Source organism: Bacteriovorax sp. Seq25_V, from assembly GCF_000447795.1.
Classification (GTDB): Bacteria; Bdellovibrionota; Bacteriovoracia; order Bacteriovoracales; family Bacteriovoracaceae; genus Halobacteriovorax_A.
Genome location: NZ_AUNI01000017.1, coordinates 1 through 57,671, shown reverse-complemented (window position 1 = coordinate 57,671; position 57,671 = coordinate 1). Strand labels below are relative to the sequence as shown.

The window sequence follows — 57,671 nt, the reverse complement described above, 5'->3', positions numbered from 1 at the left end:
TGATTCACTCATTTAAAATCTTTGAGGAATTACGAGCAGATAGAATTGCTGTTGAAAATAGAAAGTTTGATGTTCTTGCCAATATGGTTAAAAAGCCAGTTCTTCTCGCAAATGCCAAAGGTGAGCTTATCTATCTAAATAACCATGTCTACTCGCTTCTACAAATTCAGTCGGAAGATTGTATTGGCAAGACAATGAAGGATACACTTATTCCTGAAAGTATTATTGAAACATATGAGTTAGCAATTAGAAGACGTTCGAAAATTGAAAACTCTCAAATTTCTATCCTCAAAAAAGAAGAAGTCTCAGACTTAGAAGAAAAGATTTCTATTAAATCTGACCTTGATAGCGAAGGACAAATCAAAGATGAAGAAGAGAAAGAGCCTGAATATGTTTATCAGGGGTATGCTTCTGTTATTCCTATTCGCGGTAAAGAGTCTTCGCTAGATTACTATCTGATGGTTATGTCTAAAGAAGTTCAGGCAATTTAATTGGAACATAAAACTCAAAAAACTAATTTAAATTTTAATGGGAAACTCTACGATGTAGAGCTTCCAGTTTTTAATTTTAAAAATTTTAAAATTCGTGTCGGAACATTCGATGACCTCGAAGATATTGCCAAGGTAACTTTTCCTGGCATGGCAATTGATCTAACGGACAAAAATTTTATTAAGAAAGCTACTCAGGGTCTTGTTTTCGAAAAGACCACAAATGGTTTCATTTTTGTTGTTGTTGAAAATAGTGAAGGAAAGATCGTTGGTCGTAGTTATATTAAAAGTTGGCATGTTGATTACTTTTATAAGCCGCGCTATGCACTTCGAAAAGACGCTGTCATTATCGCCGATGCTAGTCACTCATTTAATGGTAAGAAAATCCTCGAGCTCGGGGGTGTCGTCATTGATGAAAATTATCAGCGTATTGGTCTAGGATCAGCATTGTTGTATGCCCGATTAAAAATTATTGAATTTTTACATAGCGATCTTCATCTCGCAATTAATGCATTGATGGTGACAAATATTGGACCATTAAGGGCCAAAGATAATTCTTCGAAAATTGATTATGACCAAAGGTTGGTGGAAGTTTTAAAGGCCAAGAAACTTATTAAGTCTGCAAATTATGAAGATGTGATGCAGTTAACAGAGACAGGTAAGGTTTTTACTAAAGAAGAATTTTTTAGCCAGCTTGTAGGTCTTGAAGTGAGAGGTCAAAAATACTTCTATGGGGCACCAAGAGAAGCCTCATATTCAGCCTATAATAATTCAATTCGCCTGTGTAGAGGGGAAGCAATTCTTCATGATGATACGCAGAGTTATATTTCTCCTTTTCAGTTCAAGCAGTCAGAATGTATCCATTTTGATCATGGTGGAAGTTATTTTATTTATAATTTCGTTTAAGTTCCTATTTATTTAGCTGATTTTGCTTAGTGTTATTCAATTACTTCATGTAGATGCATGAAAATTGTGGTAGGATTTTGTGTTTAAATTGGAGACAAATAAGATGATTGAAAGAAAGTACATCCGTAACTTTTCTATTATTGCACACATTGATCACGGTAAGTCGACACTGGCCGACAGATTAATTGAAGCAACGGGCGCTATTACTGATCGTGAAAAGAAAGATCGTATTTTGGATAATATGGATCTTGAAAAAGAGCGTGGTATTACAATTAAGGCGCAAACAGTAAGGCTCCAGTATAAAGCTAAAGATGGAAATATCTATTTTCTAAATATCATCGATACTCCGGGCCACGTTGACTTTGCATATGAGGTTTCAAGATCTCTTGCTTCGTGTGACGGTGCTCTTCTTGTTGTTGATGCTTCTCAAGGTGTTGAGGCTCAAACGCTTGCAAACGTTTACATGGCAATGGAGAATGATGTTGAAATCGTTCCTGTTCTTAATAAAATCGATCTGCCTCATGCTGATCCTGAGAAGGTGAAGCAGGAGATTGAAGATGTTGTTGGTATCGAGGCAATCGATGCTGATGAAGTTTCTGCAAAGTCTGGGATCGGGATTGATGCTCTTTTAGAAACAATCGTTAAGAAGATTCCTGCGCCAGTAGGGTCTCCAGATAATGCACTTCAGGGGCTTATCTTTGATTCGTGGTTTGATCCTTATCAAGGTGTAATCTTCCTTTTAAGACTTGTTGAAGGAACGCTTAAGAAAGGTGATAAAATTTATCTTAAGAGATCAGATCAGGAGTATGAAGTATTAAAACTTGCAGTTAATACACCGTTTTTTACTGAGATTAAAGAGGTTGGAGCTGGTGAAGTTGCCATGGTTATCTGTGGTATCAAGAATATTCGTGATATTAAAGTTGGTGATACAGTTGTGCTTGCAAAAGAAAAAGCAACAACGAAACCACTTCCTGGTTATCAAGAAGTTAAACCTATGGTTTTTTGTGGGATCTTCCCTGTAGACTCTGTTGACTACGAAATATTAAAAGATGCGCTTGAGAAACTTGCGCTTAATGACTCTTCGTTTACTTATGAGCCAGAGACTTCTCAGGCCCTGGGTTTTGGGTTCCGTTGTGGGTTCTTAGGTCTTCTTCACATGAATATTATTCAGGAAAGACTTGAGAGAGAATTTTTACTAAATCTAATCTCAACTGCACCATCAGTTGCTTTCAAGGTAAAACTTTTAAGTGGTGATATTGTAAATGTTGATAACCCTTCAGAAATGCCAGACCCAACAAAAATTGAAGAAGTAACTGAGCCAGTTGTTTCTCTTTCTATTCACGTACCAAATGAATATGTTGGAAAGATTATTAAGCTTTGTGAAGAGAAGCGTGGTGTGCAAACCGATATGAATTATATCACAGAGGAAAGAGTTCAGATTACTTATGATCTTCCTCTTAGTGAGATGGTTTTTGATTTCTATGATCGTTTAAAGAGTATGACTTCAGGTTATGCTTCGATGGATTATGACTTTAAAGGATACCAGACTTCAAACCTTGTAAAAGTAGATATTCTTTTAAATGGTGAAAAAGTTGATGCTTTATCGATCATTTGTCACAGAGATAACTCTTTTTACAAAGGTAGAGATCTAGTTGAAAGACTTAGAAAAATAATTGATAGACAACAATTCGATATCGCGATTCAAGCTGCAGTTGGAGCTAAGATTATCGCGAGGGAAACAGTTAAGGCCCTAAGAAAGAACGTACTTGCTAAATGTTATGGTGGAGATGCTTCAAGAAAGAGAAAACTTTTAGAGAAGCAGAAAGAAGGGAAGAAGAGAATGAAGATGGTTGGTTCGGTAGAAGTTCCACAAGAAGCATTTCTCGCTGTTTTAAGTGTAGACGAAAAATAGGTTTAAATAGGTTAATGATGATTGAGACGATAAAAACTTTAAACGCAGTAGTTGAGAAGTATTCATCTCGTGAATATTTAGAGACTATTATGGCGGCTAAAGAAGAATACTTTGAACTAGCTGGAAAAATATCTGACGAAGATGTGGATTTCGAAAGTCGCATGAATGGATTTAATTACTGGTATATTAGTCAAAGAGCACTAAATTCAGGAAAGACATTCTTAGAAGAATACCTTTCATCTCATGAGCTAGATGAAAAAACGACCGAAAGCTTAAAAAATATTAACCACTCTTTATTTGAATATAGAGGGTTAAGCTTTTCTAAAAAGCATGTTCTCTTTGATATTTTACACGATAAGAAAATTACGATCCCTAAAGATGATTTTAATTTTCAGTTAATCAAAGATGATATTTTTATCGCAAGAAACCTTGAGTATAATGGAGTTTACAATATGCTTGATGATGTTTCAGTTCTTCCTGTTGAGATTAAATCAACACTTGTTAAAGAATCTAAGAAAGTAAGAAAGCTTCAAGACAAGAAGCGTGACCTTCAATTTCTAATGACTATTGAAAAGTTAAAAACGAAATGGAGAAGATACGGTCATATTGAAGCAAAGAAAATCTTTCAATTTAATTTCTAGCCCACCTTATCGAAGGCTAGAATTTCATCAGTGTTAAATCTTTTTTCACATTCTGATATATCTTTTTTGACGAGCCTTGATTTAAAGGCTTCGTCAATTTTAAGCCATTTTGTTTTTAGTTCCTCACTTGCTCCTGCTTCTGAGAGGGCTTCAGAGAGAAGACTTTGTCTGAGATCAAATAACTCATTTGTTATAAACATGTGCTTATGAGCAGGGATTGGAAGTTTCCCAAGATAAATTTGATCTCCCCCTAATGCTCCTGTCATGAAGTCTACTTGCTGCGACTCAATAACATCTTGAGAGATATCTTTAAAGTAGAGGCCAATCCAAGGATGTTCGTAAATTTTGTCATAAAAAATTTTTGATATCTTGATGAGCATTCCGCGCCCTCCAAGTTTTTCAAATTCCTCAAATTTCGACATTCTTGCGCTCCGATTTTAAAACAGATGAAGCCCCATTCATCATATTTATACAGATAAATGTAACAAACTCAGTAATTGCTTTCTCTTCCTTTATAAAGTCGGACTCTTTGAGATTATTCTTAATTGCCAAAAGCAGCGCTTGCTTAGCTTGCTCGTAATGGTATGGTTTCACTTCATATGTGATATGTCTTACTCCTAGATCTCTAAGGTACTTAGAGACTTCTTCTTTATCTAGAATATTTGATAGTAGGAGCTCGAGGGACTTTTGTAACTCGTGTTTTTGGAGGGTCAATTCAGTATTTCTAAAAATACGAGTCAGATCATTTTCTTCATTAAAGAAGAGATTGTAGAAGTCGTCGATAACTTTTTTTAAATTTACTTTTAATAAGATTTCCATGTTTTCCATTTCGGAATGATGGAGAAATTATTTAGCTTCTTCGAAACCTTCAGCTTCTTTTATACTATGTTTTTTATTTGATAGGATGTACGGAAGAAAACCGATCAAGTTAGTTATTACCTGACATAGGAAGTATAGGTTAAAAAGTGAAGCACCACCTTTAATACTAAAGAGTCCAAATAGCGAGTCAAATACAAGGTGTCCCACACCTGCGCCAGCTGGAGCAATTGGAATGGCCGTCGATATAAATCCAATTGGAATGAAACCGTAGAGGTGGGCGAGTGGAATTTCAACTTGGTAAAAAGGCTTTGTAATGAGATAGAAATTGATAATTGAAATTACGTGAACAAAGAAGCTAATAAGTAGACAAATAAATATTTCTTTCTTTCTGTCACCGAAAATCCATACCTGCGAGATTAGGTGAGAAACTTTCTTTCCAATAAATGGTATAAGATCCACTAGTCCTAATGTCTTATTTTGAATTGATTTTGGAATAAAAAGACAAATGATAAACCCTATTGCTCCGGCAGACAGGAGGAAATTGAAGTTGATGAGGTGCTTAATCTGTGGACCGTGTGCTACAAGGTCTGTGTAATTTAGAGCTGAAACAATTCCAGTCAGAAGAAGAAGGCCACATAGTCCAATGATTCTATCAATTACTACTGATGATAGTAAGAAGGCCTTATTAAAATTTTTATCCATGTCTTTAATATACAGAAGCTTTACGACATCACCTGTTACAACACCAGGGAGGAAAGTACTAAAAAATAATCCAATCCAGTGAATAGGAATAATTTTAGCCAGGCTTAATTTCTTATCTGTTTTAGCTTCGAGGAGAAGTTTCCAACGGTACGCCGTGATAACAACTATAAGTGCGATAACAAGAATTCCAATAAGAAGTTGAGGACCCTGCTCAATAGATTTATTTAATAAATTAAAATCGAGCTTATCACTTGATGCAAGCCAATAAATCATTGCACCCGCAAAGAGTACCTTTAATAACGCTGTGAGCATTTCAATTTCCCTGTGAATTAAAGGTTAAAATTTATCATAGATGATGATAATATTGAAGGGATTTGAGTTAACTAAAAGGACATTTATGAAGATTTCAGTTATTGGAACAGGCTATGTTGGGCTTGTGAGTGGAACCTGCTTTGCGGAGATTGGGCATACTGTTACATGTATCGATATCGATAAGGCAAAGATTGAAAAACTTTGGAATGGTGAATCTCCAATTTATGAACCAGGTTTGAATGATCTTTTAACAAGAAATATTAAATCGGAGAGGTTAAAGTTCTCTACAGGTCTTGAGTCAATCAAGGATTCAAAATCAATCTTCCTTGCTGTTGGTACACCAAGTGGTGATGATGGAAGTGCTGATTTAACATATCTTTTCAAAGCTGCTGAAGATGTGGCAAAAGAAATTTCTGATGATGCAATTATTGTTATCAAGTCAACTGTTCCAGTTGGAACTTGTGAGAAAGTAAGAGAGCTTGTTGCTAAGACGACGACAAAGAGATTTCATATTGTAAACAATCCAGAGTTCTTAAAAGAAGGGTCTGCGATTGAAGATTTTATGAGACCTGATCGTGTTGTCATCGGACACAAAGATCAGTATGCAGCTGATGCGATGTCTGAACTTTATGAGCCATTAGTAAAACAAGGTAATCCAATTTACATGATGTCGAATCTTTCTGCTGAAATGACGAAATATGCAGCAAACTGTTTTCTTGCGACGAAGATTTCTTTTATCAATGATATCGCAAGACTTTGTGACATTGTTGGTGCAGACGTAAATGAAGTTCGTAAAGGAATTTCGAGTGATCAAAGAATCGGTGGTCATTTTCTGTATCCAGGCCCTGGTTATGGAGGAAGTTGTTTTCCAAAAGATGTAAAGGCTCTTCTCTATACAGCAAAGGAATATGGTACAAACCTTCGAATTGTTGAAGCTACTGAAGATGTTAACGATGAACAAAAACTTTATATGTTCGATAAAATGTTAAAGCACTATAAAGGTGATCTAACAGGCAAGACATTTGCTCTTTGGGGAGTAGCGTTTAAGGCCAATACTGATGACGTTAGGGAATCGCCGGCAATTTATACGGTTTCATCTTTAATTGATAAGGGTGCAAAGGTGACTTTCTTTGATCCCGTCGCCGGTGAAAACTTTTTAAAAGTTGTTGGAGAAAAATATAGATCTTCGATCACTGAATTTAATAATAAGTATGATTGTTTAAATGGGGCAGATGCTCTTGTGACGATGACAGAGTGGAGAGAATTTAGTTTCCCTGACTTTGATGAAATTAAATCAAGATTAAAGCACCAAGTAATTTTTGATGCGAGAAACTTATTTAAAACTCAAAAAGTTAAAGAGTTTGGATTTGACTATTACGCAATTGGAAAGAAAATTTGAGAGCAGCAGTTCTTCAAATATCATCAGGACTAGACTATCAGGTTAACTTAGAAAAAATTACTAAGTTGCTTGATAGTGTTCCAGCGGGTTCATTTGATGCTATATTTTTACCAGAGTGCTTCTACTCTCTTTCTAATGGAAAAGAGAGAACACCATACCTTGTAGAATTTCAAAACGAACACTTTGAAAATATCAGAAAATTAAGTGTGAAGTATAATGCATACTTAATTGGAGGATCAGTTTCTTATCTTCAAGATGATAAAATTTATAATCGTGTTTTAAATTTTGATCCAAAAGGAAGACTCTTAGAAACCTATGACAAGGTTAATCTCTTTGCTTGTGACATTAAAAAAGATGGAGAGAGAAAGAAGGTTGACGAATCTTTGATTTTTGAAGCTGGTCACTCGCCGTTAATTATAAATGTATTAGGATTTAAGATAGGCTTAGCGGTTTGTTTTGACCTTCGCTTTCCAAACTTCCTGCTTAATTACTATCGTGAAAATTGTGATCTCATTACTTTTGCTTCAGCATTTACCGTTCCAACTGGGAAAGCTCATTGGCATACACTTGTAAGGGCCCGAGCAATCGAGGGGCAGTGTTTTGTCATCGCCTCAGCTCAAGTTGGCCAGAATCATCCTAACGTTGCAACGTTTGGACATTCTCTCGTGGTTAGTCCGTGGGGTGAAGTTATCGATGATTTAGGTCCAACAGAAGAAAAGATAGTGATTCACGAGTTAGATAAGTCACAACTAACTGAAACTAGACAAAGAATCGTAAGAACTCTCTAAATATCTGATTCGTTTACTCAAGAAATGTTATAATGAACCGAAGAGATAATATAATCTTGGAGGTTTCTATGACAGGAGAAATTGTCTTCTTAGCATTTGTATTATCATTGGTAATCTCAAGTAGTTATTTTATGAATAGTCTTTATCTTTTTAAGGAAAATACTGTTGATCCAAATAAGATGACGAAAATGAGGCCGCACGAAGATTTTGTTTCTGAGCCAGAAGCAAGACTCGAAGAGGAAAAACACGCTGCCTAGAAAGCAGCGTGAGCTTTTTACATATAAGGATTTTCTCCAGACTGATGATCTGTGAGGTCAACAATCTCTTCAATTTCAGGGAAATTTTGTTTAACTAATCTTTGAATACCTTCAGTGAGTGTTGCAGAGGAACTTGAACAACCTTGACACCCACCTTGTAATTTTACGAATAGCTTGCCATTATCAAAATCGACAATCTCAACATTTCCACCGTGGGCCGCTAGCGCCGGTCTTACTTGTTCATCAAATAAAGCTTCAATTTTTCTTAACATATGACAATTTCCTTTAAACAAATTATATGAATATATTTTATCATATTTAGATAAATCTGTCCGATAAACTATTTATAATGATATTAAAGGTTTGTCTAGGAGTGCTCCATGAACGTCCTCATTGTTGATGATGAAACAGAAATCCTTAATCTACTTGAAAGTGAAGTTGAGTCAAAGTTCATGTGTCAGGTGGACACTGCAACGAATGGACTTGATGCTTTCGTCCTTTGCCAAAAGAAAAACTACGACATTATTGTGACGGATCATCAGATGCCAATTATGAATGGATCGGCATTTATTATTTCAATTAAAACACGTGAAAATCTAAATAAAAAAACTCCCGTGATAATGATTACGGCCTATTCAACAGAGGGAATGGATTCGATTCCAGAGCTTAAGAATGTTGAATTTTTAAAGAAGCCATTTAAGTTTAAAGATCTTATGCAAAAAATAGAAAAGTATCTCGCTTAAATTTTCATTCTAGTATTGAGAAGACCTAATGTTGCAATTGTTGCTATCTCCACACGAAGAATTGAAGGGCTGATAAAGACGTCAGAGAATTTTTTCTCTTTAAAAAAATCTACTTCTCGTTTACTCCAGCCACGCTCTGGGCCGATCGCTAAGTAAATTGGTTTCTGAAGGTTAAATTCACTCTCAAGTATAGAAGCCTGAGCGTAAGGAGAGAGAAGGTATGATTGATTTGTGAAGACTTCCTCAGGAAGTTCAAAAATGTTTTTAACAATTGTTATTTCTGGTGACTTATAAAAACATACACTTTGGCTGAGCCCTAGATCGGTTAACTCTTTAAATTCTCCACTTGTGTAAATTTTAGATTGAAGATAACTTTTTTCAGTCAGGTCCGCACCAACGATAATAAACTTACGAACTCCCATAGAGGTTCCATGTTCAATTACTTTTCTCATTGTCGGAGGTCTCGATGCGGCAACTATAAGAGTGATTGGAAACTTAAGGCCTTCCTTCGCTTCAGTAATCTCAAGCTCTACAATTTCATCTCTAACTGAACTTACGACACTTGATCCAATTCCTTGGTCTAAAACTGTGACTTTTAACTTGTCTCCAACTTTAACTTTCACTGTCTCAAGTAAGTGCTTTGACTTCACTTCAGAAAGAGTGACTCTATTTTCTGTTTGGATTTCAATTTTTTCAATAATCACTGAATTCATAATCTAATTCCGACGACTTAAATAATCTGTAGTTTACCTGGTCTTGCATAGCACATAGCATGGATTTCAATCAAGCTCTATTAAATATAACAAGAAGACCAAACTCAGTCACATTCTTTCTTGCGCCTATGGGATGGGGAAAAACCAGAAGTATTTGGGAATTAGCGAGAAATGGAGAAAAGATAATTTTTGTCTCACCACTTCGATCTATTATCGAACAATTAAAGGAGAGGGAGGGGGTAATATTTTTTGAAGAGGGTGTGCAGAAAGAGAAAACGCTTGAGAAGTTTAAAAAATCAAAATCTGATAATATTTTGCTTATTACACCAGAGTCATTGTCGTCAGCGCTATTAGCTAAGATCATGCAGCATGATTATCTATTTGTTCTTGATGAGTTTCACTTGTTCTATGACTGGGGAGAGAGTTTCAGAGAAAAATTATTTGATTTCTTTAGAGAGATTGTGTGTGAGGAAAAGCGAATTCTTGCGATGACTGCAAGTTTGACAGAGAAATTAAGAGAGAGAGTAATTGATGATCTTGGTCATTCAAATCCAAATGTTACTTTCATTGATGTTGGAAATTTTGAATTTAATAATCGGCCAACAATGTTGATATATTTAAAAGATATTTTTTTAAAGTTCATTCTCTGGATACATATCTTCATCTACTTCCAGGGAAGAATTATTGTTTTTGTCCCCACTCGCAAATGTGTCGCTAAGTGGAAAGAAAAACTCCGAGAACTTAGCATTGATTCACATTCCTGCGTCGGCGGGGAAGTGAGGGACTTTACTCAGAAAGAGTTGAAGAAGAGCCCAAGAATAATTATTTCGACGAGTGCTCTTAGTCATGGAGTAAATATTGAAAATGTACGTAGGGTATTTGTTCTTTATCGTCCAGAAGAGGCGACGGGTTTTCAAATGTTTGGCCGAGGAGGTCGATTTGGAGAGAGTTTTAAGGTTTTTGCTCTTTGCAAAAAGGACACCACGTCATAAGGTATAGCTAACATGGAAAATATTGAAGGCGTATTAATTAACAAATTCCCCTATCAGGACAAGCATATTGTTGGTCATCTCTTACTTAGAAATGGTCTTAAAGTATCAGTGATGTTCTATGGTGGACAAGGTGGAGGCAAGAATCAAAAGGGTTCGATTCTCCAACTTGGATATATGTTTAAGATAACAACTTCGAAAGTTAAGCAACACTTCGAAATGCTAAGTGCCAAGGAGTATAATGAAAAATGGTGCCACGCTAATTTAGCAGGGAATCCTTTGTCATTTTATATGCTTTGTTTCTTCTGTGAGTTTATCGATAAATTTTCACCACAGGCAGGTTCAAAAGATGATCTTGATCTTGATCATGAACACCACGGTGGACTCTTTAGACTTTTAAGTAATGCGATCTTTTTTCTTGAAAAAAGATGTAAGGAAGATAAGTTTGATCAGAGTGAAGCCTTGTTAACATTCCTCTCTAAGGCCATGGTTGAAATGGGAATTTTTCCTCGTTCCGAAGCTTGTTGTGTCTCAGGTGAGCCCATTACAGGTAATGAAGAAATATATTTAATTAGTGATAATGGAGGTTTTGCCTTCTCTCAGTTTTTGACCGATGAAGATCAAAGAAGGGGAGATGGGAGAGTTGGCCAGGCCTTAAGACGTAATATCATCAAGATAGCCCATCACAAGTACGGGGAGGTATTAGATCTAGAATTTGCGTCGAAGCATATGTGTCGAATCCTTTTTGAATATATTTGCTATCAGCAAAATGCTAAATTCACGGACTTCAAGAGCGCGTCTCTTCTTTTTTAAAGTTTACGATTGATGCACTACTAAGGTAGTATTAGCCCATGTTAAACTTTTATAAAACTTATTTATATCCTTATATAAAGCCACACAAATTAAAGGTGTTCGGCTCAATTTCTCTTTCACTTATTCTTGCTGGAATTGGTGCTCTTCAAGTGAGATTAGTGCAACCAATTTTTGATAATGGAATTGATCCGAATTCATCAGTTAAGGATATTTATTTTCTAGCTGGTAGTTTACTTGTTTTAGGAATCATCAATTTTCCTTGTAGATTCTTTCACTTTTACTGGATTCGATTTGTTGTTGATAGAGCGACATGTGCTATTCGTGAAGATTTGTTTCAGAAATTACAAAGACTGCCAACGGCTTTTTTCACTGAGAATAAGCAAGGTGAAATGATTTCAACTATCGTTAATGATACACATGTATTCTCTAATGGTTTTAAAGCAATAATCGATTTGTTAAGAGAGCCTTTAAAAGCCGCAGCCTATCTTGGGATGGCCTTTTACTATGATTGGCAATTAACACTTGTGATCTTTTTAATTGCTCCATTCTTAGTGCTTATTTTCAATATTAGTGGAAAAAAAGTTAAGAATAATCAAGGTGCTGTTCAAAGAGAGTATGCTGATCTTACTCATAATATTGCTGAGGGGATTGGTGGCCAAAAACTTACAAAAGCATTTAATCTGCAAGATTATGTTGTGGGACGTTTTCGTAAAGCACAGGATAAGTATTTTGACTCTCAAATGAGAACGACTTTTGTTGAAGAGTTTGCTCATCCTCTTGTTGAAGTTGTGAGTAGTGTTGCTTTTTCTGCGGTAATTATTTTTGCTTACTACAGAGTTGTAAATGCAGGTCTTACAAAAGGTACTTTTATTGGTTTTATAGCGGCACTTGCTCTTTTCATGGATCCTATAAGAAAATTTTCTCAAGCAAACGTCAGGCTCTCTCAAGCTCGTGCGGCGGCTGAAAGAATATTTCAACTTCTAGCACTATCTGAAGAGAGAGATGATGGAAGTATTGAAAAAGTTGATTTCAAAGAGTCAATCGAGGTTAAAGGTCTATCTTTTGCTTATGGTAATAATAAAGTAATTGATAATCTCACGCTTTCAATTCCAAAAGGAAAGAAGATCGCTCTCGTTGGACTTTCAGGTTCTGGTAAGTCGACTTTAATAAATCTTCTCCTTGGACTTTATCCGATCGAAAAAAATAAAATTTTTATTGATGGTAAAGATATCACTGATATGAAACTTGGGGCCCTGAGAGATCTTTTTGGATTAGTTAGTCAGGATATCTTTCTTTTCCATGATACGATTAGTGAGAACTTAACGCTTGGAAAAGAATTTAAAGAAGAACAAATCCAGAGCGCTCTTGAAGTATCCTATGCTTCAGAATTTGTTAATACTCTTGAAGAGAAAGAATTTACTCTCGTTGGAGATCGTGGTTCACGTTTGTCGGGTGGACAGCAGCAAAGAATTACTATTGCCAGGGCCTTCCTGCAAAATACAGATGTTTTACTTTTTGATGAGGCAACTTCAGCATTAGACAATGAATCAGAAAAAGTTGTTCAGAAAGCTCTTGAATCAATTGCTGAGACTAAAACAGTTGTGGCAGTTGCGCATAGGCTAAGTACAATTCAAAACTACGACATGATTTACGTAATGAAAGAAGGAAGAGTTGTTGAGTCTGGTCATCACGCAGAGTTGATGGCGCACGATGGGGAATATAGAAAACTTTATGCTCTCTCTCTAGGTTAGTCTTTCTTAAATAGATTCTTTAGAGATAGTGTTTCATCATCTACAAGTCGTTGGAATATTTTTTCTAACTTTGGTTTCAGATACATTAGTTCTGGAGAGATAACGTGATGAATATCCATTTTTTCTTTATGATCATCCATCATGACTAAAATTTTTGAAACTTCTTTTCTTTCAAGGTAGACCTCTGTAGAAACTAGGTAATCTGCTCTATTTCTCTTGAGTTGTTCAATCGCATTTTGATAGTCCTTAGCATAAGTAATGTGTGCATTTGGATATTTTTTTTTAAATAATTTTCCGTATACTGTTCCTCTTGTTAGGATATATCTGTGATCAGGAATATTAATTTTTTTGATTAATGATTGGGATGAGTTTTTTAGCGCAAAGATGCCATACTGATAACCTTTAATTACTGGAGGATTTATCAGAATAGCCCTTTTGCTTATCTGTGTTATGCCACTTAACTTTACAGCCATTGCTTGAAATTTTTTCTCATCGAACTCTTTTATTGTACGTTCGAGTGGGAGTATTACAAAGTTAACATCTAGACCGACTTCTTTGTAAACTTTATTTAATATCTCCAAATATTTTGGGGAAACACTAGCAACATCTTCAGCTACTGATATACGTATCGAGGTTGCGTAACTTGCTATAGAAATGAAAAAAAGTATGAGATATTTCATTACTTAATTTTATTCTTAAATTCGAAGCAAAAAAAGCTTATTTATTAAATAAATCTATTTTCTTTTGTCGAGATAGCTTTTTTATCTCAATTTCTCTCTTACTGGCGAGGGATCTATTAGAAAACTCTTCTTGGTAAACTAGTCTTTTCGGTGGGTTAGCCTTTGTAAACTTGGCTCCTTTCTTAAGACCGGCATGTTCATTAAAGCGGCGCTCAATATCGGTTGTGATTCCGGTATAGAGTTTACCGTTTTCAGTTTCAATTATGTAGAGATACCATAGTTTTTCTTTCATTCTTTAAAAGCTGTCCTGATCCAATTCCAAACTTTTCAAATGTCCCAAGACGCTTTGTAAGTGACTCGGTATCAATTTCATTTTCAAAGAATGAGATATAGTTTCTAATCTTTTGGATTAGTATATCATCTTTTTCATCTAGCATCTCAACTCTAAAATGTTTTACCCCGGCATCAATAAGTGAAGGTAAAATCCCCGCCGCTGATTGAGCGACAGCGTTGAACATGGTGTTTCGACATTCTTGGTCTGCTTTTAGGAAGTGGTGATTGCCAAATTGATCCTTAAGTTCCACATTATGTTTTTCGCATGGTTTCCCACAGTCTTTGAATGAGCTACCTTTACTAAGGAAGGCCGCAAATACACAATGCTCCATGTGAAAGCTTGGCATATACTGATGAACTGTGACTTCCATACGAGAGGCATCAATTCTAGAAAGCATCTTTGAAAGTTGAAGAGCATTAAGGTCATATGAGGAACAAACTGTTTCAAGTCCTCTTGAGAGAATGAAGTTTGCGGTATAAGAGTTTGCGATATTCAAACTGAAATCACCCTTAAGACGAATCTCAGGGAATTTCTCTTGAAGGTACTTAACGGCACCAAGATTTCTTGTCAGGATAAAATCAGGGGCGAGACGACCAAGAACGTTGAGGTGGTGATACTCACCTGGCTTTAAAATTCTATTTGTTGCAATACCAACTTCGATTCCAATCTCTTTTAGAGATTGGGCTGCGAACTTATAGTCCTTTCCAAATTCAAAATCGAGAATGACAGAAAGGTTGATTGTCGATTGAAAGTCTTTAAATGATTTTACAAATGTTTTAACTTGCTCGAGATCTCTTAAAACGATATTGAGACTTCGCTTGTCATCAGTTGAAGTCTTAGGCGTGATCTCTTCCTTAATGTCAAAACGATCAATCGCTACTACTTCCACTCTCTTTTCATTGAGAAGAGTAACGGCCGCTGATTTAAGTTTCTTTAAAACTTTTGAGTGGAGAAATGGAAGAGTTTCACTATCCATATCAACGGCAACTTCTGTCGCCTCATAGATTGTGCGGCTTAGGGATGAAAGTTCATCACTAATTGATTGAAGATCATACGGTTTCTTCGCAGCTTCCAAAATGTCTTCCGATTGAACTTCTACAAAGTTGTCATCTTCATCAAGAAAGGCAAGGGCTGCTTTTTCTCCAACATTTGCAGTGAATTCAACCTTGATCTTGATGCGCTTTTGTTTTGTTAAGTCAGTAACTGTTTTTTCAACGTCTCTCACAACATCTGGATTCGAGTTGAGATAGACGAAGGCTCCAAGTTTTAATGAAGAAAGGTTGGCATCTTTTGAAAGACCAATAACTGTTTCATCACCATTTTTAAATACTTCGTAAACACTTGAGCCAATTTCAATTTTTTCTTTATCATCACAAAGAACAAGTCCCATACCTTTTTTTATTTCACGAGTTGTTCTAATTGAAATATTATTACCACGAACTTTTAAAAGTTTTCCAAGATAGATTCCTCTGTGATCTTTGTAAGTACCACGTACGAGTCTTTGGTGATCAACACCATTGAGCCATCCGCTAAAGAAGCCACGAGAGTATGTTGTGGCCATCTTTTCGATGTCTTTATTATCTGGCTTACCTGCCTCAAGAGCATTAGCATAAGAGCGTGCAGTAGTTCCAACAAAGGCCGCTGACTTTAGACGTCCCTCAATTTTAAATGATTCAATTCCAATTTCTTGAAGTTTAGAAACTTCATTTATTCCACAAAGATCTTGAGGAGAAACAAGATACTCCTTGTCGATAAGGTCTTTCTTTTCACCATCTACGATGAGCTCATATCCAAAACGACAACTTTGGGCACACTGTCCTCTATTTGCCGAGCGACCACCAATTGATTCACTGGTGAAGCATTGACCAGAGTAGGCAACACAGAGTGCTCCATGAACAAAAACTTCAAGCTCTTTATCCGTTGCTTCGCGAATTTTTTTTATTTCATCAAGAGAGTTTTCACGACCTAGAACAAAACGTTTGATATCAAGTTCTCCAAGGTATTCGATGGCCTTGTCGTTTGTCACTGTCATTTGAGTTGAGCCGTGAATAACTTGGTCTGGGTAAATATCTTTAACTATTTTTGCAAGACCAATGTCTTGGATGATAAGAGCGTCAGGACCTAGTGGAATAACTTCATCGAGCATTTCAATGGCATGTTCAATCTCATCTTCGAAAATAAGAATATTAAAAGCGATGTGTACTTTAACACCATATAAGTGACAAAGATCGATCATTTCTTTTAGTTGTTCAACACTTTGATCAACACTTCTTCCGCGAGCGTTAAAGCCGGGCATCCCCACATAAATGGCATTAGCCCCGCCATGGATGGCCGCTAGGCACATATCCATATTTCCAACTGGGAGAAGTAGTTCAGGTTTCTTATTCACATTAGACCTTGGTTTACGTATTTATAATTAGTTATCTCATATCCTTTTTTCGACATATAAAGAAGAGGAAGTAGAAAACTTACATGCTTTTATGGGGGTATAGACGATAATTTTCAAATAATCTATAGTATCCGGCATGGATATCAATGAAATTTATACGAAATGGAAAGCGCACGAGATAAGCGATGAGGCCTATGCCCTAAGCTTCTTTCTTTATTTTCATCAGATGAAGTATCCAAATTCAAAACTTCTAAACGTCTTAAATGAACGCCAACCAACATATGACGACCTGACTAATTTCAAATTCAAGAAGGTTAAGGAAAAGGCGCTGATCGCCCTTAAGAATTGGGTTAATGGATCTTGGAATTTTAAGGCCCTCGATTATATCCCAACACCATATGAGGTTTTAGCTTTCCAGGCCCAAGGGATAAGACCTGTGACACTTAAAGTTCAGCATGTGTTTAACAAAATACTCACTCGTGAAGACTGCCTGGAATTCTTTCTTCACGATCTTGAGCATGGACACATGTTCTTTTTTGATGAGGAACTTAAAAATATGCAGATCAATTTTTTTGAGAAAGTTCATCTCTCTTGTCAGAGTTCAATCTGGGATGAATATCTTCACGATAAAGAATTTAAAGAAAAATTTTATTATCTCATCAGCGATATGAATACACACCAGGAACACTACCGACAGTTTCTAGGGGCCATGCTTCCACGTGAAGATGTGGCAAAATTTGATTTCTTATTTTAGGATAGAATTATGAGTTACTATGAAGAAATTGAATTTAATGAAAAGCTCGAAGTTAGTGAGGGAGATGAGTTCATCGATTGTTCGTTTGATTCGATCAACTTTGCAGAGCTAAGTTTGAATAATACAAAGCTTGTCGATTGTACTTTTATCAATTGTAATCTTAGTAATGTTTCGGTTTTAAATTCAACTTTTCGTGGAACAAAATTTGTTGATTGCAAAATTGTTGGCGTGAATTTTTCTAATTGTCTAACTCTTCATTTGCTGTCTTTTAAATCATGCATTTTGAATTATTCTGTCTTTCAAAATATCGAGGGAGTGAACTTTGAATTTCACTCATGTGGACTTAAAGAAGTAGATTTTAGTGAATCCAAGTTAAACGAAACAAGCTTCCTTGATAGTGAACTTGATCTCGCTAATTTCTCTGGAACTGACCTTCGAAAAGCTGACTTTAGAGGGGCCTTCGGTTATCAGATAGATCCACTTTCCAGTAAAATCAAAGGGGCCAAATTCCAGGCCCCCGAAGTCCTCGGATTACTTACGTCATTTGGCATAGATATCAGCTAAATTGCCCATCGAAATACTAGAAATCGCGGATTATTGAGGGTATACTTGCACAGATTAAATTAAGTTATTACCCATTAAGGAGTGCGTTGTGTCAGAGTCCAACTTAAAAGATATGTCCCAATTAGTAAGCTTGGCAAAGAGAAGAGGCTTCATTTTTCAAAGTTCTGAAATTTATGGTGGTCTTTCTTCGTGCTGGGACTATGCTCCGTATGGAATTGAATTAAAAAATAATATCAAACAAAAATGGTGGAAGGCGATGACTCTTCGTGAGGATATCGTTGGTATTGATGCTTCAATTTTTATGCACCCACAAGTTTGGAAAGCTTCAGGACACGTTGATGGCTTTAACGATCCAATGGTTGACTGTAAAAGTTGTAAGTCGAGATTTAGAGCAGATAAAATTGATGTAACTGCACCATGTGTAGTTTGTGGATCAAAAGATACTTTCACTGAGCCAAGAGACTTCAACTTAATGTTTAAAACTCAAATGGGTCCAGTTGAAGATTCTTCAGCTCAAGTCTATCTTCGTCCTGAAACAGCTCAGGGGATTTTCGTAAACTTTCTAAATGTACAACAAACTATGAGAAAGAAACTTCCATTTGGTATTTCTCAAATCGGTAAGGCGTTTAGAAATGAAATTACTCCAGGTAACTTCATTTTTAGAACTCGTGAATTTGAGCAAATGGAAATGCAATACTTCATTAAACCAGGAACGCAAAAAGATGCGATGGAGCAGTGGAGAGAGTTACGTTTCAACTGGCACCTATCAAATGGTATTAGAAAAGAAAAACTTAGATGGTATCAGCAAACAGGTGAGGATCTTGCTCACTACGCAGACGCTGCTTATGATCTTGAGTATGAATATGCACATGGTTGGGGTGAGATGGAAGGTATCCACTCAAGAACTGATTTCGACCTGAAGACTCACCAAGAGCACTCAGGAAAGAACTTAATGTACACAGATGCGATGGATAATAATAAGAAGTATCTTCCATACGTTCTTGAAACATCTGTTGGTTGTGACCGTTGTCTTCTTGCTGTTATGTCTGATGCATATAGATTAGAAAACGAAGGTGATAAAGAGAACGAGAGAGTTGTGATGAAGTTTCATCCAAGTCTAGCTCCTGTTAAAGTAGCAGTTCTTCCACTTGTTAAAAAACTAGAAGAACCAGCAACAAAATTATTCCAAGATCTAGCGACAGAATTTGCTGCTGAATATGATGTGGCAGGTTCAATTGGTAAGAGATATAGAAGACAAGATGAAATCGGGACTCCATTCTGTATTACTTTTGACTTTGACTCTCTCGAAGACAACGCTGTGACCATTAGAGATAGAGACTCGATGAAGCAGGAGAGAATTTCTCTTGATAAAGTAAAAGAATATCTAAGAAATGGGCTAGTTTAAAACTAGCCTTTTTTTTGAATTGTTAGGAAATTGTTAGGATTAACGTCCGTCCATGGATATAAGGAGCAAAGAATGAGTAATAAATGGGTTTACTCTTTTTCAAAAGAAAGAACTGAAGGTAACAGATCGATGAAGGAACTTCTCGGTGGTAAAGGTGCAAACCTTGCTGAGATGTGTGCCCTAGGTCTTCCTGTCCCTCCTGGCTTCACTGTTACAACTGAAGCATGTATTGACTATCAAAAATCTAATCAAATTAACGAAGATGCAAAGTCGCAAATTATTACTGCTTTAAAAGAAGTCGAAAAAATAACTGGTAAAACTTTTGGTGGTGGAGAGAATCCACTTCTTTTCTCTGTCAGATCGGGGGCTCGCGCTTCAATGCCTGGGATGATGGATACAGTTTTAAACCTTGGGCTTAACGACGAGACTGTTCTGTCACTTGCGAAGAAAAGTGGAAATGAAAGATTTGCTTGGGATTCATATCGTCGTTTCATTCAGATGTATGCAAACGTTGTTATGAACTTTAATATCTCAATTCTTGAATCAACTCTTGAGGATTTAAAAGAAGCTCGTAATGTTCATTTAGATACAGACCTAACTGCAGATGATTTTAAACAACTCGTTCAGGTGTATAAGCAAATCATCGCAAATGAGAGTGGCCAGTCTTTTCCAACTGATCCAATGGAGCAGCTTTGGAAGGCCATCACAGCTGTTTTTGGCTCTTGGATGAACCCACGTGCGATTAAATATAGAGAGCTAAATAATATTCCGAGTGACTGGGGTACTGCGGTAAACGTTCAGGCCATGGTATTTGGAAATATGGGTGATGATTGTGCAACAGGTGTATGTTTCACACGTGACCCTTCAACAGGAGATAAGAGATTCTTTGGAGAGTATCTTGTTAATGCGCAAGGTGAAGACGTTGTGGCTGGTATTAGAACTCCAGGTCCAATCAATACAAGTTCAAAGAATGATTCAAATAGAAATGAGAAAACTTTAGAAGAGTATATGCCAAAGGCATTTGCTGAGCTAACAGATCTTTATCAGAAACTTGAAAAGCATTACAAAGATATGCAGGATATCGAGTTTACGATTGAGGGTAATGTTCTCTATCTTCTACAGACTAGAAATGGAAAACGTACAGCTCAAGCGGCACTTAAAATTGCTGTTGATTTGGAGAGTGAGAAAATTGTAACGAGAGAAGAAGCTCTCATGCAATTGGATCCAGAAGTTTTAAACCAACTTCTTCACCCAAGACTTGATCCAAATGTTAAGAAAAAAGTTATCACTAAAGGTCTTCCCGCCTCTCCTGGTGCAGGTTCTGGGATGATTGTATTTAATTCAGAAAAAGCTCATGCTTTAAATGAAACAGGTCATAAAGTGATTCTAGTAAGACAAGAAACTTCTCCTGAAGATATTGCAGGAATGGCCGCTTCAAAAGCAATCTTAACTGCGCGTGGAGGGATGACATCTCACGCGGCGGTAGTTGCTCGAGGGATGGGGAAGCCTTGCGTAGCTGGTTGTTCGTCAATCACTGTTGATTACGTAAAAAATGAAATGAGAGTAGACGGTAGAACTTTTAAAGAAGGTGACTGGATCACGATTGAAGGTGCTACTGGAGAAGTTATTGAAGGTGAGGTACCAACTCTTGATGCTGAAATTTCGGCTGAGTTCGCAACTTTCATGTCATGGGCAGATGAAGTAAGAAGACTTAAAGTTCGCTCTAATGCGGATAATCCAGAGGATGCAAAAACTTCAATCAAGTTTGGTGCTCAAGGGATCGGACTTTGCCGAACTGAGCATATGTTCTTTGAGGCCGAGAGAATTCTTGCTGTACGTGAAATGATTTTTGCTGAACACACTGAGCAAAGAGAAAAGGCCCTTGTAAAACTTCTACCATTTCAAAGAAAAGACTTTATTGGGATCTTTAAAGAGATGGATGGACTCCCTGTAAATATTCGTCTTCTTGATCCTCCTTTACATGAGTTCTTACCTCACACAGATGAAGACAAGAAAGAACTTGCAGAATATCTTGATGTTGAAGTTAAAACTGTTGAAGAGATTGGTGAGAGACTTCATGAGTTTAACCCAATGCTTGGACATAGAGGTTGTCGTCTTGGAATTACCTTCCCAGAAATCTACAGAATGCAAGTAAGAGCAATTATCGAAGCGGCAATTGAATCAAAAAAAGCTGGGGTGACAGTTATCCCAGAGATTATGATTCCGCTTGTTGCAATTGATTCTGAGCTTGCTATTCTTCGTGAGATTCTTGAAAAAGACATTAAGCAAATTTTTAAAGATGCGGGAGAAGAGATTAAGTACAAACTTGGGACGATGATTGAACTTCCTCGTGCTGCTATTACTGCTGCAGAGATTGCAAAGCATGCAGACTTCTTCTCTTTTGGAACAAACGATTTAACGCAAACAACTTTTGGTTTATCTCGTGATGATGCTGGAAAGTTCCTTACTGATTATATTTCAAAGTCAGTTGTTCCAAATGATCCATTCGTTAGCCTTGATCAGTCTGGTGTTGGATTCCTTGTGGACTTTGCTTGTAAAGAAGGACGTCGTATAAAGTCTGACATTAGTCTTGGAATTTGTGGTGAGCATGGTGGTGAGCCTAAGTCGATTGACTTTTGTCACCGTACGGGACTTGATTACGTAAGTTGTTCTCCATATCGAGTTCCTATTGCTCGTCTTGCTGCGGCTCAAGCGGTTATTCGCAATAAGTAATGCAAAAGTTAGAAGAATTAAAATCATACATTGAAAAAATTCTTCCACAGGCGCACTTTGATAGTGTGTCTGTGGGAATTATCGATTTCAAGGCCAATAGTTATGAAACACTCTCGCTTGGTTTTGAAGGAAATTTGTACTTCGATATTGCTTCAATGACAAAGCCATTCACTTTCGGTGTTGCCTGTCTTGAGATTGAAGACCAATTAACGGCTGAAATGAAACTCTTACTTGTTCATCGCTCAGGGCTTCCTCGTTGGGGAAGACTTGATAAGAAGACTTGGAGAGAGCAAGTTCTGTCTTATAAAATTTCTGAAAGTGAGACAAACTACTCAGATTTTGGAGCACTTCGCTTGCAACTTGAAATTGAGAAAGTTACCGGTAAACATTTGTACGACATTAGTTCAAAATATTGGGCTGAAGAAGTAAAACACTGGCTTGATCTTGAAGGTGAGCACTGCGCTTTTACCGGAAGGAGAAATCGTCATGTAATTCACGGTGAAGTTCATGATGATAATGCATTCGTAATCGCAGAGAAAGTTTCTCACGCTGGCATCTTTGCAACGATCGATGGTGTGTGTAAAAGCCTTCTAAATATTAATTCCAAATTAGAACTTTTAAAGAGAGTTGGTATTGATCATCAAGGTCGCTATATCAAAGGTTTTGATTCAGTTGAAAATATCGAGACAACTCTCGCTGGACAAAATGCTTCTAAAAATACATTTGGCCATCTCGGGTTCACTGGAACATCAATGTGGATTGATCCGGAAAAACAACTTGGTTGTGTGCTCTTAACTAATGAAGTTAATGGTTTTTGGTACGATAGATCACTGTTAAACGACCTTCGTCGCAAGGTCGGAATAGTCGCTTTTTCCAAGTGAAATCAAGTATTTGTCATAATTAATTAAGTTTACTCCTTAAAAGTCCGATAATTATTGTCGGATAGGAGTATAACGAATGAAATATTTTAATATTTTTGTGCTATTTCTTTTAATGGCATCTTGTATTTCCCCAAAGCGAGATATTGCTTCGGAGGACGCAGCTTTAATTTATAAAGAGCATCAAGGTATCGTTCATTTTGAATCCTATGTATCAACACATGGTACTGAAGATTCACCAATTAGTCTTGAAAAAGAGATTGCGCAAATCAATACAAAGTATCAGGCGAGAGCATTTAATAGCAGTGAGACGAGAGCGATTGCTATTGAACTTATTGATACTGAGTTACCAGATGGAAAAGATTTTGCAATTGATGTAAATATTAAACCAAATGGAACACACTCCATCCTTGTCTACCGATCAAGTACTAAAAGTGCTCATAGTAGTTTTGCAAGTCAAGAGATCCTTAGTTTTCTAAATGCTATAAACGATCAAAAAATATATCCAACACCATATTCATTTTTTGAAACAATGTTTAATGCGAGAAATGGTCATCTTGAGTCACAAAGAGCTTTAATTAGACTTAGACAGATATCAATGAAGGGAAAAACTGAGTTTGTAGATCTTATTGAAAAACTTAATGATGACCTTGAAGCCATTGATGCAAAGATCGCTGCCAAGAGGAAAGAGATTAAGGCACAGGAAAAAGCTCGTAAGGATATTATGAGTAAACTTGATCGCGCTGCTGATGATGGTCAACTTCGTACACTGCTGCAAAAGAACGATCGTGCAGGAGTTGTTGATTTGTTACAAAAATATTTGCCCCGTGAGCAAATGACTCCAATGGAGCATATGTTTTGGGATCAAGTTTTAAATAAGATTAAAAATCCTGCGCCAATTAAAGATCGAGTTCTTGTCTACAGGGGAACTTATGGAGATAGACTTTATCCAGAAATCGTTAATGGTTCAGTGATGGAGTATGATCAGGCCGTAAAAGAAGGCCGTCTCGCGGCAATGTCTACGATTATCACTAGAAATCAAGGAACTTGGAATAGAAGATTACGTTCATTACAAACAATGTTTGATAAGAAAATCTCTCAAAATCCATTTAATGTAGAAAGTGAAATGAATGCAAGCTCTCGTTTAACAACAATGATGAAGCAGCACTCGATTGAGGCCCAAGGGAGTCCATTCCTTTCATTTACAACTGACTTTGCGACTGGATATCGATTCGGATTTAGTATCAGTGGTGATGCTGCAGATAAAGATGGCTCAAGAGCAATGGGAGCGTTTCTTATTGATCCAGAAATTTTACTATTTAACCAGATGACATCTTTCAAAGGAGAAATGGAGTATCTTCATTCTTTAATTTCTTTCCCTGAAGAAATGGTCGCTTTTTATGATGAGAGCATTAATGGCAGAGGCTCTTCTGATGCGGTAAATACTTATATACACGATACTTTTAAAAAGAAAATCATCGCAGAATATGGTGAGAATGAAGCTGAGGAAATTATTAAATCAATTACAGAACGTTCTGCAGAATTTAATAATTCAAGTAAAGCATATCTGGCCCCAAAAACAAAAACTATTGTAGAGACTAAGAAAGTAGAAAAGACGCCAGGGCTATTTAAAAAAATGTGGAATAAGATGACAGGAAATAATACGCCATCATATGACACCGTAAAGGTAACTAATACTGTTATCGATGAAATGCCTGAAATGAATAACTGTTTATATATTATTAAATCATTTTTTTAATTTATTGGAATGAAGACTATGTTTAGAAAAATTAATGCCTTTATTTTTGCCCTTATTCTGACTTCATGTTCGATGTTCAGTGGACCAGCTAATTATGGTTACCTGACTACGATGGAAAGTCGTGCAGAAAGATTTCCAGCGAGTAGCGAGAGTCTTGATCGTCTTGAAGTCTTACTTGCTATTGATAAGCTGGATTATTATATCGGTGAGTATATTAATGGGTTTGGAAAGAATATTGATGAATCATCTCTTTCGGCTTTAAAACAGTCTAAGATTGATTATCTAATTGAAAAATTTTCTTCTGATTCGAGAATTTTTGATGCAAAAAATTATGATGGAATAGTTTATGAAATCATCGAAGACAAATTAGGTGCTAAACCTTCTCTCGCTAAGAGCAAGTATGTCTGGGGATATAATTTCTTTAAGAATAAATTAAATGAAGGGTTTACTCTCTTAGATACAAAATTAAAGACTGAGGATAAATCAGCATTAACAACAAAGGCTCCAACGACTGAAGAGGTTATAGCAGATATTAATTTCAAGCCAGATGATCTAACACTAGACTCAGGGCTTTATATTTCCAATAGAACCACGAGAGCTGTGTTTTGGGAAGCAACAGAAAGTGGACGTGGAATTGATTTTCACCTTGAGAATTCGAGGGAATTTTTAAAGAACTTGTCTGAAAATGGTGCTTCGGTAGTTAAAGAGGTTCGTCCATTTGCGAACAACTATAACAAAATTTACATCGTTCAATATCCAGGTGAAGATACATATCGTTATGCGATTACAAGTATTGGTGGAAAAGATAGACTAAATCACTTGCTGCTTCAGTTCGGGCTCTCAAAGCTTGAAGATGGTAACTTAAAAAATAAAGTAAGAATTTATGGAGATGTTGATAAATCTCATAAAATGATGGAAGACGAGCTTTCTGGAATTATGAAACATCTTCCAAAGGCCAATCGAGTAATTATCGGTCAAAAAGGTGCAATTGAGAGAACTGTTGATATTCTTTGGAAAGTAAGAGCTCTTAAGAATTTGTACGATAGCGATCCTGATGCAGTGTTAAGCCAGATCGTTGAAAAAGATAGAGATGCTTTTGTAAAATTTTTAAAGTCTGGAAACTATGAGGACTTTGATATTTTTAAAAATAAAAAACAAATTGAAGTAGCCTTCGAAAAAGTAAAGGCGAAAGCTGAGAAATCAGGATTTATACCTCCAAGTTTTAAAAAGTATGACTATGATAATTTTGTTATTAGCATGTCAGATATCGCGTTCCAAAACAAAGAAGGCGAAAATATTGTATGGCGAGTTGTTGCTAATAGTTGGGGAGATGAGATCGCTCCACTTGCACGCGCTCTAAAAAACACTGGGCACAAAGATATTACATATATTGGAACTGCTGGAGCATTTCCTGAGAAAGGGTATAAAGTTGGGGATCTTGTAATACCAACTCATGCTCGTATTGGTGATACAAACAAGAAGCTTAATGGAGATGTCCTTCAAGTTGATGGAGCAAAAATTGGTGGTGTTGTTGATCACGTTTTCTCTCCATTTCAAGAAACGGAAGAATGGCTTCAAAAGTCGAAGCAAGTTTCGGATTTTGTTGAAGTTGAAACAAGCCACTTAAGAGAGATTTTAAACTCTAGTGATGATCACATGAGAGCATACCTTCTCATCTCTGATGTACTAAAAAGTGAAGGTGAAACTCTAGCGAGTGCAACAAGTGCAAAAAGAAGAAATGCCTTAAACAAACTTCTTATCTCTTTATTTGATAGAGATAATATTGGAATTCCTAAAACAGCAGATCTACCACAATCAAGTGCATCTAAGCTAAGAGATCTCATTGATGCTGCTTTAGCAGGGAAGGGTAATACTTTTAAGTACTATGTTTTCTCTGCTTTAAAAGATTCAAATGTGAGTACCGCAGAAGAAGTAGTACAGTTTGCTGAATCTGTTGATAGCTTCTCAGATCACTATTTTACGAAAAGACTTGCATTGGCGAGTGAAGTTTCTAGTTATGTAGGAAGAAAACTTCAAGAAACCGGTGTGACACCAAAAATTTCAATTAGCAAAGATTTTGTTCAAGGAAAGTGGAACCCTAAAGGTGATATTCTTGCTATCAATTTTCATGCAGCTTCTGATCAGGTTTTAGAGGAATACAAGAAAGCTATGGAGGAGCTTGCTGGGGCAGTCTCGGATGTAGATAAATTCACTACTGTTAATCTGGTTCGTGGTCCTCCGGAGAGTGATGTTGTTACTGTTCCAAAATTTCTAGTTGAAGATAGCGACTATCTTGTTGATGTCTATTCTCAGGCAGCATTTAGAAGTGCAGGGCTTGACGCTCAAGTTACTTATAACGGAAATCTAAAATATAATTTTCTACCAACGACGACATCATCAGATGTCTGTGATGGGCAGAATTTCTGTCATCTGGCCTTTTTCTCTCCAGATGGAACAACTAAGAATTTATTAGATGAGGTCAATACAGTTGCAAAACTGAAGTCAATGACTGGGGTTGATGCAATCCAAGCTTTTGAAACAACAGTTACAAATCTAAATGGAAGATTAACTGCGAAGGGAACACAGGAAGATTTTTTGGCGCAAATTCAAGTTTCAAAAAATGCAAGTTTTACTGATGGCAAACTGGCTGAGATTGTTCCGAAATTTGATAATCAAAAAGGTCTTATTATTGAAGTAAACTTCAGTGCTGAAGGGTGGAAAAATCCTCTAGTTATTCTTGAAGAGATGACACATTTAAAACAAATTGTTGAATCTAGCGGCTTTTATAAACATCCAATATTCTGGGCCGAGGTTGCTCTTAATGCTGAGTATGGATCTAAGCGAAGTAAGCTTATGAATGCAAGGGCAGAAGTGGATGCAATGGATGCACTTCAAAATTATTTTAATTCACAAAATGTTCAAGATCCAAAAATTACAGAATATATAGCGGCAAGAAAGGCACATGCTGCAAAAATCTCTCTGGCAGTAAGTAAGGAAGAAAAAGCCGAGAGAAAAACTCGTAAAGGAATTGCTGCGAGATGGAAAACTCTTCATACGAAACTCGAAGCAGAGGACTTAAAGTTAGATGACTATATTGCTTCAAATAATAGAAAGAAAGTTGTTGAACTTGTCGAAGCCTATATGCCGTGGGAAGAGATGGAGCCAACTGAAATTGCTGCATGGACAAGATGGCTTGATGCTATCGAAAAGCCGGCTACAAATGAAGCTGATTATATGATGACATTTAGAGGTGTTGCTGACGACCTTGTTCGTGAAACTGATAATGGCGGTTATTTTTTAATGTCAAAGCTGCTAACAAAAAATCAGGGAAGCTATACAAGAAGACTTCGTTCCCTTAAAACTTTCTTTGGCAAGAAACTATCTAAGAAGGCTCAGAACGAAATGCCAATTGACTTTCAGTCTCTTGCAGCGATCTTCAAAGGCCATAGCCATGAGCCAGTAGGATCTCCATTCTTATCAACTTCGGTTATGAGTGTTGCTCAAAGTTTTGCGGGACATCCTCCAAGAATAGCTGCGATGAAAATTGATAAGAGAAGAAACCTTTTAAATCTAGTTTCCGGTTATCACGAAGTTGAAGAAATGGTTCCTTTAATCGTATTTCCTGACGAGATCATTCACTTAGAAAGTACTAGTGACTTTGCTTCATTTAAAACAACAGTGGAAGGAAAGATTGGTCGATCACTTTCTCCATCTGAGCTACAAAAGAATCAACAAGCAAACTTGAAGCTTGAAGCAACTAAAGAGTGGTGGAATATGATTAATCCGGAAGGTATCACTTCAGTTAATGCGACTAAAACGTGCAAAGATGTAATTAAAATGTTTATGGGCATATAAAATGCATTTTCCCTTTCTATTAAAATTAGATACAATTAATAGAAGGGGAATTTATGAATTTATCAAACTACCTAGATTTTAAAAATCTACAAAATAAATCATTTAAAAAAATATTTTTCTATAGAATATGTGGTACAGGTATGGGGGCAGCAGCTTGTCTTCTAAAAGAAGCTGGTTTTGATGTTTCCGGTGCTGATAGTATGTTCTACCCTCCAATGAGTACCTACCTAGAAACCTCAGGTATTAAAATTTCTACCATTGATAAACTTGATTTCAAAACACTTAAAAGTGAATATGATCTCATCGTTGTTGGAAATGTAGTCGCTGGAAGTAGCCAAGAGGCGAGAGAGATTGAAGAGTGCGGAGTACCATTTACATCTTTTCCTACCGCAATCGGTGCTCTCGTTTTAAATAAGAAAACTGTAATTGGTCTATCTGGTACCCATGGAAAAACAACAACGACTTATCTTGGGGCTCAGGTTTTTGAAAAATTAGGTGAGGACTGTGGTTATCTTATTGGTGGAGTGATGAATGGAAGACCTCCCTCTCGCCTCGGTAAAAGTCCTCTGTTTTTTATCGAATCTGATGAATATGATAGCGCTTACTTTGAGAAGTTTTCTAAATTTCAGTCATATTGTGTAAATCACTTTGTCATCACATCTTTAGAATTTGATCATGCAGATATCTTTTCTTCGATTGAAGATATAAAAAATGAGTTTAGAAAAGTAATTCCCACGACAAGCTCGGTGGTCGGATGTAGCGACTGGCCAGAAATTATTTCCCTTCGAGACCAGTTCAAGGAACATCAGTGGCAGGATTACGGAAAGAATAATATTCATATTATCGAAAGATCTGAATTTGGAACTAAATTTAAAATAGAAGATGAGACTTATAAGACTAACCTGGTTGGTGATCATAATATATATAATCTAAGTTCGATTATTCTCATTGCAAAAGAGCTTGGTTACACGAAAGAAAAGATCGATTTGGCCATCACAGAGCTTCTTCTTGTGAAAAGAAGACAAGAGGAAAGAGGAAATTACAGGGGAGCAATTGTTATTGATGATTTCGCTCACCATCCGACTGCTGTTAGAGAAACTTTAAAAGCAGTAATGACAAAGTATCCTAAGAAAAAAATTAATGCATTTCTCGAACCAGGGTCTGCGACTGCACGTAGTGATATTTTTCAAGCAGAGTTCCTTGATGCATTAAAAGATGCATCGGCGGTAACGATAATAAAACCCCAAAGGCCAACGACAGCAAAGGGGCGAGGGGATCTTGATGTGACGTTAATAGCCACAAAACTCAATGAGATTGGTATTGATGCTAGTTGCGTTGTAACACTTGAACAACTCCAGGAGAGAATTGATAATTTATCATCGGAAGAAAATGTTCATCTGATTATGAGTAATAGTTCAACACTTGGCCTGTGGAGCAGTGATTTTGTTAAAAATATTAATTAGCTCTCTGTTTATAAATAGTTTTGTTTATGCTGACGTTCTTGAAAAAATAACGGATCGAAACGCAATTAACAAGTATATGCGAATGCATAAGCAATCGTTTAAAAAACTTTGTTCAGGTGGGACAGATAAGCATGCCGAAGAGCTTTATAAAAGTTTTCTTGGAGATGGAATATACATTCCTTTTTTAAAAGATGGAAACTTAGATTCAGAAACAATCTCAGATCATCTTCCAATGCTCCAAAAACGACTCACTTGGCTCAAAGGGGTTGAGGAGAAGTTAAAAAATGAAAAATCACTTAGAACATATTTAATATCTTTGAAGGTTTTGCAAAAAGACCTAGATAAACTTCGAAGTGTTTATCACCGCTATTATCTTGAAAACTCTTTCGATAAGAAAAAGAATCTCGTTAAGGAAGCAAAGTCTCATACACATGAATTCATAGAAAAACTGCAGAAGTTTATCGTTAGTATGTACTATCTTCAGTCCTTTGAGTTTCCTGTTGATCATTTTTATCTTCGTGCCGAATATGATAAGTACAAGTCTAGTGATACTGAAGAAGGAAAAAGAAAGGCCAATAGAGCTTACTTTTTAAGAAAAATTGTAGAGGAAGGTGCAGTTAATAGAGACAAAGGAAGATCTGATCTTACTCTAAGGGCATTAATTGATTCGATCTATATGAGAATTGATTCTTATTCTGATTCCTTTCTTGATAATAACCTTGCGTATGATATTGAATCACTCTTTGATACTCTCGATGGGGTTTTGAGGGGTGGTAAACGAGAAATTTTATCGCGTATTTCAAACTGGGTTGCTAAGACAGATAAAGACGTCACTTACTACTCTAATCTTCTTGTCCAGCAGAAGAATAAGAAGGATTTCTTTAAGAAAATGTTCAATGATAAGAATAAAGCAAGGTATGCACTCTCTGACTATATTTATGAGAAAGAGGCAGAGGTTTATAAGTTTTGGAGTGAAAAGGATTTACTTTATCGACAGCTCTTTGCTCTTGAAACAATTCTATTTCATGAGGTTGGTAGACTTGATGATGATGCAGGGACAGAGAGGAGTGATGTTTTAAAAGTTGTAATGAATCGCTTAGCAATTAATGAATACAATAAAATAGATGCCTCAGAGCCTCTTCATTCCAAACTTCAAAAGTTGAATATTAAAAATATTGATAAATATACATGGTTAAATGTATTGTTTAAGCAGGGCGAATTCTCGTTCACATATTTTTTTATTCCAGCTAGTCGCGGAATTTTCTGTGCGGACCAAAGTAAAACAGCTAGTCGTTTGAGAAGAAAAAATCTTTCACTTGCTCTTAATCTTTTAAGAAGTCCAGATCCTGGATTTCTTGCAACAAGATATTTTTCTCGTGCTTCCATGTTGGGACGAATTGATATGGCCCAAGTTTGGGATGACTACACTCCAATTGAAGAGAGACCAGGTCCACGTATTTCTGGTGATAAAAAACTTCAGCTTCACTATAAAAATTCAAACTACACATACCTTTACAACTTCACTTCAGCCGGTACTCAATATGAAGTTCTTCGTATGAAAGGCACTGAATTTGTATATTCTCCTAAATCAAAAAAGTTTTATCGTTATAGAAACCCACATCATTTCAAATATTTTATCAAAAATAAGGCATATTAAGCCCTATTACCATTCCCAACTATTGTTAAGTCATGAGCAAAAGTGTATAGTCTCTAAATTGAATTAGAGTATAATTTATTTATTTTTTTAGTTGGAGCTGTGAAATGTTAAAAGACTACGTATTTACTTCTGAATCAGTAACAGAAGGTCACCCAGATAAAATGGCAGATCAAATCAGTGATGCAGTGCTTGATGCAATGCTTGCTCAAGATCCAAAGTCACGTGTTGCATGTGAGACGATGATCACAACTGGTCTTGTTGTTCTTGCTGGTGAAATCACTTCAAAAGCTAATATTGATTTTCAAGAAGTAGTTAGAAATAAAATTAGAGAAATCGGATATGACCACTCTGCGAAAGGTTTTGACGCAAATACTTGTGGTGTTATGGTTGCACTTGATAAGCAATCTCCTGACATCGCTCAAGGTGTTAACGAAGGTGAAGGAACTTTCACTGAAATGGGTGCTGGTGACCAAGGTTTAATGTTCGGTTATGCGATCAATGAATCAGAAAGCTTCATGCCACTTACAATCGACCTTTCTCACAAACTTGCTTACAGACTATCTGAAGTTAGAAAAACTGGGATTCTTCCAGATCTAAGAGCTGATGGTAAAACACAAGTTTCTGCACAATATGTTGATGGGAAAATCTCTAGAATTGATACAGTAGTTCTTTCTACTCAACACTCTGAAGATATGACTCTTAAGCAAATTCAAGAATCAATTAGGGAAGAAGTTATCAATAAAGTAATCCCAGCTGATCTTGTGGATAACAATACAAAATACTTCATCAACCCAACTGGAAAATTCGTAATCGGTGGACCAATGGGAGACTGTGGTTTAACTGGTAGAAAAATTATTGTTGATACTTATGGTGGGCATGGAGCTCACGGTGGTGGTGCTTTCTCTGGAAAAGATCCATCTAAAGTAGATCGTTCAGCTGCTTATGCTGCTAGACAAATTGCAAAACACATCGTTGCCGCAGGTTTAGCTGATAGAGCTCTAGTACAAGTTGCATATGCAATTGGTGTTGCTGAGCCAATGTCACTTCTTGTTGAAACATTTGGAACAGAAAAAGTTGCTGTAGAAAAAATTCAAAATGCAGTTAAGGAACTTTTTGATATGAAGCCAAGATCAATCATCGAGAGACTTGACCTACTTAGACCAATCTATTCACCAACAGCTGCTTACGGGCACTTTGGTAGAGATCTTGCTGGTTACTTCCCATGGGAAGACTTAACAATGGTCAATCAATTAAAAGATCTTTGTAAGTAATAAATAAGGCCTCTTTCGGGGCCTTTTTTTTTTGTTGTTGTAAAATATGTTCCAAGTATAATAACGATATGATTGAATTTATAATTTTTGCTATTCGTTATATTCCTTTCTGGTGTGTGCCAGGAATTCTTATCTTTCTTCCTTTTGCATATATCTTTTGGTTAAAGGACGTGAAGTCACTTTTTTATCTCTTTGTTTGTTGTGCTGCGGTGTGTACTTTCTTCATTGTTTTCTGGGTCTGGGCAGGTGGTCCTGATCGAGCGACTGAGTTCTTCTTTAATGCAGTAAGAAGTTTTTAGAAAACTCAAAGCAATTTCAATGGATTAGACAGCGGAGGAAAACTTATCCCAGCGTTAGAAATTTGACACTGTATAGATAAGTTCGCTACGATTTCTTAGGAACAATTTTTGTTCTGCAACTGAAAAGAGATTTTACACATGAATGATTTAGATTTTCTTGGTGATGCATTTTCAGATTTTAAAGATTTTATCGAAGAAAAGCCGGTCTCAAATCAAGAGATCCCAATGATATACTTAGTAGAGGATGACAAGCTACTAAGCCAAAGTATTCTGATCTACCTTTCTAAAAAGTTAGGCCTAAAGGTTAAGTCTTTTGAAGGCCCTAATGATTTCTTGGCCCACCTTGCAGGTCTTGATGAAGTAGACCAGTTTTGCCTTTTAACAGATATAAGTTTTGAGAATTCTGGAACAGATGGATTATACCTCATCGATGTTTTAAGAGATAAAGGTTATAAGTTTGCAAGTATCGTGATGACAGGTTTCGCTTCCATTGAAACAGCTATTGCGGCAACTAAGAAGGGAGTATTTCACTATCTTACAAAACCTTTTGAATTAGAGATTCTTTCAAATTTAGTTGTTCGAGCAATGACTTCCAAACTTAATGTTGATAGTTCACTTTTTAATAATAAAGTTGAAGAAGCAAAAGAAACAACTGCAAAGAAAGTAAAATTAGTAGAGCCAACAGAAGACGATTTTTTCTGTGGAATGATTGGTCGCTCTAAGGCCATGAAGAAAATATTTGAACGTATCAAAAAAGTTGCGAATTCAAATTCTACGGTTCTAATTGGTGGACCATCTGGAACAGGGAAAGAACTTGTCGCCAAGGCGATTCATGAACTTTCTCCGCGTGCTAGTAAAAATGTGATTAATGTTAACTGTGGTGCTATTCCTTCAGAACTTCTCGAAAGTGAACTCTTTGGACACGAGAAGGGAGCCTTTACTGGTGCTATATCTACTCGAATGGGTCGTTTTGAAGTAGCCAGTGGTGGGACTATCTTCTTAGATGAAATTGGCGATATGCCGCTTCTTTTACAAGTAAAACTTTTAAGAGTTCTTCAAAATAGAGAAATTGAAAGAGTAGGGTCTACGAGTCCTATCCCTGTCGATGTGAGAATTGTAACAGCGACCCACCGTGATCTTGAAAAGTCTGTTACGGATGGTAATTTTAGAGAAGACTTGTATTACCGCCTTAACGTAATTCCTATTAAAATACCTGCACTTAAAGATAGAAAAGAAGATATTCCAATTCTTATCTCTTACTTCCTTTCAAGATTTGTAAGCGCTGATGGTAGAAATGCTATTAGCTTTGATGATGAGGTTCTTGAAGTTCTACTCGGCTACGACTGGCCAGGAAACGTTAGAGAGCTTGAAAACTTGATAGAAAGGCTTGTTATCTTAAGAGGTGGAAACACAATTAGAATTGAAGATCTTCCTCCAAAGATCATTGCACTTTCAAACCGTCGTGTGGTGAGTGAAGAAGATGTTTTCAGTCTTCCTGAAGAGGGGATAGATTTAAAGACTTTTCTAAATGAGGTTGAAGAATCATTGATTAAACAAGCACTAACAAAGACAAGTGGTAATAAGAATCAGGCTTCAAAACTCCTATCGATGAATAGAACGACACTTATTGAAAAAATGAAAAAGAGAAATATGCTCGAATTATAATTCGAGCATAATTCTGGCCACAGGAGTAATCCTTTCGTGAGAGAGGAGATCGATAATAATCTTCTTACCTTTCTTTCTGACATACCATTGCTCGATACCAATATCTCTCTCATGATGGTTTAAAATTTCTCCATCTTGATCATAAAAGAAAGAGTAAATAGGGCTCTTATCAGTTTCTATATTTCCATAATAAGAACTTAGAGGAAATGGATTAATCCCTAACAAAGAGTAAACACCTCTGAAAGAATCATTGGCCCAAGGTCGTGTATAACTTTTAAACTCTTCGCGATTTGCTTCAGCGTCCAGTTTTGATAGTGGTATATTTCCAATAACGAGGTTGTTTTTGTGATCTTCTGAAGAGAGTTCAATTGTTAAATAACTTTCGTTCTGAGAGAGTTTTGCTTTCTTGAATGACCATGCAGCAGAAAAGTCGAAGCTCATTCTCGATTTATCATCTTTAAGTAATTTTTGATCGTAAGATGAAAGTTCAAACTTTGAAGTATTATGTGACTTTCCTGAGTATAGACCATCAACTTCAAATTTACTCAGAGCGATCGGATATGCCGTTAATTCTTTGTAGTATCTGAATCTGTGAGGTATCCATTCACATGTTTTTTTCTCCCAGTATTCTTTACCAGGGGTTGTGATGTGATTTCTTGGGGGCCTGAAACCAAATGGTGGAGCTATTGTCGCTTCTTCCGCTGAGCAAGGAGTTCTCACATAAACAAGTGGTTCTCCTTCTCCTATGTAAGATGATTTCTTGCGAGTCTCTCCAAGATAATCTTGAAAATTAATTTCACCTTTTTCGTAAACTACATCAATATTTTTAGTTAAAGTATTTTTAGTTCCAATATCTTTAACAATGTCCTCTCTTTTACATGAGCCTTTCGCTTTATCAAAATTTCCGAGACGATACCACCGATAATCTTCTTCTTTGTATTTAGACCATAGTGAAACAACGTAGTCTTTAATACTAGCCGGGGAGACGATGTTATCGCCATGTCTTGATTGATAGAACTTTGTCGGGCGTACTTCTGTGGCAATTTGATCGAAGCCAAAGTTTGGAGAGAGTTCATCAATAATGTCAGCGATAATTTTTGAAGGTATCTGAAAATAACCTTTTATTAGGCCTGGCCACTCGTATTCGAAGTTTCCTGGACCTCGGCAATTGTTAGTTAGAATGAATTGTTCTAGAGGATATTTTTTGAGTGTCTGTAACTTTACTAAATCAGCCCAAGAATCAATGATTGCATCATTTTTTTGCTCGAAAACAAAAGCTTTTCGTTCATATTCATTGAGGTGCTTCATAACTTTTTCTGTGCAAGTACCAAAGTTTTCAAAGCCTTCTCTCCAGTATAGTTTCTTAAAGTCTATAGGACCAATTTCAATAAAGTGATCACTCGTCTTCTTTGGTTGGAAATAAAAGTAGAAGTCATTATTGATGCGATTAAGCGATACTTTTGAAATTAATTCGAGATCGACATATTTATTATATGAATAGGCTTTTCTGTTATTTGCTTCTTTGGTTTTGTCTAAATCTAGAGTAAAAAGACTTTTCCCTTTAATATGATTAGGATTAAGAAAGCGAGTAACTCCAGGAGTTTTATCTGAGGAAATTTTCATATCATGAATATATGAGAGAATAGTTTCTTTTTTATCTTGATTGATAGTTGAAAGGTTAACTTTTGTTGTTAATACAAGTGAATTAAAATCAACTTGAGTAAAAAGTGTCGTGATATCTTTGTTAGGAGTAAAGTTTTCATTTGAAATGAAGTGATCAAAATAAATTTGGGCAATAGATTGCTTAAGGGGATTTAGTGACTTAGGCCATTTATCAAAGTTAAAAGTAATATCACTTACATTTTTCTGATCTTCAATGAGCTTGATCTTAAGTTCTTTATCAACAGTGCAGACAACAGCATCATAAAGATAGGCACTTGCAATTGTCCTTGCAATGCGATTAATCATTCCAAAGTTATAATTATATTCAATATAATAAGGTCCCGTCTTAACAAAGTGTGCATTCTTTGGAAGACCAAGGGATTCGTAAATAGGAGTTGAGTCATCAAAGAAGAATACTTCTGAATTTGGAAGTGAAGGGGATTTTTCGGACTTAATTTTTGCGATTGGACTAACATCAAAATCAGAAGAATTTTTACTAATTGAAAAATTGACGAGAAAACTCAGATTAAGAGAAGTCTCTCGCTGGATCTTTTTGGAAAGAGCGAGGAGATTGATCATAATTTTTTCATTCCCATTAGAAATAGTCCACTTCGATTGGGCGAGCTTATTGAAAACTCTCGGAGTATCACTTCGAGAAATAGAAAACTCTTTAAATTGTCTTGGGGCAGATAAGTAAACGTATTGCTTTGATGCCACATTGGCAAAATCACCGTTTAATTGTCGGGTATTCTCACAAACAAAAGATTGTGGAGCAGCTATAGCTGTAGAAATGCTCAATGTATAAATGCTTGAAATTACTATAGCTTTTAGAAAGGTGGCAAATTTTGTTTTCATTACATTGACGCCTTTTTCCTATAAAATAAAAGTATTATTTATTGATTTTATAGGAATCTTAATAGTTTTTTGGGATTTAATTAACTATCGGTTTTCGTTAGTAATATATTAGAAAGTATAAAATAATTTAGTTGGATTAGGTGGAATTATGAACAAAATCAAATTTTTATTAATCGTGGCATTTCTTTTCCAAGCAATGGCCGTAACTGTTGATTCAGGACTTACAGATGAACAGGTAAAGTCTTTTTTCAATAAATTTAGCGAGGCTCAGAAAAATGAAATCTTAGAAGATTGTAAAAAAGAGCTAGGCCCTGCTGCTGCTAATAAAACAGGGGATGCTCTCGTTGATTTATGTATTGAGAAGGCACGATCAAATATCGATCCACTAGATAACTATATTGATCCAGACACTCTTATTGATTATGGAAAAGAATTTGATAATTTTAGCGAAGGAAAGAAAAAGCATGTTTTAAATCGTTGTACAATGTTTGTTATCCAAAATGAGATGGGACAATCAGGTGAGCGAGGAATGTCGAACGCTGAAATTGAAACATATGAGAGAAGAGTTCTTGAGAGATGTGAAGCGATTTTAAATAAACATGTTTATGGTAAAAATTGTACTGCTGATAATATTGAAGAGTGTGAAAAAAATAAGACTCTAGATGGAAAGCTTTATGAAATAGATCGTACTAAAGGTGATTTACTTACATTCACACTTGATCAGTGTGTTTCGAGAATGCAAGTAACAAAGGCACATTGTGAAGCAGCTGGAGGCCTTCTTGGTGGTTCATGCCAGTTAGATTTTAGAAGACAGTGTTATGATTTCATCACTAAAGAGTCTGATTACTTTGAGGATCCAAATCGCGAGCTTTATACTTGTGCAGATTTCGAAGATCAAACAAAGACAATTGCCTTAGAGTGTAGATCATATTGTTATCAGAAAAAAATCTGTGAAATTACAGATGAAAACTTCATTAATCGAGTTATTGGAAATGTTTATCTACGTAAGAAAAAAGGTCAGTCTTCGTGTGTGAAGGATAAGAGTTTTGGTTCTGCTGGTGATAATAAAATTTGGGTACACCAGTCATGTCATGGTGAATTTGGTATTCAGTACAAAGATCCAAGTTGTGGATATCGTCCAACATGTGATGTAACTCCATTTGAAGATGAGAGTATTCCTGTTTCTGGTGTTGAAGACACATTTCTAACTTGTGATGGGAATGGTTCACCAAATCCAAATGATGTTGATCCAACTCAAAATACCGAGTCAACGGGTACCGTTTGGTGTAAAGCTCATCTTTATAAGAAGGATAAAAATGGAAAGCTTACAGATGAAATTGATGAGAGCCGTGAAATTTCGAGAATTTATAATATTGAACTTCTTGAAAAGCTAGGACCGAACCGCTGTAATCCTGGAGGGAATGGATCTCCGATTGATTATCTTTCAAAAGACAAAGGAAGCTTTGATGGGGGCTGGGGTGTAGAAGTGATTAACTACTGCCATGCTCGTTTCAAACTGAAAGTAGCCTGGAAGCAGAAAATGTGTACGATGGCAGGAGAGAAATCAGAGCAGGGGAATACATGTTGTAATGGTCTAATTCATGATCCAGACACAAAAATTTGTAATGTACCAGAATACATTGCTCCAGCGTTACCTGAGACAGAGAAGATTCCAGAGATTATTACAGATGAAAATGATGGACGTCGTTGTAGTCAGCAGTTAGATGAAGGAATTGTTTCATACGCGGATTCTGTCTTTAAAGAGCTTGCCGTATACGAAAATATGTTCACTATTCTTGATGGTCAAGCTGATCCAATTAAGCAAATTTCTCTTGAAAATAGAGAGGCCAATGAAAATATTCCACAAAATAGAAAATTGAATAATGAAGCAATTAAAATCATTCATGATTCTGCAGTTAGTTTTAGAACTGAGTATGCAAAAATTAAAATTGATCATGAAAAAATAACGAAGAAAATTGTTTGCGATTTAAATGAGTTTCTTCTTATCAAATCTATTGATTTAGGAGTTACACGAGTTAAAGAACTTGATATTGATGGTGACCAGTGTCCAGAAGTGAAAGTGAAAGTTGATGAAACTTATGCTTACTTTAAAAAAGTTGAGGAAGGAAGTACTGATGCTGTTAAGCCGAACTTAGCTGAAGATAACCTTCTGAAAGACGTTCCAGATATACAGGAAGGTTCACAAGTTGCTCAAGAATTTATGATTGATGCAAATATTGCATATGTTAAAGCAATTCTTGGAGCTTTTGATATCTATGTAACGGAACTTGAGAGAGCTTCTCTAACAGGGCAAAACTTAGTTTGGTACTGTGCTCATAAGGAGAACTGTTCAGAGTTTAATTGGTTAATTAAACACAAACAAGCTGACTCATTTAATACAAGAGAAATTGCAAATAGATTGAAGTATAGAGTTATTACAGACTTCTTACACAATCCAATTTATCCAACACAGTTAATTTCTTCAAGAGCAAGAATTTTACCAGAGCTTGAACCTGGATTTAAGAAGTATTTATACTCAAATAAAGAGTTTCTTAAAACAGAGAGTGAAATTGCAGAATTAAAAGAATATGCTCCAGTAATTGATTATTTAAAAGGTGAAGTCACAGAGGTACAGCAACCGGAATGGTATAAGAATATCTTCCATTTATATGGACAAGAGTTTCCTTTAAGGGAAAATAGTACACTTGCAAAGAATGAGTTCTTTAGCGAATTCTCAAGCTCAATGCAATCGGGTACTACTTTTAAAAGAGGAGAAATAAAAGACAATAAAAGTGAGGTAATACCTTATATCTGTGATAAGCAATCTATTACAAATTATCAAGTAAGAGTTCCACTAGGGAAAGCTCTTATACCTATGAGAATGGTACAAATTACAGAATTTCTACATAAGTTTATTGAGGCACAAGGGAAAATATTCTTAGCACAAAGAACATGTACTGCAGGCTATGAGCGTTCTGATGTTACAGTGACGCCAAATACTCAATCAGGGCAAACTGCATCAAATATGGCGTCAGAAGGGAATGTTACTCAAGGTTCTAATTCAACAAAGAACTTAGCCTCTGCGATCACTTCTTTAGGAGGAATTGGTCAAAGTAAAATGTTTGGAACAGGTAACCTTATTGCTTCAAATATTCTTTCTATGTATGGTGTCTCTAAAAAACCAAAACTCAATTCAGCGGCGACATCTAATCTTGATAAGACTGTTTTTGACTCTCAAGCGCAGTTTGCATTAGATAGAAATGCTAGAAAGATAAAGACTGACAAACTTGTTGATAACAGCAAGAAGAAGAGAAAAGATAAATTAATTGGTAATTACGTTGATTCTCTTGATAAAACATACGGGAAGTCATTCGATAAGGGTAACTCTAAAAACTTTTTCTCTAAATTAAGTGACAGTTTCCTTCGTCTTGGATCTAGTGCTTTAGGTAATTCTAAGAAAGGTTCTGGTGGTTCTAAGGCCAATATGGGTGGTTCATCTGATGCTCTAGATTTAGGTGGAAATGGAACAAACCAAGCAATTAGTGGAGGGGCTGGACTTCGTAATCAAACTTTAGGCCGTGGAGGTGGATCAGGTTCTGGATCTGGAAGTTATGGTTCTGGATATGGTGGTACTGGAAGTGGAGTAGCAACAAATCAAGTAACAGGATTAACTCGAGGAGAGACACAGCGAGTTCTTGATGGCTTAAAACGTGAAGATCTTGATGTTGAAGAGGGAGATACTCTATTTGATATTATCTCTAAACGATATAAACAGACTGCTTATCCGAAATTCTTAAAAACTGAATAAAAAGAAAGGGTCAGAAATGACCCTTTTTATTTTTCACTCTTCTTAATTGACTCTCGAATAAAATACTTAAGAACCTTAGACCTATTGGCTCCACCAGTTAGAGATTTTATATCATCGCTAATAGCTTGATCGTAAATGAGGTCATGCAAAGTACCGGGACCATTTTCGATTCGAGATGAGATATTATTAAAGCTCCTCATCGTTTTATTAAGTTCTAAGATAGATGGGCCGATTTGTTTGAGATCTTCACTGTTGATTGAAGACATGATCCGATTTGTATTTTCAGCGGTCTGATTGATGTCATTAACAAAGGATTCAAATTGATCAGAGTTAATTTTGATAAGAAGTTTGTCAACTCTCTCAAGAACTCTAGCAGCTGTAACTATAATATCTTCTCCTTTTGAGAGAAAGTTTGCTATTTCTGGAGAAGATTGAACTTCAATTTCAGAGTTTTCCTTAATTACTGGAGAGTCATCTGTACCGCCAAGAATTTCCAGAAATTTATCTCCTAAAACTCCTTCTGTTTTAAACTTAATATATGAGTTCTCTCTAATCCATTGACGAATATCACTGTTGATCGTCATAATAATAGTTATTGAGTCTAAGCTATCAATTCGAATTTGCTCCACATTTCCAACTTTAATACCTTTGAACTGTACAAAAGCACCAGATTTCAAATTTTGAGCATTGGCTACTTTCGCATAAATATTAAATCTTTTTTGGAAAAGAGATGTATCTTTACTTAAGAAAAAAACAAAAGTGGAGGACAGCAGCAAAAGTGCAGAAACAAACACTCCAGCAACAACTATATTTTTCTTTTCATGAGGTCTTATTTGCATGTTTAAATCCTTCCGCAATTAGAAAACGTCTAACTATTGGGTCATTTGAATTTTTAAAAGTATCAATATCGTTATCAAAAACAACTCTTCCTTTGTCTAGAATAATCACCCTCTCGCAAAACTCTTGAATCGCTGGAATATCATGACTTACAAATATAGAAGTTACTCCAGACGAGCTAAATTTTTTCATGAGTTCAACAACATTAACAGTATTTGCCGGATCGAGTCCCGCAGTGGGTTCGTCATAAAGAATAATTTTAGGGGAGAGTATCATTGATCTCGCCATTCCTATTCGCTTTTGCATCCCTCCTGACAGGTCTGAGGGCATGAGATGTTTTGCGTGACTTAAATCAACTTGCTCGAGCATTTGATCAATCTTTTGATCGACTTCATCAAGAGAGAGGTTTGTGTGTTCAAAAAGTGGAAAAGCTAAATTTTCAAATACATTCATAGAGTCAAAAAGTGCCCCAGATTGAAACGAGTAGGAAATCTGAGTTCTTATCGAAGTCATTTCTCTTTCAGAGAGGTTGTCGATACGTTTAGACTCGAAATAAATCTTCCCCTTTGTTATATACTCAAGCCCTATGATGGAGCGGAGTAAAACAGATTTTCCAGTCCCTGACGAACCAAGGAGTCCGACTCTTTGTCCTGGAAATATATCAAATGATATCCCTTGGTGAACAACTTTCCTACCGAAGATCTTATGTATATCTTGCAGTTCTAAAAGAGGTTTGCTCATCATTTAGTCCAATAAACCAGAAAGACCTTACTTAAGAAAAAGTCTGTGATTAGTATTAAAATAGAGCTTGTAACAACTACCCAAGTTGTACTGTTTCCCACACCCTTAGTTCCTCCTGTCGTGTTAAATGACCGGTAGCAACCAACAATTGAAATTATTCCACCGAAAATCATTGCTTTCACCAAACCTGAAATATAGTCCGGAGTTTTAACAGTAATTAAGACCTTATTAAAATAGAAACCTGCGGACATATCAAATTCATTCATGCAGACTATCAGTCCTCCAAGAATTCCAAGAATACAGGAGAGACTAGATAAGAGTGGAAGAGAAATTATGCTGGCCCAAAATCTAGGAACAACAAGGACGCGAATAGGATTTGTTCCTAATGCTCTTAGAGCATCTATTTGCTGAGTCACATTCATCGCACCTATTTCTGAAGCTATCCCAGAACCAACACGACCTGCTATTAACAGTGAAGTGAATAAGGGGGCCATCTCTCTCGCAAGTGAAAGTGACACAACGGCTGGAACATATAGAGTCCCACCAAATTTCTTTAGACCAAAGCCAAAATTTAAGGTCATAACAAGACCCATTGCGAGTCCAATAACAATTGTTATTGAAATTGAACCAAGTCCTATAAAGCGAATTTGTTCAATTACTCGATGCCAGTATATAGGGCCTGTGAAAGAACAGATTAGTGTATTTTGAAAAAGGTTGTAAATTTCTCCAATTGTGAAAATATGCCTTCGAATCTTTGAGATCATAAACTACTGGCCTTAACAATTTCATAAAACTCATCAAGAGTATTTGAGTCGGACTTCTCTTTTGGGTTTATGAGAACGAAGTCATAGATACAGCGATCTTTTTTTAATAAAACTATATTCAAATATGTCTTAACTCCATCAACTTTTGTTTCAATTTCATATGACATAGTCTCTCTGTTAAATAATGTAAGATTTTTTTCGTTTAATATTTTGTAATCTGTGTTTCCAAGAAGTGAGTACATTAAATTTTTAATACTGCTATTTTCATATTTTTTACATAAAGAGTTAATGAAAAGAATATTGTCTGAATTGCTACTTGAGTAGGCGTAATCGGCTTGATCGCTATTAATACTTTTCCAATTTATTCCTGGATTTACTTTTAATTTATCATCTTTTGAATCGGGGGCACTGCTTGTGATTGTAGAGCAAGAAGCTAAAAATAATGCAAAATTTAATATAAACAAAAGTCTCATATTACTTAATCTTTTTAGACAGGAACTAGTATCATTATGTCACTCCTTAATAGTCTAAAGGGTTAGAACTCCTTGTAAATCCGAACAGACTTTCCCATGTCAAAAAAATGGACGGAAAAAATGTCCTCTAAGCAAAATTTTCCTTTAAAATTTTTAAAAACGATGTAGAATTAGAAATGATAGATCTTCAGGAAGAAGAATCTGATAAAAATTTGACATGGCTGTCACTGAAACAGGAAGTTTCTACCAGAATGAAAAAGCGTAATGTTCTAACATTCATCACTTTTTTGGCCCTCTCTTGTTGGTCAACATCTGCAAAGATTGTAGAAGCAGAATCTAATGATGGTTTCTTCCGTGTAAAAGTCTATACAAATAAAGAATTAATCAAAATTTCTCGTCTTGGAAAAGTTCTAACATTAAAAACGTTAGACTCAGAAGTTTTTGGTTCACTTAAAAAGGAACTAGAAGCTGTTAAGAATAGCCCATATGTTCAGAGTGTAAAAGAATTGGAACCTGTAGAAGGTAACGCTGTATTCTCAGTAAATATCAATCTAAAAGACGATGTTGAGATCTTCTCTTTCTATAAGAATAGAGATGTTGCCTACTATATTGATTTTTGGAAGGATGGTGGAACTGTTTCTCAGAAGTCTGCTGCCGTGAAAGCAGAAGTACCTGCTGCCAAAATTGCACCTGTTGTAAAAAAGCCAGCCGAAATTAAAAAAGTAGTAAGAGTTAAGCCTATTGCAGCTCCTATCGTAAAAAAAGAGAAAACATACCGTGATTTTAGATATGGTGCTTCTTTTATTTGGGATTATGCTCCAATACTCCCAAAAATTTCTAAAACAATTTTTTTAGACCGTAAGACTCCAGAGTTCTTTTATCCGATTGAAGACAGAAAATTCGATAAAGATGATAAAGAAGCTCATATGCAACTCTCTATTAATCTTTACAGAAAGAAGAAATGGGGATTAATGGCAAAATCTATAAAGCTTTATGAAGAAAAGTATAAAGATGATGCTAATTTCACAATGAATGAGTACTTAAAGGCTAATGCACTTCTGAGAGAGTCTTCTGATGCTGGTGACATCAAGCCTATCGATACAGCTGTTGCAATGTTTTCTAATATTGCTGAAAAGACTCCTGTTTACGAATTTAGAAGAGGAATCTACAAGTATCTCATTCAATACTATTTAGAGAAGCAGGACAGTATATCTACTTTAAAATATGCAAAAAGATTCTTTGCTGATGCAAAAGAGAATTTTGACTATGAAGAGCTTGAGTATGCAACTGAATTGATGCTTCTATCTTTATCAAACTTGAATCAGATTGATAAAATTAAGTCTTTAATTTCTGAGAAAACAATTCAAAAGATTCTACCAAAGCAAAAGCAAATTGCTTATGAAATGTATACATACTTAAAACTTGGTGATGAAGAACAAGTGATTAAGCTCTTTGAGAATTTTACAAAATCCACAAAGGGTGATCTCCTTCCATCTTTATATTTCAATGCTGCTGAAGCTTATTTTAGAACAGCAGAATATCAAAAAAGTATTGCTGCTTATGATAATTTCCTGAGCAAGTATTCTTTTCATTCTGCCTCATCTGCTGCACGACTTAGAGTAGCTCTTGCTAGTGATATTCTAGAGAGAAAAGAAAGTGAAGTTGAAGAATTATACAAAAATGCTATCAATCGTTCACAGGCAGTCGACATCAGCCTTGAGGCTAGGATTAGATATGTTGGTCTACGTGCGATTAGAAAAATTAAACCAACTACAGAAGATAAAGAAGTTAAGGTGTTCTTGGATAAAGGTGAACAGTCAAACTTAACGCCTGAGTTAGAAAGACTGCTCTGGTTAACAAGGTTAAGATCATTTATCGTGGATGGGAACTATCAAGACGCGCTGACATTTTTAACTGCGCTTCCTCTGGCAGCGATGGACAGTTCATTTAAGGTCGTTTTTGAAGGTGATGGTGCAGAAGTTGTCTACGGAATTATAAAGAAAAGTTATGATAACGGCGAGTATGCGAAATCGATCAGAGCCTGGGAAATATATAAGTCAGTATACTTTGAAAAAGTAGCAGCTGACCCTGAAATCCAGTTCATCATCGCGAAGTCTTACGCAAACCTTGGTCTTTGGGAAGGATTTCAAAAAATTTACGAATTGATAGGGAAAACGAAAGAGCAGAAAAGTAGAACATACCCAATTTGGCTCACGAGAACGACAACAGAGAACGCTGATCTTATTGAAAAGCAACTTCAAATTTTAAGAAATGTTAAGCTTGGAAATTGGTCTAGTGTCGAAAAATTAACCAATGAAATGGACAAAGTGACACCAGGTAATGCAATTGCACAGTTTTATCGTGCTATGGCTCTATATGGTCAAAAGAACTTTAGTCAAGCAGAGACAGCTTATGAAAGATTTTTTTCTAAGAATGTTAATTTTGACATTATTGATGGCAAAGATTTAGTCGACAGTGTTGTAAATTATTTAGAGTCTATTTATGAACAGGCAAAATATGCTAAATTTATAGATGTATCAGATGCACTCGTTAAAGATGCATCTTCATTCAAGGTTGATAAGGCCGTCGTACACAAAATGAAAGATCGAGTTGGGTATTTAAGACTTGAGATTATGTTTTCTCAAAATAAGGCAGATGTATTGGAGGAAGCCAATAAGTTTGTAAAAGATTTCAAAGATTCATCATATTTAAATAGAATTAAATTTTTATTAGGAAGAGAAAATTTAAGACTTAGAAAATTTGATGAAGGTGAAAAGATTCTCACAGATTTAATGAATTCAACATCTGTAGAGAGCTATATTAAGGAAATGGCAAGGTCAGAGCTGACATTACTAAACTTAAAAAAACGAACATTATAAATTACTCTACGGATAGAGTGGAAAAAGACAGGAGGTCAAATGAACACATTAACAGCAGAGTACTTCGGACAGGATCCAAAGATTGTTAAAGCGGTAAAGGTAGCGAGAAACGTTGCTGTAACAAAAGTTCCAGTACTAGTTGTTGGAGAAGCCGGAGTAGGTAAGAAAACTCTTGCTAAGTTCATTCACGAGAATTCAACAAGAGCTAATAAGCCATTCGTAACAGTTGATTGTGGAACAGGTTCTACTCAAGTTGAAAATGAAATTCTAGGTTACAGAGAAGCTGAGTCAGGAAGATTCGTTAAAGGTGCTCTAGAAAACGCAAATGGTGGGACAGTTGTTCTTGTAAACATCGATGCTCTTGAAGAAGATTTTCAAAAGAAATTACATAAGATCTTAGGTGAGCTTGATGATTATGATATCGATCTACGTATCATAGCAACAACAACTAAGAATCTTTCTAAGCTTGTTGGAGCTGGAAGATTTTATAGAGGTCTATATACAAACCTTTCAAACAACTCAATCACTCTAACTCCGCTAAGAGAAAGAATTAACGATATTGAAGTTGTTGCAAATAATATTATCAAAGACTGTTTCGAAGGTTCAGTGTCAATTGAAGAAGCTGCTTTACAAAAACTAGTTACTCATTACTGGACTCACAATGTAAAAGAACTAAAAGCTGTTCTTGAGAGTTCTCTTGTTAATTTCGATGGTGATGTACTTTCTGAAGAACAATTAGAAATTGGAGAGAAGAAAGTTGTTAATGTTATCTCTGAAGAAGACTCTGAAGGTATTAGACTTATGTCACTTAAAGAAGCTGAGAGACTACTTATCAAAAAAGCTCTTGTTCACACAAGCGAGAACAGAACTCAAGCTGCAAAAATTCTTGGTGTTTCGATTAGAACACTTAGAAATAAAATTAATGAATATAGAACAGAAGGTAACTCTTACTTCGTTAACTTAAGATAATTTGAGGGCGAATGAAGATTGAAGATAAAACACTAAAAGCACTTGCAGCGTCTCTAAATCTCAGACAAATGAGACATGAGATTCTGTCTTCAAATATCGCGAATGCCGATACTCCAGGGTATAAAGCAAAACGTGTTGATTTTGAAGATGCTCTACAAAGAGCACTTGATGTTGATGGAAACATGGAAATGCTGACCTCCGAAAATGGGCATTTTGATGTAGGAAATGGTGGATTCGAAAATCTTCAACCCGAAATTTATGAAGATCCAAATGGTGTTGTGAGTGAAGACGGCAACACCGTAGATCGTGATGCAGAATTAGCCAAAATGGCAGAGAATAAAATTTTGTATGATTCAGCAGTAAAGTTATTGAATAAAAAACTTGGAATGTTGAAATATACAATCAACCAAGAGAAATAGGAGCATAGATAATGGATTTACTAACATCATTAAAAATTAGTGCTTCAGGGGCTGCTGCGAATAAGAAGAGAATGGGTGCCATTTCTTCAAATATCGCTAACGCTCAAACTACAAGAACTGCAGAAGGTGGACCTTATCGTAAGAAAGAAGTTGCTTTCGGTAGTGAACCTGCAAGAAAGAGTTTTTCTGATATTTTAGAAGGTGAACTAGATGCACAAGCACAAGAAGTTCATGCAACAGAAGTAATTTCTACAGATAAACCACCAATTTTAAAGTATGAGCCGAACCATCCAGATGCTAACGCTCAAGGATATGTAGCATATCCTAATATTAATGTAATGGAAGAGATGGCTGATATGATTTCAGCTTCAAGAAGTTACGAAGCAAATATTAACGTAATGAATACAACTAAAAGTATGGCGATGAAAGCGCTAGAAATTGGAAACAACTAAGGAGTAGTTTGTGGCCATCAATAATATTCAAAGTATGAATGACATTTTTAATACACATGACACGAAGAAGTGGACGAAGTCTGCAGATATCGAAGGTGCTATTAGTTTAAATGACTTTGAACTTGATCCTACAACACGTGCAGATTCGAAACTAACGTTCAGCGAAATGCTCTCGAATCAAATCTTAGATGTAAATAACTTACAAAAAGAAGCTGATTCAGCTATCCAGAAACTTGTAAGTGGAAAGAGTAATAATATTCAAGAGACAATGCTTGCAGTTGAGAAAGCAGAAATTGCATTCAAGACAATGAATCAAGTGAGAAATAAGGTTATTGAAGCATATAAAGAAGTAATGAGAATGCAGATATAATTTATTGTTGAGTTGTTTTTAACTATTGGCAGGAAGCTATTAGTAATATCAGGAGGATCCCTTGAAAGATTTTATCGAAAAGGTTGTTAGAAATTTCACAGAGTTTTTCACAAGCCTCGATTCAGGGAAGAAAATTAGTTTAGTTGCTGTAGCATCATTTATTGTTATCGCATTGCTAGGTGTAGTTCTTTGGGCGTCGAAGACGAGATATAGTGTTCTTTACACGGATTTGAACAAAGAAGACTCAAATAAAGTACAAATTTTCTTAAAAGAAAATAACGTATCAGTTCAGGTGAGTAACGATCAAAAGGTTGTTAGTATTCCTGAAGACATGATCGAAGTTGTAAGACTTAAGATGATGACTCAAGGATTCACTTTCTCTGGGACAGTTGGTTATGAAGTATTTGATAATCAATCTTTTGGTACTACAAGTTTTGTACAGAAGGTTAATAAGCAAAGAGCAATTGAAGGTGAACTTGTAAAAACTATTAAACATCTTCGTGGAGTTAAAAGAGCTCGTGTTCACTTAAATATTCCAGAATCTTCACCGTTTGTAACAGAGAAGAAAGCTCCTACTGCGTCAGTTGTTCTTGATCTTGATCAAGGTGTAACTCTGAGCGAATCTGAGATTAAAGGTATCGCATCTCTTGTTGCAAGTTCTGTTGAAGGAATGAGAGCAGAGGGTGTTGTTATCTTAGATGATAGAGGAAAAAGATTGTCAGATAATATTGGTGATGCCCTAACTGCTAATACGGCAAATAGAATGGCACTAGAAAGTAAACTTAATCGTCAATATGAAAGACAAATTGAAGAAATTCTAGCGAAGGTTGTTGGTGAAGGGAAGGTAATCGCTAAGGTTAACGTTATCATGGACTTTACTGAGTCTGTATCAACGCAAACAGAATATGATTCGGAGAATAAAGCTGTTCTTTCAGAAGTTACAAATACACAAAAACTTCAAGGATCAAGACCTTCTCCACAAGGGATTCCGGGTGCAAGATCAAATCTTCCTGGTGAGACACCACAACCAGGTGTCCCAGAGACACGAAATGACGTGAATAAAGAGCTTGCTACACGGAACTACAATGTTCCAAAGAAGGTAACAAAATCTAAAAACCCAACAGGGAAAATTAATAAAATCTCTGCTGCAGTCATGGTTGATGGAAAAAGAGTTCCAACTGTAATCGATGGTAAGACTGTAATGAAGTATGAGCCATGGTTAGAAGCAGATATTGCAAATTTTGAAGCGATTGTATCTTCTGCGCTTGGTATTGATGAAAGAAGTGGAAGTAAAATCACAATCAAAAACATGGAATTTCACCAAGAAGATATGGAGTCGATTGAAGCTCTAATGAGAGAGAAAGAAAACAGAGAGCTTATCAAGAATATTTTCAAGTATCTTGCAGTTGGTTTAACAATTTCACTCTTCTTCTTCATTGTTGTAAGACCATTCATCCAGTGGGTTACTGATAACACGGTTGAAACAGTTGAAGATTTCTTACCTCGTACACTTGAAGAGCTTGAGAAAGTACAGGCGAATCAAAAACTTCCAGGTCTTGAGGACGCACTTCCTCAGATTGAAGAAAAGCTTAACCCTGAAAAAATTGAGGGGAATATGCTCCGTGAAAAGATCATCTCTCTTGTTGAGGGGAATCCAGGTAAGGCAGCACAGATTATACATGAAATGATTCATAATAATGAGTCGGATAAACAGATAGCATAAAAGGTTTAAGGGGTAGGTTGTGTCAGAATCACTAGATCCAGAAGTAGAATACTCGCTTCTTTCAGGGCAGGATAAAGCAGCATTGCTTTTGAGTTCCCTTGGTGTGTCCACAACACAGTTAATATTTTCTTACATGAGAGATAATGATGTTAAGAGAATGATTAATGCAATGGGAAACATTAGAAGAGCGCCAATTTGGATGATTAAGAAAGTTCTTGAAGAATTCTATTCACAACTTAATGAAGAGAACGATTTACTATTCTCTGAAAACTCTGGCCGTGACTTTATTATCAACGCTCTTGGTGAAGATAGAGCGAAGCAACTTCTAGGACAAATCGTTGATGTTGGAGCATCAAATACGCTTGAATCTCTAGAGCTAGTTGATACTCGAACACTTGCAAACTTTCTAATTAACGAACATCCGCAGACTATTGCACTCATCGTTGCTCACTTAAATGCGGAAAGAAAAGTAGATGTACTGCGAAGACTTCCTGAAGGGCTTCAAGCCGAAGTTGTTCTAAGAGTAGCAAACCTAGACTTCGTTTCACCAGAACTTATCGCACAGCTTGATGATGTTCTTAAAACAGAGCTTAGTACACTCGGATCTATTGATACTAACCAACTTGGTGGTGTTGAACCAATCGCAGATATGCTTAACTTAATGGATAAGAACTCTGAGAAAAACATCATGGGAAGAGTTGAAGAGAAAGACCCAGAGCTTGCTGAAGAGATTAGAAAGCTTATGTTTGTTTTCGAAGATCTTGTTTATGTTGATGATAAAGGTATTCAAGCTCTTCTTAAAGAAGTTGATCAGAATAAAATGGTTATTGCACTTAAGACAGCTCCTGAAGAGATTAGAGCGAAGCTATTTAAAAACATGTCAAACAGAGCTGCGACATTATTACAAGAAGACCTTGATGCTCTTGGACCAACAAAACTTTCAGATGTTGAAAAAGCACAATCTGAAATCGTTCAAAAGTGTAAAGAACTTGAAGCTCAAGGTAAGGCGTTTATCTCTCGTGGTGGAGACGGCGACGCGCTTGTTTAATTTTTTAGAATTTGTAGGAGTAGGTTATGAAAGATATCCAATATGACGTTGAAGAATATACATTTCAATCATTTTCTGCTCCTTCTGAAGAGGGTCTTGTAACTGATTTTGAATTTCAAGACCTTCAAGGAAAGACAATTGAACAAATTGAAAAGATTCAACACACAATTAAGATTGAACGTGAAGTTTCACGTAAGTCAGGATTTGATATTTCCCCGATCGTTAGACAACATCGTGGTATCCAACTTCAAGAAGAAGAGGAAATTGAAAGAAGAATCGAAGAAGAAGTGAATAAGCGCGTTGCTAAGATTCAAGAAGATGCTTTTAGACAAGGCCACGAAGAAGGTGTTGAACAAGGTCGTCATGACATCTATGAGCAAACTCGTCAAGCAACAGATGAGAAGCTTGTTAGCCTTTCAGAGATGATCTCTCAAACTCTTTCAACTCAGTCTGAAATTTTAAAAGATCAAAAGATGGAGTTGTATAAGTTAATTAAAAACGTAACCAAGTGGATTGTTCTTCGTGAATTAAAAGACGATGGAAAGTATATTGAAAGACTACTTGAAAAGCTTATTGTTGAAACACAGACAAAAGCAAATTTACTAATTCAGGTTAATCAAAAGAGTTTTGAACAGATGCCAGAAGTTCTCGAAGCCGTACAGGCTCGCGTTGGTACTCTAACAAATGTAAGAGTTGAATCAGACTATGATATTGAAGATATGGGAATTATCCTACAATCTGAGAACGGAATCATTAATGCTACTTTAAAAGAACAATTTAATAGTATTGATAAACTTTTTGACTCCGTAGGATTAGAGTCAACAGAAGACGATAAGGTTGATTTTAATGACAACGAATAATAGATCGTTAGATATTGAATCAATTCATAAGGCCTATGAATTTTCATCCCCTTACCAAAAAATTGGGAAGGTTCGTGCATCCAAAGGGATGCTCTTTGAAGTAAATCTTTCTCGTGCTGTGATAGGAAGTAACGTTGAATTCGTAACAGAGTTTGGCAATAAGTGTCTCGGTGAAGTTGTTGCTATTGATGGTAATCGTTGTATGGTGATGCCATACCAGGAGCTTAGTGGAATAAATTCTGAGACAAAAGTATATTTAAAAGATCTTACAACAACAATAAAAGTTGGTCCTGAATATATTGGACGTGTTATTGATTTCCAAGGAAATCCAATTGACGGAAAAGGTCCAATTGAAAAATCAAAAACAACACGTAGTATTTTTGGAACACCTATAAACCCACTTGAAAGACCACCAATATCAGAAGTTCTTGATACAGGTGTAAATTCAATTAATGCATTTATGACTGCAGGTAAGGGGCAACGTCTCGCTATTATGGCCGGTTCAGGGGTGGGGAAGTCCGTAACTCTTGGCATGATTGCACAGAAGTCCTCTGCTGATGTAAACGTTATTGCACTAATTGGAGAAAGGGGACGTGAGGTTCTTGAATTTATCGAACATGATCTTGGGCCTGAAGGTATCAAAAAATCTATCGTAGTTGTAGCGACTTCTGATACATCAGCTCTCATTAGAATGAAGGCTGCATTTGTAGCGACGACATTCGCTGAATACTTCCGCGATGAAAATAAAGATGTCCTGTTAATGATGGACTCAATTACACGTTTCGCGATGGCCAGTCGTGAAATTTCACTTTCAGCAGGAGACCCTCCTGGGCAGAAAGGTTATACGCCAACTGTATTTGCTCAGCTTCCAAAGTTAATGGAGCGTGCGGGAACTAAAGCAGGAGCAGGCTCTATCACTGGAATTTACACTGTTCTAGTCGAAGGGGGCGATATGGATGAACCAATTGCCGATGCTGTAAGAGGGATTAGTGATGGACACATTATCTTATCTCGTGACCTTGCTTCAAAGAACCAATTCCCTGCTATTGATGTACTTCAATCATTATCAAGGGTAATGAATAAGGTCGTATCTCGCGAGCACAGGATTGTTGCGGGCCACTTACGCGATCTTATGTCTGCATACAGAGATAACGAAGACCTCATTAACGTTGGTGCGTATGCTCGAGGCTCCAACCCTCGTGTAGATAAGGCCATGGTCATTCATGATGAATTAATGAACATGTTAAAACAGTTTCAAGGTATGTCAGATCCAATGTCTATGGATGAGCTTTATAACAATATGGTTGATCTTGCTAAGCTGGCTGAAGATACCGTTAATCCACCAAGACAGGAGGATTAATAGATGGCCCAAAAGTTTAAATTCAAACTTGATGGTCTTTTAAAGGTTCGTGAGTTTAAAGAGAAACGCATCAAACTTGAACTCGGGGAAATCTTAAAAGAGATTGAAGAGGCTAAAGCGACAATTGCTAAAGCTCAGCAAGATATTGAAGAGTGTTATGAGGCACAGGAAGCATTCGTTTCAGAACCGGCTGCTGGACGTATGGTTCAGTTCTTTCCTCAATATATTCAATCTCGTCGCGATGAGCAGAAAATACAAGAAAATATTTTATATTCCCTAAATCGTAAGTATCAAGAAAAAATAAAAGAACTTGCACAAGCCAAAGGGGAAGTTAAAGTGATTGATAACCTCAAGGATAAACAGCAGCTGGAATTCAATAAAAAACGTGAAAAGAAATTCCAAGAAAATATCGATGAACTAACAATTATTAAAAAACATCGTGAGAATAAAGTATGAAAAGTTTAATTTTAATTTCAATTCTGGCCTTTTTAACAACAAAGTCATTTGCTCAAGAGAGTAAGAAGAGTGATAAACTTGAGTTCACAAAAGAAGAATTTCAAAATGCTGTCTACGCTGAGTTAGAAAAGAAAATGAAAAAAATTGGTCGTTCCAAACTTCTTGATTTCTCTAAAGAACTTCTTCAAAAAGAGGAAGCTATCGCAGAAAAAGAGGAGAAACTAAAACTTAGAGAAGAGCAGCTGAAGCTTGGTGAAGAAGAATTAAAAAAGAAATTTGTTGAATTTAAGAGTACACAAGAAAACTTTCTCGCTTGTATTGATAAAGAAGATACTGAGCAAAAGAAAAGAATTAGCCATATGGTTAATGTTGTCTCTGGGATGAGACCAGCAACGGCAGCAGAATTACTTTCTCAACAAGATCCGTCACTATCTGTAAAAATACTGGGAATGCTTGAGCCTGCTAAGGTTTCTAAAATATTTAACCTTATGGATAAAGAGATTTCCGCACGTCTTCAAAAGCAGTATATGACACTTAAGAAATAACCATGTAACAGAGCTATTTGGTGAGTATGATCTAGTCGATATATACAGGAATTTCAGTATCCATATTAAAAATTAGATCGATATTATCTTGTAAGAAATGTCTAAGTATTTCACCGTTTCTGTTAACGCAATTAATCCTAAGCCATATACCGATAGGTAAAGTTAAGTGAATTCCGTCATGAGAACCAAGAGTTGATTGAAAAATGTTTACAATGGCATAAGTATTCAATACTGTGTTTTGAGGACAGAGATTAAGTTTTTCAATTTTGTTAGAAATATTTAAGTAGTTATCATTATTCAAAATATACAAACTAGGATTAAGGTTCTTCGAATAGTATAGCTGAGGGGTGAATCTTTTTGTTCCTAGTAGGTTGTAAATAGAATAAGATTTCACTGCATTCAAAGCGACCTTAACTCCAAGTTGATCAAGTGAATTATGGTCTTTGATGCCCAAGTGATGACCAAATTCGTGAATGAGTAAAGATGTCGCATCTGCAATGCTCATGGATTTTATTCTTTTTAAATTTATATAAATCTTACTTCCAGGGGTATTTGAAGTTATTGCAACTTTTTCAAGCCCATCAATTACAAAAAAATCAAGATTGGCCGGTTTTTCAACAAATATAATGTTAGAAGGTATTATAACTTCTTTTATTTGCCTTAGATTGTCTTTCTTGTCTTCCTCAACACAACTTTTTGTGGATAAGCATATGTCAATGTATTGTGAAAGGTTGTTAGCCGCGAAAAGAATATTTCTAGTTGAGATATCTCCACCATTTCGTACTTTCCCCTCTGATGCAAATAGGTTTGTGACTAATGCCAGCAGTATGAACGTTTTCATTTTATTCTGATTCCTTCGTTAAAGGGAAGTATTGTATATTTAACATATAAATATCATCAGCAGAATCATTTGACTCTACTAAAAGAGATAGATTATCTTGAAATTGATCTATTAGTTTCTTGGCCTCGTGTATCGACTCTTTTTTGACTGCAATCGTTGATGAAGAAATATACCTTCTTTCTATAGCTTCCTCTCTAATCGAATCAATACCTTTTTTGATAGATTCCTCATGATATTCTTTTATATAATCATTTGGAATATCAGTAGATGTTTGATGTCTGTTTTGATTTAATTCAATTTTGTCATCATTGATATTTATCAAATTTATATAAACTAACCTGTTTATCGTTTCTTCAATTTGCAGGGAGCTTACTTTATTTTTAAGTCTTGATGATATCCAATTGAAATCAAGTTTGAAATCTTTCAGTCTACACATCTCAATAAGTGCATATGAGTACCAGTTTGATATGAGGCTAAAGTGATTGTCTGGAATAATGTTGGGTATGTTTCTATTTACAAGTTTGTTTATTCTGTTTAGTAGCTTTGCTTTTTGAATCGGATTTGACTCTTTTTCTAGGGAGACTAGATCTATAAAGTAGCCCTCTTCTTCTGGACTGAAATCAAAGTAAGCACATAAGCTTTTAATTAGATCATCGCCAGGGTTTCTTTGCCCTCTTAATACTTTGTTTAATGAGGATGTATGAGATAGGTTTAATTTTTTTGCGAGTAGTGCAATGGAAAAAGAAGGATTGTGTTTTTTTTTGTCATCAATAAAGTCATTTAAAAAATGTCTGTAATCTTTGTAACTGTATAGATTTGTCATTTTATCTCCAGTTAAATAATAAAAGTAAAAATAAGGTATGAATAGTTTTATTTATTGTTTTATAAGTAAATGGTGTGGGCTTACTTGCCCATGAAAACATATGTTGGCGATATTAAAAAAAATAAAAAAAATAAATGTTGTTACAATGTTGATTTTAGATATTGCTCATGGAATATCATTCATCTCCGATAAACTGCATGTATGAAAAAGTTATCGATAATTATTTTATTGCTTAGTTCCTGCGTATCTCCTTTTGATAAAGGAAGCGTTGATGTTAATTTAAGTTCGAGAGTTGATCAGAAAAATGATCCGATCGTATCTGATGTAAAATTGTTAAATGACTCTTTGACAATTATTGGAAAAAATTTTAATGATTTGGTTTCAGTTAAGTTGAATTCAAATTCTTTGGTTGTTACTTCAAATACAGGGACAATTCTTACTCTCTCTGCTCCTACATCTTTCAATCTTGTTCTTGAGTCTGCTTCAAGTCTTATTATTTCAACAGCGAATGGGGCAACAGCTGTTCCTGTTATCTTTAATCTTATTGATGGCAGCGTGACTGCGAGTAAACTCTCTGATATGGGAGCAAGTTCTGGTCAGTTTTTAAAATATAATGGAACAACATGGGTGCCAACAACAATTTCTTCAGGCCTAACATATCTTGGAAGCTATGATGCTTCTTCAAATTTTCCAAATGCTACTTTGGGGGGATATTCAAGTGGTGAATACTATATCGTTTCAAATGCCGGAAGTCAGGATCTAGGATATGGTAATGGAACAATTTCTTGGAATGTTGGTGATTGGCTTGTTTGGAATGGTTCTGATTTTGATCAAATTAATAATACTG

51 protein-coding genes (1 of these 51 running past the window's edge) are annotated in these 57,671 nt (G+C 36.0%); 36 read left to right on the top strand and 15 right to left on the bottom strand.

All coding sequences use genetic code 11. The features are described 5' to 3' along the window. The 4 genes from M900_RS10765 to M900_RS10750 form a co-directional block, all read left to right on the top strand. A protein-coding gene (locus M900_RS10765) for a HAMP domain-containing protein (protein ID WP_021274886.1) crosses the window boundary here: on the top strand, nucleotides 1-491 show its 3' portion. The gene continues 724 nt to the left of window position 1, outside the view; only the last 491 of its 1,215 coding nucleotides appear in the window; the start codon falls outside the window, past its left edge; the stop codon is at nucleotides 489-491. Then, on the top strand, nucleotides 492-1,394 hold the full coding sequence (locus M900_RS10760; protein ID WP_021274871.1) for a GNAT family N-acetyltransferase: 903 nt from the start codon (nucleotides 492-494) through the stop codon (nucleotides 1,392-1,394). Nucleotides 1,395-1,497: 103 nt separating this feature from the next. Continuing rightward, nucleotides 1,498-3,306 (top strand): translation elongation factor 4, encoded by a 1,809-nt coding sequence (gene lepA / locus M900_RS10755; RefSeq protein WP_021274960.1) that lies wholly within the window; start codon nucleotides 1,498-1,500, stop codon nucleotides 3,304-3,306. 17 nt (nucleotides 3,307-3,323) lie between these two features. Continuing rightward, nucleotides 3,324-3,947, top strand: coding sequence for a hypothetical protein (locus M900_RS10750; RefSeq protein ID WP_021275027.1), 624 nt, complete (start codon nucleotides 3,324-3,326; stop codon nucleotides 3,945-3,947). Here M900_RS10750 and M900_RS10745 read toward each other — a convergent pair. Genes M900_RS10745 through M900_RS10735 form a run of 3 tightly spaced genes read right to left on the bottom strand, consistent with a single transcriptional unit; the run spans nucleotide 3,944 to nucleotide 5,780 of the window. Further along, on the bottom strand, nucleotides 3,944-4,369 hold the full coding sequence (locus M900_RS10745) for a group 1 truncated hemoglobin (RefSeq protein WP_021274914.1): 426 nt from the start codon (nucleotides 4,367-4,369) through the stop codon (nucleotides 3,944-3,946). The two genes, M900_RS10750 and M900_RS10745, sit on opposite strands and share 4 nt — an antisense overlap. Next, complete coding sequence (locus M900_RS10740) at nucleotides 4,356-4,766, bottom strand: globin domain-containing protein (RefSeq protein ID WP_021274979.1); 411 nt, start codon at nucleotides 4,764-4,766, stop codon at nucleotides 4,356-4,358. Before M900_RS10740 ends, M900_RS10745 begins: the two co-directional genes overlap by 14 nt. 27 nt (nucleotides 4,767-4,793) lie before the next feature. Further along, a complete protein-coding gene (locus M900_RS10735) occupies nucleotides 4,794-5,780 on the bottom strand; it encodes a lysylphosphatidylglycerol synthase transmembrane domain-containing protein (protein WP_021274888.1) in 987 nt (328 codons plus the stop codon). An 85-nt stretch (nucleotides 5,781-5,865) separates the two neighbouring features. Between M900_RS10735 and M900_RS10730 the strand changes: the two genes are divergently transcribed. The 3 genes from M900_RS10730 to M900_RS10720 all read left to right on the top strand — a co-directional run bounded on the left by M900_RS10730 (nucleotide 5,866) and on the right by M900_RS10720 (nucleotide 8,224). After that, complete coding sequence (locus tag M900_RS10730) at nucleotides 5,866-7,179, top strand: UDP-glucose/GDP-mannose dehydrogenase family protein (RefSeq protein WP_021274968.1); 1,314 nt, start codon at nucleotides 5,866-5,868, stop codon at nucleotides 7,177-7,179. After that, nucleotides 7,176-7,967 (top strand): nitrilase-related carbon-nitrogen hydrolase, encoded by a 792-nt coding sequence (locus tag M900_RS10725; RefSeq protein WP_021274996.1) that lies wholly within the window; start codon nucleotides 7,176-7,178, stop codon nucleotides 7,965-7,967. The genes M900_RS10730 and M900_RS10725 overlap by 4 nt, the downstream gene beginning before the upstream one ends. A gap of 68 nt (nucleotides 7,968-8,035) precedes the next feature. Further along, a complete protein-coding gene (locus M900_RS10720; protein ID WP_021274940.1) occupies nucleotides 8,036-8,224 on the top strand; it encodes a hypothetical protein in 189 nt (62 codons plus the stop codon). Between the two features lie 17 nt (nucleotides 8,225-8,241). Here the strand turns inward: M900_RS10720 and M900_RS10715 are convergent, their stop codons facing one another. After that, on the bottom strand, nucleotides 8,242-8,496 hold the full coding sequence (locus M900_RS10715; protein WP_021275009.1) for a NifU family protein: 255 nt from the start codon (nucleotides 8,494-8,496) through the stop codon (nucleotides 8,242-8,244). A 108-nt stretch (nucleotides 8,497-8,604) separates the two neighbouring features. Here M900_RS10715 and M900_RS10710 point away from each other — a divergent pair, with 108 nt between their 5' ends. Beyond that, nucleotides 8,605-8,967, top strand: coding sequence for a response regulator (locus M900_RS10710; RefSeq protein ID WP_021274933.1), 363 nt, complete (start codon nucleotides 8,605-8,607; stop codon nucleotides 8,965-8,967). Here M900_RS10710 and M900_RS10705 read toward each other — a convergent pair. Continuing rightward, nucleotides 8,964-9,680 (bottom strand): RsmE family RNA methyltransferase, encoded by a 717-nt coding sequence (locus M900_RS10705; protein ID WP_021274889.1) that lies wholly within the window; start codon nucleotides 9,678-9,680, stop codon nucleotides 8,964-8,966. The two genes, M900_RS10710 and M900_RS10705, sit on opposite strands and share 4 nt — an antisense overlap. Before the next feature lie 59 nt (nucleotides 9,681-9,739). On the opposite strand from M900_RS10705, the gene M900_RS10700 reads away from it, so the two are divergent. The 3 genes from M900_RS10700 to M900_RS10690 all read left to right on the top strand — a co-directional run bounded on the left by M900_RS10700 (nucleotide 9,740) and on the right by M900_RS10690 (nucleotide 13,233). Beyond that, nucleotides 9,740-10,672: a DEAD/DEAH box helicase gene (locus M900_RS10700; protein ID WP_021274898.1), complete on the top strand. Its 933-nt coding sequence runs from the start codon at nucleotides 9,740-9,742 to the stop codon at nucleotides 10,670-10,672. A 12-nt stretch (nucleotides 10,673-10,684) separates the two neighbouring features. Continuing rightward, nucleotides 10,685-11,482: a DNA repair protein RecO C-terminal domain-containing protein gene (locus M900_RS10695; RefSeq protein ID WP_021274910.1), complete on the top strand. Its 798-nt coding sequence runs from the start codon at nucleotides 10,685-10,687 to the stop codon at nucleotides 11,480-11,482. Between the two features lie 95 nt (nucleotides 11,483-11,577). Continuing rightward, a complete protein-coding gene (locus M900_RS10690; RefSeq protein ID WP_198296000.1) occupies nucleotides 11,578-13,233 on the top strand; it encodes an ABC transporter ATP-binding protein in 1,656 nt (551 codons plus the stop codon). On the opposite strand, the gene M900_RS10685 is transcribed toward M900_RS10690, so the two are convergent. From M900_RS10685 to M900_RS10675, 3 genes are read right to left on the bottom strand one after another with little or no spacing between them, the layout of a single operon-like run. Then, complete coding sequence (locus M900_RS10685; RefSeq protein ID WP_021274880.1) at nucleotides 13,230-13,913, bottom strand: ABC transporter substrate-binding protein; 684 nt, start codon at nucleotides 13,911-13,913, stop codon at nucleotides 13,230-13,232. The two genes, M900_RS10690 and M900_RS10685, sit on opposite strands and share 4 nt — an antisense overlap. A 37-nt stretch (nucleotides 13,914-13,950) precedes the next feature. Beyond that, nucleotides 13,951-14,205, bottom strand: coding sequence for a GIY-YIG nuclease family protein (locus tag M900_RS10680; RefSeq protein WP_021274901.1), 255 nt, complete (start codon nucleotides 14,203-14,205; stop codon nucleotides 13,951-13,953). Then, nucleotides 14,171-16,636 (bottom strand): U32 family peptidase, encoded by a 2,466-nt coding sequence (locus tag M900_RS10675; RefSeq protein WP_052600809.1) that lies wholly within the window; start codon nucleotides 16,634-16,636, stop codon nucleotides 14,171-14,173. Before M900_RS10675 ends, M900_RS10680 begins: the two co-directional genes overlap by 35 nt. 136 nt (nucleotides 16,637-16,772) lie before the next feature. Here M900_RS10675 and M900_RS10670 point away from each other — a divergent pair, with 136 nt between their 5' ends. From M900_RS10670 to M900_RS10615, 12 genes are all read left to right on the top strand, one after another. Further along, on the top strand, nucleotides 16,773-17,390 hold the full coding sequence (locus M900_RS10670; RefSeq protein ID WP_021274990.1) for a hypothetical protein: 618 nt from the start codon (nucleotides 16,773-16,775) through the stop codon (nucleotides 17,388-17,390). 9 nt (nucleotides 17,391-17,399) lie between these two features. Beyond that, nucleotides 17,400-17,954, top strand: coding sequence for a pentapeptide repeat-containing protein (locus M900_RS10665; protein ID WP_021274921.1), 555 nt, complete (start codon nucleotides 17,400-17,402; stop codon nucleotides 17,952-17,954). Between the two features lie 88 nt (nucleotides 17,955-18,042). Next, on the top strand, nucleotides 18,043-19,359 hold the full coding sequence (locus M900_RS10660; protein WP_021274881.1) for a glycine--tRNA ligase: 1,317 nt from the start codon (nucleotides 18,043-18,045) through the stop codon (nucleotides 19,357-19,359). 72 nt (nucleotides 19,360-19,431) lie between these two features. Next, the gene (gene ppdK / locus M900_RS10655; protein WP_021274947.1) at nucleotides 19,432-22,092 is read left to right on the top strand and encodes a pyruvate, phosphate dikinase; all 2,661 of its coding nucleotides are present in this window, start codon (nucleotides 19,432-19,434) and stop codon (nucleotides 22,090-22,092) included. Next, complete coding sequence (locus tag M900_RS10650) at nucleotides 22,092-22,973, top strand: serine hydrolase (protein ID WP_021275015.1); 882 nt, start codon at nucleotides 22,092-22,094, stop codon at nucleotides 22,971-22,973. Before ppdK ends, M900_RS10650 begins: the two co-directional genes overlap by 1 nt. Before the next feature lie 76 nt (nucleotides 22,974-23,049). Further along, nucleotides 23,050-24,729: a hypothetical protein gene (locus M900_RS10645; RefSeq protein WP_021274939.1), complete on the top strand. Its 1,680-nt coding sequence runs from the start codon at nucleotides 23,050-23,052 to the stop codon at nucleotides 24,727-24,729. Nucleotides 24,730-24,747: 18 nt separating this feature from the next. Beyond that, complete coding sequence (locus M900_RS10640; RefSeq protein ID WP_021274870.1) at nucleotides 24,748-28,584, top strand: hypothetical protein; 3,837 nt, start codon at nucleotides 24,748-24,750, stop codon at nucleotides 28,582-28,584. A 53-nt stretch (nucleotides 28,585-28,637) separates the two neighbouring features. Further along, on the top strand, nucleotides 28,638-30,047 hold the full coding sequence (locus M900_RS10635; protein ID WP_021274964.1) for a Mur ligase family protein: 1,410 nt from the start codon (nucleotides 28,638-28,640) through the stop codon (nucleotides 30,045-30,047). Beyond that, nucleotides 30,028-31,704 (top strand): hypothetical protein, encoded by a 1,677-nt coding sequence (locus tag M900_RS10630; RefSeq protein ID WP_034732427.1) that lies wholly within the window; start codon nucleotides 30,028-30,030, stop codon nucleotides 31,702-31,704. Before M900_RS10635 ends, M900_RS10630 begins: the two co-directional genes overlap by 20 nt. A 104-nt stretch (nucleotides 31,705-31,808) precedes the next feature. After that, nucleotides 31,809-32,975, top strand: coding sequence for a methionine adenosyltransferase (gene metK / locus M900_RS10625; protein ID WP_021274893.1), 1,167 nt, complete (start codon nucleotides 31,809-31,811; stop codon nucleotides 32,973-32,975). A 68-nt stretch (nucleotides 32,976-33,043) separates the two neighbouring features. Continuing rightward, nucleotides 33,044-33,274, top strand: a complete 231-nt coding sequence (locus tag M900_RS10620; RefSeq protein ID WP_021274949.1) for a hypothetical protein — start codon at nucleotides 33,044-33,046, stop codon at nucleotides 33,272-33,274. Between the two features lie 138 nt (nucleotides 33,275-33,412). After that, complete coding sequence (locus tag M900_RS10615) at nucleotides 33,413-34,939, top strand: sigma-54 dependent transcriptional regulator (protein ID WP_021275000.1); 1,527 nt, start codon at nucleotides 33,413-33,415, stop codon at nucleotides 34,937-34,939. Here the strand turns inward: M900_RS10615 and M900_RS10610 are convergent. Next, nucleotides 34,934-37,456, bottom strand: a complete 2,523-nt coding sequence (locus tag M900_RS10610) for a hypothetical protein (RefSeq protein WP_034732425.1) — start codon at nucleotides 37,454-37,456, stop codon at nucleotides 34,934-34,936. The two genes, M900_RS10615 and M900_RS10610, sit on opposite strands and share 6 nt — an antisense overlap. A 148-nt stretch (nucleotides 37,457-37,604) precedes the next feature. Here M900_RS10610 and M900_RS10605 point away from each other — a divergent pair, with 148 nt between their 5' ends. Continuing rightward, complete coding sequence (locus M900_RS10605) at nucleotides 37,605-41,264, top strand: hypothetical protein (protein WP_021274877.1); 3,660 nt, start codon at nucleotides 37,605-37,607, stop codon at nucleotides 41,262-41,264. Nucleotides 41,265-41,290: 26 nt separating this feature from the next. On the opposite strand, the gene M900_RS10600 is transcribed toward M900_RS10605, so the two are convergent. Genes M900_RS10600 through M900_RS10585 form a run of 4 tightly spaced genes read right to left on the bottom strand, consistent with a single transcriptional unit; the run spans nucleotide 41,291 to nucleotide 44,070 of the window. Further along, a complete protein-coding gene (locus M900_RS10600; RefSeq protein WP_021274934.1) occupies nucleotides 41,291-42,103 on the bottom strand; it encodes an MlaD family protein in 813 nt (270 codons plus the stop codon). Further along, on the bottom strand, nucleotides 42,084-42,842 hold the full coding sequence (locus M900_RS10595; protein WP_021274970.1) for an ABC transporter ATP-binding protein: 759 nt from the start codon (nucleotides 42,840-42,842) through the stop codon (nucleotides 42,084-42,086). The genes M900_RS10600 and M900_RS10595 overlap by 20 nt, the downstream gene beginning before the upstream one ends. After that, nucleotides 42,842-43,606: an ABC transporter permease gene (locus M900_RS10590; RefSeq protein ID WP_021274907.1), complete on the bottom strand. Its 765-nt coding sequence runs from the start codon at nucleotides 43,604-43,606 to the stop codon at nucleotides 42,842-42,844. The genes M900_RS10595 and M900_RS10590 overlap by 1 nt, the downstream gene beginning before the upstream one ends. Then, nucleotides 43,603-44,070 (bottom strand): hypothetical protein, encoded by a 468-nt coding sequence (locus M900_RS10585; RefSeq protein WP_198295998.1) that lies wholly within the window; start codon nucleotides 44,068-44,070, stop codon nucleotides 43,603-43,605. Before M900_RS10585 ends, M900_RS10590 begins: the two co-directional genes overlap by 4 nt. 185 nt (nucleotides 44,071-44,255) lie before the next feature. Between M900_RS10585 and M900_RS10580 the strand changes: the two genes are divergently transcribed. The 11 genes from M900_RS10580 (at nucleotide 44,256) to M900_RS10530 (ending at nucleotide 55,160) form a co-directional block, all read left to right on the top strand. Further along, nucleotides 44,256-46,958, top strand: a complete 2,703-nt coding sequence (locus M900_RS10580) for a hypothetical protein (protein WP_034732423.1) — start codon at nucleotides 44,256-44,258, stop codon at nucleotides 46,956-46,958. Nucleotides 46,959-46,997: 39 nt separating this feature from the next. Then, the gene (locus tag M900_RS10575) at nucleotides 46,998-47,927 is read left to right on the top strand and encodes a sigma-54 dependent transcriptional regulator (RefSeq protein ID WP_021274995.1); all 930 of its coding nucleotides are present in this window, start codon (nucleotides 46,998-47,000) and stop codon (nucleotides 47,925-47,927) included. An 11-nt stretch (nucleotides 47,928-47,938) separates the two neighbouring features. Next, on the top strand, nucleotides 47,939-48,346 hold the full coding sequence (gene flgB / locus M900_RS10570) for a flagellar basal body rod protein FlgB (protein WP_021275007.1): 408 nt from the start codon (nucleotides 47,939-47,941) through the stop codon (nucleotides 48,344-48,346). An 11-nt stretch (nucleotides 48,347-48,357) separates the two neighbouring features. Beyond that, entirely contained in the window at nucleotides 48,358-48,798 is a 441-nt protein-coding gene (gene flgC / locus M900_RS10565) for a flagellar basal body rod protein FlgC (RefSeq protein WP_021274978.1), read from the top strand. Nucleotides 48,799-48,808: 10 nt separating this feature from the next. Further along, on the top strand, nucleotides 48,809-49,168 hold the full coding sequence (gene fliE, locus M900_RS10560) for a flagellar hook-basal body complex protein FliE (RefSeq protein ID WP_021274860.1): 360 nt from the start codon (nucleotides 48,809-48,811) through the stop codon (nucleotides 49,166-49,168). Between the two features lie 61 nt (nucleotides 49,169-49,229). Beyond that, on the top strand, nucleotides 49,230-50,891 hold the full coding sequence (gene fliF / locus M900_RS10555) for a flagellar basal-body MS-ring/collar protein FliF (RefSeq protein WP_021274981.1): 1,662 nt from the start codon (nucleotides 49,230-49,232) through the stop codon (nucleotides 50,889-50,891). Nucleotides 50,892-50,910: 19 nt separating this feature from the next. After that, nucleotides 50,911-51,939 (top strand): flagellar motor switch protein FliG, encoded by a 1,029-nt coding sequence (gene fliG, locus M900_RS10550; RefSeq protein WP_021274874.1) that lies wholly within the window; start codon nucleotides 50,911-50,913, stop codon nucleotides 51,937-51,939. A 26-nt stretch (nucleotides 51,940-51,965) separates the two neighbouring features. Beyond that, nucleotides 51,966-52,799 (top strand): FliH/SctL family protein, encoded by an 834-nt coding sequence (locus tag M900_RS10545; RefSeq protein WP_021274957.1) that lies wholly within the window; start codon nucleotides 51,966-51,968, stop codon nucleotides 52,797-52,799. Beyond that, nucleotides 52,786-54,159: a FliI/YscN family ATPase gene (locus tag M900_RS10540; RefSeq protein ID WP_021274925.1), complete on the top strand. Its 1,374-nt coding sequence runs from the start codon at nucleotides 52,786-52,788 to the stop codon at nucleotides 54,157-54,159. Before M900_RS10545 ends, M900_RS10540 begins: the two co-directional genes overlap by 14 nt. A gap of 3 nt (nucleotides 54,160-54,162) precedes the next feature. Then, on the top strand, nucleotides 54,163-54,615 hold the full coding sequence (locus M900_RS10535) for a flagellar export protein FliJ (RefSeq protein ID WP_021274975.1): 453 nt from the start codon (nucleotides 54,163-54,165) through the stop codon (nucleotides 54,613-54,615). Further along, nucleotides 54,612-55,160, top strand: a complete 549-nt coding sequence (locus tag M900_RS10530) for a MotE family protein (protein ID WP_021274930.1) — start codon at nucleotides 54,612-54,614, stop codon at nucleotides 55,158-55,160. Before M900_RS10535 ends, M900_RS10530 begins: the two co-directional genes overlap by 4 nt. Nucleotides 55,161-55,191: 31 nt before the next feature. Here the strand turns inward: M900_RS10530 and M900_RS10525 are convergent, their stop codons facing one another. Beyond that, nucleotides 55,192-56,001, bottom strand: a complete 810-nt coding sequence (locus M900_RS10525) for a hypothetical protein (RefSeq protein WP_021274913.1) — start codon at nucleotides 55,999-56,001, stop codon at nucleotides 55,192-55,194. A 1-nt stretch (nucleotide 56,002) separates the two neighbouring features. Then, nucleotides 56,003-56,824, bottom strand: coding sequence for a TIGR02147 family protein (locus M900_RS10520; protein ID WP_021274875.1), 822 nt, complete (start codon nucleotides 56,822-56,824; stop codon nucleotides 56,003-56,005). Between the two features lie 201 nt (nucleotides 56,825-57,025). Between M900_RS10520 and M900_RS10515 the strand changes: the two genes are divergently transcribed. Then, on the top strand, nucleotides 57,026-57,671 hold a 646-nt coding region (locus tag M900_RS10515), incomplete at its 3' end, for a hypothetical protein (RefSeq protein ID WP_021274984.1).

Coding starts and splice junctions, on each gene's coding strand:
- M900_RS10580 (WP_034732423.1), top strand. CDS start 44,256: ATGATAGATCTTCAGGAAGAAGAATCTGATAAAAATTTGACATGGCTG.
- M900_RS10730 (WP_021274968.1), top strand. CDS start 5,866: ATGAAGATTTCAGTTATTGGAACAGGCTATGTTGGGCTTGTGAGTGGA.
- flgC (WP_021274978.1), top strand. CDS start 48,358: ATGGATTTACTAACATCATTAAAAATTAGTGCTTCAGGGGCTGCTGCG.
- M900_RS10530 (WP_021274930.1), top strand. CDS start 54,612: ATGAAAAGTTTAATTTTAATTTCAATTCTGGCCTTTTTAACAACAAAG.
- M900_RS10635 (WP_021274964.1), top strand. CDS start 28,638: ATGAATTTATCAAACTACCTAGATTTTAAAAATCTACAAAATAAATCA.
- M900_RS10715 (WP_021275009.1), bottom strand. CDS start 8,496: ATGTTAAGAAAAATTGAAGCTTTATTTGATGAACAAGTAAGACCGGCG.
- M900_RS10610 (WP_034732425.1), bottom strand. CDS start 37,456: ATGAAAACAAAATTTGCCACCTTTCTAAAAGCTATAGTAATTTCAAGC.
- M900_RS10650 (WP_021275015.1), top strand. CDS start 22,092: ATGCAAAAGTTAGAAGAATTAAAATCATACATTGAAAAAATTCTTCCA.
- M900_RS10740 (WP_021274979.1), bottom strand. CDS start 4,766: ATGGAAATCTTATTAAAAGTAAATTTAAAAAAAGTTATCGACGACTTC.
- ppdK (WP_021274947.1), top strand. CDS start 19,432: ATGAGTAATAAATGGGTTTACTCTTTTTCAAAAGAAAGAACTGAAGGT.
- M900_RS10705 (WP_021274889.1), bottom strand. CDS start 9,680: ATGAATTCAGTGATTATTGAAAAAATTGAAATCCAAACAGAAAATAGA.
- M900_RS10710 (WP_021274933.1), top strand. CDS start 8,605: ATGAACGTCCTCATTGTTGATGATGAAACAGAAATCCTTAATCTACTT.
- M900_RS10575 (WP_021274995.1), top strand. CDS start 46,998: ATGAACACATTAACAGCAGAGTACTTCGGACAGGATCCAAAGATTGTT.
- M900_RS10620 (WP_021274949.1), top strand. CDS start 33,044: ATGATTGAATTTATAATTTTTGCTATTCGTTATATTCCTTTCTGGTGT.
- M900_RS10720 (WP_021274940.1), top strand. CDS start 8,036: ATGACAGGAGAAATTGTCTTCTTAGCATTTGTATTATCATTGGTAATC.
- M900_RS10700 (WP_021274898.1), top strand. CDS start 9,740: ATGGATTTCAATCAAGCTCTATTAAATATAACAAGAAGACCAAACTCA.
- M900_RS10535 (WP_021274975.1), top strand. CDS start 54,163: ATGGCCCAAAAGTTTAAATTCAAACTTGATGGTCTTTTAAAGGTTCGT.
- M900_RS10670 (WP_021274990.1), top strand. CDS start 16,773: ATGGATATCAATGAAATTTATACGAAATGGAAAGCGCACGAGATAAGC.
- M900_RS10525 (WP_021274913.1), bottom strand. CDS start 56,001: ATGAAAACGTTCATACTGCTGGCATTAGTCACAAACCTATTTGCATCA.
- M900_RS10745 (WP_021274914.1), bottom strand. CDS start 4,369: ATGTCGAAATTTGAGGAATTTGAAAAACTTGGAGGGCGCGGAATGCTC.
- M900_RS10680 (WP_021274901.1), bottom strand. CDS start 14,205: ATGAAAGAAAAACTATGGTATCTCTACATAATTGAAACTGAAAACGGT.
- metK (WP_021274893.1), top strand. CDS start 31,809: ATGTTAAAAGACTACGTATTTACTTCTGAATCAGTAACAGAAGGTCAC.
- M900_RS10615 (WP_021275000.1), top strand. CDS start 33,413: ATGAATGATTTAGATTTTCTTGGTGATGCATTTTCAGATTTTAAAGAT.
- M900_RS10590 (WP_021274907.1), bottom strand. CDS start 43,606: ATGATCTCAAAGATTCGAAGGCATATTTTCACAATTGGAGAAATTTAC.
- M900_RS10695 (WP_021274910.1), top strand. CDS start 10,685: ATGGAAAATATTGAAGGCGTATTAATTAACAAATTCCCCTATCAGGAC.
- M900_RS10735 (WP_021274888.1), bottom strand. CDS start 5,780: ATGCTCACAGCGTTATTAAAGGTACTCTTTGCGGGTGCAATGATTTAT.
- flgB (WP_021275007.1), top strand. CDS start 47,939: ATGAAGATTGAAGATAAAACACTAAAAGCACTTGCAGCGTCTCTAAAT.
- M900_RS10750 (WP_021275027.1), top strand. CDS start 3,324: ATGATTGAGACGATAAAAACTTTAAACGCAGTAGTTGAGAAGTATTCA.
- M900_RS10520 (WP_021274875.1), bottom strand. CDS start 56,824: ATGACAAATCTATACAGTTACAAAGATTACAGACATTTTTTAAATGAC.
- M900_RS10665 (WP_021274921.1), top strand. CDS start 17,400: ATGAGTTACTATGAAGAAATTGAATTTAATGAAAAGCTCGAAGTTAGT.
- M900_RS10605 (WP_021274877.1), top strand. CDS start 37,605: ATGAACAAAATCAAATTTTTATTAATCGTGGCATTTCTTTTCCAAGCA.
- M900_RS10685 (WP_021274880.1), bottom strand. CDS start 13,913: ATGAAATATCTCATACTTTTTTTCATTTCTATAGCAAGTTACGCAACC.
- M900_RS10545 (WP_021274957.1), top strand. CDS start 51,966: ATGAAAGATATCCAATATGACGTTGAAGAATATACATTTCAATCATTT.
- M900_RS10540 (WP_021274925.1), top strand. CDS start 52,786: ATGACAACGAATAATAGATCGTTAGATATTGAATCAATTCATAAGGCC.
- M900_RS10600 (WP_021274934.1), bottom strand. CDS start 42,103: ATGCAAATAAGACCTCATGAAAAGAAAAATATAGTTGTTGCTGGAGTG.
- M900_RS10645 (WP_021274939.1), top strand. CDS start 23,050: ATGAAATATTTTAATATTTTTGTGCTATTTCTTTTAATGGCATCTTGT.
- M900_RS10640 (WP_021274870.1), top strand. CDS start 24,748: ATGTTTAGAAAAATTAATGCCTTTATTTTTGCCCTTATTCTGACTTCA.
- M900_RS10595 (WP_021274970.1), bottom strand. CDS start 42,842: ATGAGCAAACCTCTTTTAGAACTGCAAGATATACATAAGATCTTCGGT.
- lepA (WP_021274960.1), top strand. CDS start 1,498: ATGATTGAAAGAAAGTACATCCGTAACTTTTCTATTATTGCACACATT.